Below are 57,671 nucleotides of genomic sequence, written 5' to 3'. Positions count from 1 at the left end.
AAATTTATGAAAATGAACAAATTAAAATATATATGGATACTTGCTGCAGCTTTAGGCTTTACAGCTTGTAGTGATGACGATAGTAGCTCAGATGATGTATCTGAACCGCTTCCAGAATTAACAGCTGGAGATGCAAATTTTTCAACATACGTTTCTTTAGGTAACTCACTTACTGCTGGTTTTGCAGATGGAGCTTTATACAGAATATCTCAAGAAAACTCCATGCCTAATATATTATCCGGTCAATTCTCTTTAGTTGGTGGCGGTAACTTTAACCAACCACTAACAAATGATAATACTGGTGGGTTATTAATTAACGGTAGTCAACTTCCTGGTTTTGGTCCAAGATTGGTTTTTGATGGTAGTGGTCCAACTTCTATTACAAACTTAAACCCTATGGCTCAAACTACAACAGATATTGTTTTGAATAATCCAACTGGACCATTTAACAATATGGGTGTTCCAGGAGCTAAAAGTTTTCATTTATTAGCTCCAGGTTACGGTGATTTAAACGGTTTATTTGCAACACCTGCGACTGCAAATCCTTATTTTGTAAGAATGGCAAGTTCACCTACAACATCTGTTATAGCAGATGCTATGGCACAAACACCAACGTTCTTTTCTTTATGGATAGGAAACAATGATGTTTTAGGTTATGCTTTATCTGGAGGAGAAAGTGATACTATGGCAGAAAATTATGATCCTATTACTGATCAAGCAACATTTGATGTTGCATATAACACTTTAGTAACAACGCTTACTTCTGGAGGCTCTCAAGGTGTAGTAGCAAACATTCCAGATGTTACATCAATACCTCATTTCACAACAGTACCTTACAACCCTTTAAGTCCTGATAATCCTGATTTTGGTCCACAAATACCAACTTTAAACACGATTTTTGGAGCAATTAATCAAATATATGATGCTTTAGGACAACCAGAAAGAGCTATAGTTTTTTCTCAATCAGAGAATAGCCCTGTAGTTATTAAAGACGAAAGCTTAACAGATATTTCTGCTCAAATAAGTGGAGCGCTTATGGCTAGTCCAACATTTCCTGCTTTTATCGCACAATTTGGGCTTCCTGCTCAAGCAGCTCCGTTAGTAGCAAACCTTTTAGGAAACACTTATGGTCAAACAAGACAAGCAACAGCTGCAGATTTATTTGTTTTACCAAGTAGTAATGTAATAGGAACTGTTAACACGGATTACGCTGCTACATTAGTAGCGCAAGGATTACCGCCAGCACTAGCTGGACAATTCTCTGCAGAAGGTATTACTAAACCTTTAGATGACAAATGGGTTTTAATTCCTTCAGAACAATCAGAAATAGCATCTGCTACTGCTGCATTTAATTCGACAATAGAAAACGCTGCTAATAACGCAGGTTTAGCATTTGTTGACGCTAATACGTTATTAAATCAATTAGCTAATGGCGGTATTTCTTCAGGAGATTATTTATTAACAGCAAGTTTAGTTACTGGTGGTGCATTTTCTTTAGATGGTGTTCATCCAAACTCTAGAGGTTATGCGTTAATTGCTAACGAATTTCTAAAAGCAATAGATGCTACTTATGGATCTAACTTTGAAGCTTCAGGCAACTTAGTTAATATAGGTAACTACAATACAACATATTCTGCTGGATTAAACTAAATTAGCAGTAAAATTTAAATTTATAAAACACCTTCATAAAGAAGGTGTTTTTTTATATTCAAAATAAGAAAAAAGACCTTTTATTTTAAATAAAAACACCTATCTTTGCACGCGAAAACAGAAATAGTTTTCATTCAATTAAATACCATAATATTAAACAGATAAGTAATGTCAAAAGTTACAGGTAAAGTTGCACAAATAGTTGGTCCAGTTATCGATGTAGAATTCGGAGCCGGTACTGAACTACCAAAAATTTACGATTCATTAGAAATTAATAAGGCTGACGGCTCTAAATTAGTACTAGAAGTACAATCTCACATTGGTGAAGATACTGTACGTACTATCGCTATGGACTCATCAGATGGTTTAAGTAGAGGAACAGAAGTTGTTGCAACTGGCGCTCCTATCCAAATGCCAATTGGTGGTGATGTTTACGGACGTTTATTTAACGTTATTGGAGATGCTATTGATGGTTTAGGAGACTTACCGAAAGCTGGAGAAGCTGGTTTACCTATTCACCGTCAAGCACCAAAATTTGAAGACTTATCTACTTCTACTGAAGTTTTATTTACAGGTATTAAAGTAATTGACTTAATTGAGCCTTATGCAAAAGGAGGTAAGATTGGATTATTTGGTGGTGCCGGAGTAGGTAAAACTGTATTAATCCAGGAGTTAATTAATAACATTGCAAAGGGTCACGGTGGACTTTCAGTATTTGCTGGAGTTGGAGAAAGAACTCGTGAAGGAAATGACCTTTTAAGAGAGATGTTAGAGTCAGGAATTATTAAGTATGGTGACGACTTTATGCACTCTATGGAAGAAGGCGGATGGGATCTTCAAAAAGTTGATAAATCAGCTATGAAAGACTCTAAAGCAACTTTCGTTTTTGGACAAATGAACGAACCACCAGGAGCACGTGCACGTGTTGCCTTATCTGGTTTAACAATAGCAGAATACTTCCGTGATGGAGCTGGAGATGGACAAGGAAAAGACGTGCTTTTCTTCGTAGATAACATCTTCCGTTTTACACAAGCAGGATCTGAGGTATCTGCACTTTTAGGACGTATGCCTTCTGCGGTAGGTTACCAACCAACATTAGCAACAGAAATGGGTGCAATGCAAGAGCGTATTACATCTACTAAAAAAGGATCTATTACATCTGTACAAGCGGTTTACGTACCTGCGGATGATTTAACGGATCCAGCACCAGCAACTACGTTTGCTCACTTAGATGCAACTACAGTATTATCTCGTAAAATTGCCGAGTTAGGTATTTATCCTGCGGTAGACCCGTTAGATTCTACTTCAAGAATTTTAACTGCAGACATCTTAGGTAATGATCACTACGCTTGTGCACAAAGAGTTAAAGAGTTATTACAACGTTATAAAGAATTACAAGACATTATTGCTATCCTTGGTATGGAAGAATTATCTGAAGAAGACAAAATGGCTGTAGGTAGAGCACGTCGTGTACAACGTTTCTTATCTCAACCTTTCCACGTAGCAGAGCAATTTACTGGTATTCCTGGAGTATTAGTAGACATTAAAGATACTATTAAAGGATTTAACATGATTATGGATGGTGAATTAGACCACTTACCAGAAGCAGCGTTTAACCTTAAAGGAACAATTGAAGAAGCTATAGAAGCTGGAGAAAAAATGTTAGCTGAAGCGTAAACTAGTAATGAGATATAAGATATTAGTAGTGAGAACTTCTAATTACTCAATACTCAATACTCAATAAAAAAAATATGTATTTAGAAATTGTATCACCAGAAGCTACTTTATTTAGCGGAGAAGTAACCAGCGTTGTTGTACCTGGTGTAAATGGAGATTTTGAAATGTTAAACAATCACGCTCCTGTTGTCTCTATATTAAAAGAAGGTAACGTTAAAATTACTGGTAATATAGAGTTAGATGAAGCTGTTCAAGATCGTTTTACTAAAGGCGATAAAAACACTACTTTACTAAAAATAAGTTCTGGTACAATCGAAATGAAAGATAACAAAGTAATTGTTTTAGCAGATTAATAAAACATTACTTTTACAATTAAAAAACGCGAAGCAAATGCTTCGCGTTTTTTATTTTATACTTTTTTAATAACGTTGGTAACAATACCCCAAATTAAAAAATTATTGTCTTCTGTGATCTTAATGATAGGATAATTTGGGTTTTCTGGTTGTAACCAAACTTCTTCTTTTTCTACCCGTAGACGTTTTACTGTAAACTCGCCATCTAAGAAACAAACTGCTATTTTATTGTTTGCTGGCTCCAAACTACGGTCTATAACCAACAAATCATTATCGTCTAATCCGGCACCTATCATAGACTGACCGCTTACACGTGCATAAAAAGTGGCTTCTTTGTTTTTTACTAAGGTCTCATCTAATGATAGACGTTCTTCTTTAAAATCTTCTGCTGGCGATGGAAATCCTGCCGAAATACCTGCATCAAAAAAATGAGCTCCGGATTGTGCTGTTGCATCTGGTATGTAAAAGGTTAAACTTCCTGATTTGTGCTTGATCATAGTTAAGTCTTTTTGTTAGCAAATAGTTGCGTTAGGGATTGCAGCATTGTTGGAGCGCCTTGCAAAGCGCGACTGCGAAAAGCCCGACCCGATAGGGTAACGCCCAAATTATATGTTATGTTTTTTAATTATAATGGTTATATAACTTTTATAATATCGTTTATATTGGTTGTATACCTAGGCGATAATCGTTCTTGGCGCATCTTCCAAGTACGCTCTAGGTCTTGACTTGCTAATTTAATTTTATTTGTGTGATATTTTAAATTTATTTGATCTATTGTTTGCATTAGCGGTAAATGCTTTGGGTTTTCTTTTTCGAAAATATTGAGTTGATAATTGTTTGTAGGCACAAAACCTGTTATCATTACGCCTGCTTTTTTATATTCTATTCCTTTTTTAAAAATTTTAGTTACTGCATTAACCGCTGTATTACTAATTATTAAAGATGAATTGGTTGCATAAGGTAAGTGCACTGCTCTACTTTCTGAATGTTGTGCTTGTTCTTTTTTATGCTTATTACTTTTTAAAAAAACAATTATGGTATGACAGCTAGAGTGTTGTTTACGTAACTTTTCTGCACAAGTTACTGCAAAGGTTGCTACACGCTCTTTTATATAACTTAAATCAGAATATGTGTAATCAAAACTACGTGTTGTGGCTATTACTTTTTTAGCTTGATCGTATTCTTCTAAAGTTAATGTTGGTATGCCATTTAAATCGCGATGTAATCGTGCTTCTACTACAGAAAAATTAACTTTTATCCAATCTTCTGGTAAATTAGCAAAGTCTAAAGCTGTTTTGCATCCTTTGGCTTTTAATCGTTTTGATAATTGTCTTCCTATGCCCCAAACGTCTTCAATTTTTAGCCATTTTAATGCTTTTATACGCTTATCTTTGGTATCTATTACGTAAACGCCTTTTGTTTGATTAGCATATTTTCTAGCGATCTTATTAGCAACCTTACTTAACCCTTTTGTGGTTGCTATGCCTACGCAGGTTGGTATGCCTGTCCATTTTAAAATACGCTGTCTTATTTGTTGTCCATAATCGTTTAGATTGTAATTTTCAAATCCTTTAAATTGCAAAAAGGATTCGTCTATACTATACACCTCAACATCTGGTGTAAACTGTTTTAAAATAGACATAACACGACTACTCATATCGCCATACAGTGGATAATTTGATGAAAGTACGTGTATATTATTGGTTTTACAGAAGTTTTCCCATTTAAAAATTGGCGCGCCCATAGGTAAACCTAAAGCTTTAGCCTCGTCACTACGCGAAATCACACAACCATCATTATTGCTAAGTATAGCAACTGGTTTACCGTTAAGGTTTGGGTTAAATACGCGCTCGCAAGAGGCATAAAAATTATTACAATCTACTAATGCAAACATATGTGTAAAATTACATAATATGTTTGAATTTATGATGCGTTTTTATCTTGAAGAATGTTAAAATTTAAATGAATAATAGTAACTTGTAACACTTTAATTCTTTTATCTACTAATTAATATAGATAATAAAACATGTCACCAACCTTTAAAACCATAGCTAAATTTCAGTATTCTGCAGAAGCGCAGATTATAAAAGGTCGTTTAGAATCTGAAGGTATTGAAGTATTTTTAAGTGATCACTTGACCATAGATACAGATCCTTTGGTAAGCAATGCTATTGGTGGCGTTAAATTAAAAGTATTAGCTAAAGATGCTTTAAGAGCGCAACATATTTTAGAAACCATTAATAAATACTCGGTAGATGATGATGGTAACGCTATACTTTGTCCTAATTGTAACAGTAGTAAAGTAGCTATGTTTTCTACTATTAAAGATTTTAAATCTTTCTTTTCTTTTATGATTGGTTTTTTATTTGGCACACTTCCCTTTTATGCTAAGGATAAGTATAGATGTGATGATTGTAAAACCGAATTTGATATTAAATAGATGAGTAAATACACCATTAGTTATATACAAAAAGTACCATTATGGCGAACTATTTTAGGAGTTGCAATAATAGTTTTTACCATTTTTAACTTAGTAACATCAGGAAATATAGCCACAATCGTTCCTTTAGCTTTTAGCTATTTATTATTAAAAACTGAAGGCACAGAGATTGATTTAGAATCAAAAACCTACAGAAAAGTATTTTCAATTCTTGGTTTTAAAATTGGTAAGTGGCAATCAATTCCAGACATTGACTACGTTTCTGTTTTTGCAGCAACATTTAACACCAAAGTTTGGGTATCTTCAGCCTCTACAAATATTTCTGAAAACAAATATGCTATTAATTTATTTTACGATACTAAAAATAAAATTGAAGCAACAACGGTATATCAAGAAAAAGAAGCTTTTGATATTGGTTTACATTTAGCTGATGCACTTGACGCAGACTTATTAGACGCTACCGAAACTAATGATTTTAAATGGGTGAACAAAGATGCCTATCGTGAAAGAGGTGAGTTTGTTTATGAATAAATTAAACTTTAACAGCATCAAAAGACTGTTTCAAAATTTTAACTACGGTTTCAATTTCATCTTCATTTAAGTGACCAAAACCTAATCGTATAGCACAAAGTGATTTGTTTTGATACAAAATGGTTTTTGGTAAAAATAAATTGTATGTTTTTGCTTTTTCGGCTAATTGAAATAAAGATATACTAGTATTAAATTCTAACCATATTGCTAATCCACCATCAGGGATTTTCCAAGTAGCTATATCTTTAAAATGAATAGTTAAGCATTTGGACAAATAATCTCTGCGTTGTTTGTAAACCGTAATATTTTTCTTGATTAATCGGTTAATTTCACCTTCTGCAATAAGCTCAGACAACATTTGTTTTTGTATTAAATCGCCTTGTTTGTCTAATAGCTGAAGGTAATTATTAGCTTCTTTAATTACGTTTTGCGGCGCGATTAAAAATCCTATTTGAAAACTAGGAAAAAAAGATTGTCCTAAACGTCCTAGATAGATTACAACGCCTTCACTATCTGCACTTGCCATAGGCAACATTGCCGATCCATTAAATTGAAAATCGTAATCAAAATCGTCTTCAATTATAGCAAAATTATAAGCTTTAGCTAGTTGTAGTAATTTAACACGTCTTTCGGCAGACAACGTTACTGTTGTTGGGTATTGCCTATGCGCACAAACATAAACACATCTAATACTGTTTTTGGTAAAATGCTGTTCTATAAAATCTACATCTATTCCGTTATGATCAACAGGTATGGTAATTAAATTTGCACCAGCTTGCTGAAAAATCATATTTGATTTATAAGGACTTAATTGCGCAACCAATACCACATCGTTTTTTTTAATAAGTAATTGCGATACGATATACAAACTCATCTCTGTACTTCGTGTACTTAAAATATTATGCGGCATTATGTAAAAACCGCGTGTTGCATTTAAATAATTACACAGTTGTTTATTAAATATAGAATAGAATTGATCTTGGATTTGATTCCATTTAGACACTAAAGTTGGACGTTTCATAGACGCACTATACCAACGCGAAAATTGATGCGTTGGATGCAATCTTAAATCCGGTTGCCCATCGTTTAGCACATATGCACATTCAGAATTTTCTTCTGTAGATGCTAAATTAAATGAAGATTGAAATGAAAACCCTGCTGTTTCTGGATACGTCTTTAATTTTTCTAATCCTTGCGCAGCACCTTTAATTGCTGCTGTTTTCTTTTCAGGCATTAAAACAAAAGTCCCTTTATTTGCAACAATTTCTACCCAACCTTGTGATGCCAGTTCTTCATAAACTGCGACTGCAGTATTACGATTTATATCAAGCAATTCGCCAAATTTTCTGGTTCCTGGCAACTTTGTTCCTTCGGTTAAATAACCACGTTGTATGGCATTAATAACTTGTTGGGCAATTTGAATGTACTTGGGCGAAACAGATGTATTATCTAAAGTTAGTAATGTTAATAATATGTCTTCAACCGGACTATTCATTGTTTTAAAACTGGACTAGTTTACTAATCCGGAAAGTTACGAATTTTGCAGCTTCAAAAATCACATAAAAAATTTATTATGAAATTGACTCGTTTTTTTATCGGGCTAAGCGTTTTAACAACAAGTTTACAAGCGCAAGATTTACAAAAAGAACAACAATTAGACTCGGTTGTTATCTCTTCTACTAGAATAGATTTACCGTTTAAAGAAAATTCAAGAACTATCACTGTAGTTTCTTCTTCAGATATAAAAAATAGTGCGGCTACCAATGTTGCCGATGTGTTACAACAATTTGCAGGCGTAGATATAAGACGTCGTGGTACTGCTGGTAGCCAAGCAGATTTACATATTCGTGGTGGCGGATTTGACCAAACATTACTACTTATTGATGGTATAAAAATGGACGATGCGCAAACAGGACATCACACCATGAATGCCGCTTTACCGTTAGAAGTTATAGAACGTATAGAGATTATTAAAGGTCCAGCAGCACGTGTTTTTGGACAAAACGCTTTTACTGGCGCTATAAATATTGTAACTAAAAATAGTTTAAAAAATACGGTATCTGCAAAATTAGAAGCAGGTAGTTTTGGACAATTAAATGCAGGTGTAACGGTTGGTGCAGATTTAGAAAACTCGTCACACATTGTACACATAGATAAAATGACTTCTGAAGGTTATCGTTATAACACAGATTACGATAACAGCAACTATTTTGTAAAAAGTGTCTTTAACAAAAAGAAAAAAGCAATTGAAATGATTGCAACATTTCAAGAGCGAAAATTTGGTGCTAACGGTTTTTACGCTCGCGAAAGTGCTATTGATCAATACGAAGAAACACAGAATAGTTTATTAGCATTTTCAACACAATTTAAAACTGAAAATCTAACCATAAAACCACGTGTATATTGGAAACGTAATCAAGATGAATACATTTACATACGTAACAATCCAATAGTCTACAGAAATCTTCATATCTCTGATAAAATAGGAACTGAAGTCAATGCCTCTTACACATCAAGTTTAGGTGTAACAGGTTTTGGTGTAGATTTATCTAAGGTCTATTTAAGAAGTAATAATTTAGGTAACAGACAGCGTTTTATGTCTACCTTATTTTTAGAACATAGATTTAAATTATTAGATGAAAATCTAGATATTACACCTGGTGTTGCTGTAACTTATTTTTCAGATTTTAAGTTTTATGCATTTCCTGGTTTAGATCTTGGTTATCGTTTAAATAATAACTTAAAAGTCTATGGAAACATTGGTTACACATACAGAATACCAACATATACAGACTTATATTATAGTGACCCAAGTACTCTTGGTAACGAAAATTTAGAAGTAGAAGAAGCTTTTTCTCAAGAAATAGGACTTAAATATTTATCGTCTAAATTTTCAGCATCTGCAGCAGTTTATAATAGAGATGCTAAAAACTTAATTGATTACATAAGACCAAATACTTCAATTTCATTTTTTGAGGCTACGAACATTGCAGAAGTAAACACAAAAGGATTTGAGGTTGATGCGCAATATCATTTCAGCTTAAATAATTACAAGCAAACTTTTGCTGTAGGTTATAACTTTATGGAAGATAACATTTTAGATCAAAATAAAGATTTATCGCGTTATTCTTTAAACACCTTAAAACATCATTTTACATCGCGTTTAAGTACTCAATTATTTAAAAATATCACTCAAAATATCGTTTATAAGCACGCTGAGCGTACTACAGGAGACAGTTACAACGTATGGGATGCATCTTTAGAAGCTAGATTAAAACAATTTACGCTTACCGCAACTGCAAGTAATATTTTTAATGCTGATTATATAGAAGCTGGCTTTGTACCAATGCCTCCAAGTAACGTTTTATTTGGTCTTAGATATAATTTTAACTAAGCTATAACTATAGCCTAGTTATTATTTGGTAACGTTTTATTAACTTTGCTCTCTAAATTTTTAATTTTTGAAATTAAATCTTCAAGACATACCAAGGGTTAAAACGATAACCAAAGAAGACTTTATAAAAAACTACTTCAAACCACAAAAACCAGTGGTTATAGAAGAGTTTATTACAGATTGGCCTGCTTATTCTAAATGGAGTTTAGATTACATTAAAGAGATTGCTGGAGATAAAACTGTACCTCTTTATGATGATAGACCAGTAGATTATAAAGATGGTTTTAATGAGCCTCATGCAAAAATGAAAATGAGCGAATATGTAGATTTGCTTAAACGCGAACCTACAAAATATCGTATTTTTCTGTGGAATGTTTTAAAAGAAGTCCCGCAATTGCAAAAGGATTTTAAGTTTCCTGATTTTGGATTACGTTTAATGAAAGGCTTACCAATGTTATTTTTTGGTGGTCGTGATAGCTATACGTTTATGCACTATGACATAGATTTAGCTAACATTTTTCACTTTCATTTTGAAGGAAAAAAACAGTGTATTTTATTTGACCAGAAACAGAATAAACACTTATACAAAATACCACACTCTTTAATTACAAGAGAAGATATAGATTTTGCTAATCCTGATTTTAACAAATGGCCAGCCTTAAAAAATGCAAAAGGTTGGGTTTGTAATTTAAATCACGGTGAAGTTTTATACATGCCAGAAGGTTATTGGCACTATATGCGCTATTTAACACCTGGTTTTTCTATGAGTTTACGCGCTATAGCACGAAACCCAAAAAACTTAGGAAAAGCCATATATAACGTATTTATTATGCGAAGCATAGATAATGTTATGCGCAGAATTAAAGGTCAAAAATGGATAGATTGGAAAAACCAACAAGCCATTACAAACACAAATAAATATTTAACTAAATCTTAAAAATGAAAAAAGGATTATTAATACTTGCTTGTTTAATTACAAGTCTAGTAACTGCTCAAACTTTTGAAGGAAAAGGCGACCAAAAATTACAGATAGGTGCAAACTTTCAAGATAATGTAAACGGAATTGTAATTACATACGATTATGGTTTAGGCGAAAACATTTCGGTTGGAATTGTTGGTGGTTACGCACTTAATTTAAACAATGGTTTAAACGCAGATTTTGAAGATAGAATAGATTTAAAAGCACGTTTTAATGCTAACTTAGGTAATGTTATTAACATTAGTGACAACTTTGATGTTTATCCTGGGATTAGCTTAAGTTTAAAGAATTTTGGCGGACACCTTGGCATGCGTTATTTCTTCTCAGACGGTTTTGGATTATTTACAGAATTTGGGACTACTTTTGCCAAATATAACTCGGATGCCTTAACACCTGCAGAAAAAATAAACAATCAATTTAATGCTAATATTGGAGCTGTATTTAACTTATAGACCAATAAAATTATAAAAAGAAAAGCCTTTCTCTATTTAAGTTGAAAGGCTTTTTTTATGGAATTAACTCGTTTACTTTATCATATACTAAATGTGTTTCCCAACCACGATAAAGCAGGTAATCTATTAGTTTTTTCTTCTTTTTAAACTTATCAGGTTCTTTAATAGATTCTAGTTTCTTTTCTGCTAACTGGTTAAAGGTTTTATAGTAATCACTTTCATCAATTGTTTTTAAAGCTGCACTAATATTATAACTAGAAATATCTTTTCGTTTTAACTCTAATTTTAAGCGTTGTTTTCCCCATTTTTTTATATTGAATTTTCCACTTACAAAAGCTTTTGCATAGCGCTCTTCATTTAAAAAATTATGTTCTAATAAATGTACTACAATATGGTCTCTTACCTCAGGTATCATTTGCATTTGTATCAATTTTTGAGTCACTTCTTTATGGCAACGTTCTTGATACGCACAATAATGCTCTAGTTTTTTTATGGCTTCTTCTAATGTGTAAGAGTTATTCATCTATCATTTATAGTTCACTAAATTAAATAAATATTAAAAAAAGAGCACACAATATTATGTAATGATTAAATATAACTATAAATCATTGCAATTCATCGAAATAGAAATTAATCCCTTAAGAATTTTCCTATATTTAAGACTAATTAATAGTCAAAAAATACAACATGAATAAATTTCTCCTCTCTTTAATGGCATTGCTATGCCTTAATTTTTCTTTTGGACAATCAGAAGTTATAATAAGTCAATACATAGAAACTAGTTCTGGAACTACTCCAAAAGGAATTGAAATATTTAATGTTTCAGGAGTTGATATAACTTTTTCTGCCGTTAATAATCTTGAAGTTCATCAAGGAACTAATGGAGGTGCTTGTTCATCGGTATTAAACATTACTTCAGGAACTTTATTGACAGATGAAGTATGGGTAATTGGAACTTCTGATTTAACTGGTTATGCAACCACAAATGGCACAAATCTTTCTGGAACTACAGTTCAAGCTTTCACTTTTAATGGTGATGATGCTATAGCTGTTTATCTTGGTGGTACAATTCAAGACATGTTTGGTCTATGTGGAACAGATCCAGGTTCAAGTTGGTCTGTTAGTGGTGTCAGTACAGCAAATAACAATTTACAAGTTTTGGATGGATTATGTGACGGAGATATTGATGGCTGGTCTGATCCTAGCACTAGATTTACTCAAATAGCAAATGGACTAACAATGACTGGATTTGGAAATGCTCCTGCTTCATGTGGAAGCGTTACTCCACCAGACATTATACTAAACTCAGCCAACCCAGCTACATCAGCTACAAGTATCATACAAGACACAAACGACACACCAATTTACGCATTTGATTTGTCTGTAAGTATAGCAAATGCAACACTAACAGATGTCGCTTTTACAACAACTGGAACTTATGCTACTTCAAACATCACAAATTTTAAATTATACTACTCTGCAGACGCAACATTTAATGCCAGTACTGATACATTTCTAGATAATATAACTACAACATTAGGACCTGGTACACATACGTTTACTGGATTTAGTCAACTAATATCTAATGGAAGTACTGGCTATTTATTTATAACTACAGATATACCATGTACTTCTACCAATGGTAACACGATACAAGTAAGTGCTTTATTAACAACAGATTTAACGTTTGTTTCTGCTGGAAGTGTTACTGGAACAGCTTATGATAGTGATACACATACTATACAAACTGCAACACCAAGTAACGTTACAGGATTAACAACTTCTTTATGTGAAAATAATACTACAACTCTAGATTGGACTCTGCCAACAGATTGTTATGATAATATTTTAGTATTCGCAACAGATACATCATTTTCTACAGCAACACCAACAGGTAATGGCGGTACATATACAGCTAGCACAACTTTTGGAGCTGGAACAGCATTTGATGGAGGTTTTTGTGTCTACAAAGGAACTGGAACAACCGAAACTATAACAGGTTTAACTAACGGCATAACTTACACCTATAAAGTTTTTACAAGAAACGACTTAGAATGGTCTAATGGTGTAGAAGTTTCTTGTACACCTATATTTGCATATTGTGATTCTGGTTCAACAAGTACGGATGATTCAGAAATCGAAAATGTTACTTTAGTTGGAGAAAATAATACAATATCAAATAACACTACAGATGTTTGTACAACAGGCGTTAATGATTATACTGCGATGAGTGCCGATTTAAATGTAGCTGGCACATACACTCTATTAGTAGAATTTGGTGATTGTAATGGAGGTAGCTGGTATAATGGTGCTGGTGGAGTTTGGATTGATTGGAATGGCGATGGAGATTTTGATGACACTGACGAAACTATAACTACAGTAGACTTGAATTTTTCAAGTGCAAATATTACAGAGAGTATAACTATTAATGTTCCTGTTACTCAACCAATCGGGAACTATAGAATGCGTATTGTTCAAGAAGAAAGCGGTTCTGCTGGTACAATTTCTCCTTGTGGAACTTTCACTTATGGATCTACTGAAGACTATACAATTGAAATAATTTCTGCATGTACTCCAACTCATACAATAACTAGTTTTATGCCTACTTCTGGTCCAGAAGAAAGTATTATCACAATTACAGGTACTGGATTTACAACTTCTTCTACAGTAAATTTTAATGGCACTAGCGCAATAATCTTAAGTCAAACTACTACCGAATTAGTTGTAGAAGTACCAAGCGGCGCTACAACAGGTGTTATTACTGTAACCGAAAGCAGTTGTCCCGTTAATTCTACTACAGATTTTACTATTATTGATACAACAGGAGCTTGCTCTGGCGGTACAAGTTTTACAGACTTAATCATTACAGAAGTTTATGATTCTGATGGAGGAAATGTTTGGTATATGGAATTATACAACCCAACAGGATCAGCAATAAATTTAGATGCATCAGGAACAGATTTTGAAATTGAAAGATATGGAGACATAGGAGATGCTTTACCATCAAGAACTATCGATCTAACTGGTACAATTGCTGCACATTCTGTCTTTACATTACGAATAGGAGGCTCAGGCCTAACAGAAAACCCGTGTTCTTCTATATCCTTTGATTTTACAGAGTTGAATGCTGGTATCAATGAAAATGATGAAATTAGATTAACCAAAAATGGCTCACAGCATGACGTAGTACACTGCCCTAATACAATTGGATATTCAATCTTAAGAAACATAACAGGAAGTGGTCCTTCAACAACATTTACAGCAGGTGATTGGACAACAAATTTAACTGAAAGTTGTGCAGATTTAGGCGTATTTTCATTACCTACTAGCCTGCCTACAACTTCATCAATAAGCGACATTTCTGGATGTAGCGGTGCAACCTTTAGCTTTACAGCAACTGCAGGTAATTCTGGGACTTTAACTTATGCTTGGTATTATAATGATGGTGTTTCTCCAACATGGTCTACTGTAACAAGTACTAGCTTTTTACCAGGTACTGTAACTGGAGAAAATTCTAACACATTAACAATTGACGGTTTTGATTTAAATGTTTATCAATTTTATGCAGAAGTTACTGAAGATGGTACATGTTCTCAAGCAACAAATGCAGCTCAGGTTAGTATGATTACTACCACTTGGTCTGCTGGATCATGGGATAATGGTATTCCTGATCTGACCACTACAGCAATTATCAACGACACATACAATACAACTTCAAACGGAAATATAGAAGCGTGTAGTCTTTATATCAATCCATCAAATATATTGACTGTTGGTGCAAATAGTTACGTGAAAGTTCAGACTAGTATTTACAACAATGGTGAATTATTAGTTCAAAACGAAGGGTCTGTAATTCAAATAGACAATTCTGGTATTTATGACGATTCAGGTAGTGTTGCCTCAAACCCAACAACTGTAGAAAAATTAACCGCAGTATTAGACGCATGGTACGAGTACACCTACTGGAGTAGTCCGGTAACTAATGAAACTATAGGAAGTGCATTATTCCCATCAAGTCCGTATAGAAGATTTAGTTTTAACGCAGGTAATTTTGTAGACTCTACTTACGAGACTAACAATAACAATGCTACAGTTGTTGGTGCAGGAGTAGATGATATTGATGACGATGCTAACGACTGGCAACTAAGATCTGCTGGAGATTTAATGACACCTGGTGTTGGTTATGCTGCAACACACTCGCCAGCTGCATACACTACAGCAACTAATTATAACTATTCTTTTAGAGGTCCGTTAAATACTGGTATTATTTCTGTTTCTGTAGAAAGAAATGACACAGAACTTGGAGATACAAATTGGAATTTAATTGGTAATCCTTATCCATCTGCTATTGATGCAACATTATTTTTTAATGAAAATAATTACAGTGCAAACCCATCAACAGGTACTTTAGATGGTGCTATATATTTATGGTCACATTCTACGCCTCCATCTGCTACCAATAACGGTAATCAACAAATTAATTTTGACCTTAACGATTATATTACACTTAACTATACTGGTTCTTCAGTAAGCGGAGTGACAAACTACATAGCGTCTGGACAAGGTTTTTTTGTTACATATTCTGATGCTGCTCCATCAACAACCGGAACGGTAACGTTTAATAATAGTATGCGTGTTGACGGAAATAACAATCAGTTTTTTAGAACTAGTAATGTTAACGCAAGCACTAATATTTCTGAAAATAGATTATGGTTAAAATTAACTAATGATTTTGGCTTAAAAGATAATATTATGATTGGTTACGTTAATGGAGCAACAACTGTTAACGATGGTGCTGCTTACGATGCTAAAACAAACGGAGCATATACAAAAACAATGACTTTTTACTCATTAATTCCTGGTGACACAGAAAAATTAAGTGTACAAGGTAAAGCCATTTCCGATTTAAATATTAACGAAACTATATATATTGGTTTTCTAAACAAGATAGATATGCCAACAGTTTACACTATAAGCATTGATAATTTTGAAGGAGACTTTTTAGCAAACAATACTGCTTACATAAAAGATAATTTATTAAACACGTATCATGATTTATCCGCTAGTGCTTATTCGTTTACTTCAGAAGTTGGTGAATTTAACGACCGTTTTGAAATTGTATTTACAAACCCAACGTTAAGTATTGACCAATTTACTTTAAATGAAATTAATACAACAATCATTTCATTAACTAATGATGATGTTAAGTTTATTGCTCCTAAAAACCTAAGCATTAGCTCGGTTACTATTTATGATAATTTAGGAAGAAAAATAATTAATTTAAAAGGAAGTGAACAAACAGAAACCTATCACTTAAATACATTAAGTCAATCTGTTTACTTAGCTGAGATAGAACTTTCCAACAAGCAAAAAATCATTAAAAAGTTTATCAAAAACTAAAAAAAATGTTTTTTATCGCTAAAAACTTAAGCTTCAACTAATAAAGTTGAAGCTTTTTGTTTTAAAATAATTTATGAAATATTTTTAGCATGCTATTAATTATATATCATTAAGATGAAAAAATTTACGCTATTAATATTTTTTTTATTTACTATTTTATCATTTGGCCAAACACTTTTACAACCTGGAGAAATTATAATTACAGGTTATAATGCAAATGATGCTGATCAATTTACATTTGTATTATTAACTGAAACATCAACAGGCACAGTAGTTAAATTCACAGATAATTCGTGGAATAATACAACCTCATCTTTCTCTACTTCAGAAGGTATCATTGAATGGCAATCTGATCAAGACTTACCATGTGGTACAGAGATCACAATTACTGAAACATCAGGAAATAACTTTACACCTTCAATTGGAGAGGTATCTAACAATCCGACAGGTGGTTTTTCATTAAATGGTGGTGGAGAACAAATTCTAGTTTTTAGAGATACTACTGCTACACCATTTTTTTTATACGGCATTAGTTTTAAAAGTACTGGCTGGACTTATGATCCTGGAAACAATAGCACAACTTCAGATTTACCAGTGTCTTTAACTCTTGGCACCTCTGCTTTAGATTTAGGAGGAAATATTTCTAATGCTAAATATAATTGTACAACTACAACGACGACAGCAAATATTTTAGCAGATGCAGGAACGATAAGTAATTGGCTAACATCTTCAACACGTTTTAGTGATTTAGGTGGATGTGGTTACACTTGCGATGTATCTAATCCTTGTGGCACAACAACAGCAACTTGGACAAGTGGTGCATGGCAAGGAGGTGTTTCACCTGACTTAACAAAGAGTGTTATTATCAATGATAATTATGACACCTCTATAAATGGAAGTTTTAGTGCTTGTAGCTTAACAGTATCTGCAGGCAACTTATTAATTATAGCAGACAACACTTTTGTTGAAGTACAAAGAAATGTAGATAATAACGGAGATATTAATTTACAAACTGCAGGTAGCTTTTTACAGAATGATAATACTCAAAGTTTTACTAATAATGGAGCAGGAACATCTTATGTAACTAAAGAAACAGCAACAATCAATAATTGGTATGAATATACTTATTGGAGTAGTCCTGTTACTGGTGAAACAATAGAAAATACATTTTTTACAACAAATCCAGATAGACGTTTTTACTTTAACGCAGCTAATTTTTCTGATTTGTTCTATGAAGTCGGCAACAACAATACATTAACAGCTTATACAGCCTCAGATACATTAGATGATATTGATGACAATGGAGACGATTGGCAATATGCTTCTGGGATAATGACACCTGGTGTTGGCTACGCTGCGACACTATCCCCTACATCTTTTAGTATTGGTGGCGGCTCTGGTAATAACTTTGCACATATCTTTTCGGGACCTTTTAATAATGGATTAATAAACGTTGCTGTAGTTAGAAATGACGATAGTAGTACTAGTGCAATACCAGATAATAATTGGAATTTTATAGGCAATCCTTATCCCTCTGCTATTGATGTAGACTTATTTATGGCTGCAAATAAATACTCAACATCTAATACAGAAGGCACATTAGATGGTAGCATCTATTTATGGTCACAAAACACACCGCCTTCAGATAATAACAATGGTAATCAAATCCTAAATTTTTCTGGTTCAGATTACGCAATCATAAATGGTGTTGGTGAAACTGCAGGAGGAGATGGTGTTACTCCTACTAGACATATTGCTTCTGGACAAGGCTTTTTTGTAAACTATGATGATAATGCAACAACACCTGGAACAGTAATATTTAATAATGGTATGCGTGTTAAATCTAATAACGATCAATTTTTTAGATATTCAAATACAACTACTTCAAACATTAATAACGAAAGTGACAACTTTCATGTAGAAAAGCTTCGTTTAAATTTAACATCAGACAATGGTGTATTTAACCAAATCTTAATCGTCTACAATACTTCAGCTACAAACAATTTTGATGGCTCATATTATGATGCTGCCAAAAATTTATCTTCTAACACTGCGGTTAAATTTGGTTCTATAATAGAAAACAATCCAAATCTATTTGCAATACAAGCAAGAAACATTAGTGATTTAAATGAAGATGAGATTGTACCTATAGCTTTTAAAACTTCTATAAATGTAGCTACAATTTACACTATTTCAATTGACAATTTGGAAGGTGATTTTTTAACTAATAACCCTATTTATCTTAAAGACAATTTAACCTCTACAATTCACGATTTAACTGCAAGTGATTACAACTTTACTTCTAATGTTGGTGAGTTTAACAATCGTTTTGAGATTGTTTTCAACAATGCAAGTTTGAGTATTGATAATAAAGAAACAACTTTAAACAACCTTTCTATTATTGAGCTAGAAAATGACAATGTAATGTTTAAAGTCGGTCAGAATCTTAAGATTAAAACAATTGAAATATTTGACACTTTAGGAAAAGTAATTTACTCTTTTAAAGGTAATAATTACTCTGAAACTTTCAACTTGAAAAATTTAAATGAAAATCTTTACATAGCTAAAGTTACATTAAACAATGGGCAAACCATTACTAAAAAAGCTATAAAAAAATAAAAGCAACGTGTAAATGCTAATCCTTAAACCAGTATTAACTAATTTTGTTAATGCTGGTTTTTTTATAGACTATATGTTAATGAAACAATTAAATTTCTTCCTGGTGCAGCAATACCAGACGAGTATGTTTTATAACGTTGGTCTGTTATATTCTCTAAAGTTGCTGTAACTGTTGTATCTTCTGCTAATTGATATTGAGTCCTAAGATTTAAAGTATACCAAGATGGAGAATACGGGTTACCGTTTTCATCTAAAGCATAGATATAATCTTTCTCTGTTTCTGAAGGTGCCAATTGAGTAAAAGATAATTTGTTATTATAATTTACAAAACCATCTAATTTAAACTTATCAGATTGCCACATTAGATGTGTATCGCCAAAGTTAGGTGCTACGTGTCTTACTGGTACTTCTACACCATCTGTTTCTTCTGTACCACCAATAAAATTATATCTTGATGTTAGCTTAAGTTGGTCACTAATATTCCATAGAGCAGCAAATTCAAAACCATATATCCAAGATTTCGATGCATTTTGTATAGACTGCACATTACTTAATTCGTTATTGTAAATAATTTCAGTTTCTCCATTAAGGTCTCCGTCTCTTCTAACTAAAGCATTATCTAAATAGGTATAGTATGTTGCTAAATCAAACACTACCTTTTTATTAAAATTAAGTTTTAAACCTAATTCTCCATTGTATGCATACTCTGGTTTTAAATTATTATTTGGTACAACTACAGATCCTGGTTCTGAGTCAAAAACCTTACCAACATCATCAATATTTGGTGCTCTAAATGCTGTAGATAGATTAAGTTTCCACTGTAAAATATCATTGGGTAACCATGTGATTCCTGTTGATGCTGTTAAAGCATCTGCATTTATATTAGCTTGATCAAATGGTAAATTTAAGTATTGATTATTATCAGTAAAATCTGCACTTTGTGTTACGTTATTATATCTTAAACCAGATTGTAATACAAACTTTTGGTTTGATTTATACTTATAATTAGCATATATAGCAGTACTATTCCAAGTGGCACCATCTGGATATCTTGAAACAGTATTTTCTGTTGTGTTATCTTCAATATTCTCTGTATATCCAATAGAATTGACTTTATTGAAAACATACTCAAAACCATAAAAAAGACTAGATTTTTTGCTTAGATCTTTTTCTAAATCTAAGTTAAAAGACAAAGCATTAACAGACTCTTCATGTATATTCCTAATTATATCTCCAAAATCTCTATCTATTCTACTTTCTTCAAAATTTTGATATGCAAATGTTGCTTTTATATTATCATAAAATGTAGCCTTACTACTTGTCTTTGTTACTTTTAAATTAGACATAAACCAACGTTGTGGCCCATAATTCCATTCTGCTGAACGCAAATTATCACCTCTATATCTAATTAATCTGTCATATCTTGGATAATCGGAAGTTGTCGTATAAAATAATCCTAAATCAAAATCTAAGTTATCTTTTGGTTTGTATGCTATTTTTTGCATTAAATTGATTTGGTTGTAACCAGTAAATTTTTGAATTTTTGGATTATTGTTTTCAATAATTACATCTTGATTATTTTCTGTCACGACGTATTCGGGTCTTAAATATTCTGCTGGTCCATGACTACCCATACGCAGATCGTTAAAATCTGTATACGTAACATTAGTTAAGAATCCCCATTTTTTTAGACCAAAATTTACATCTACATGTGCAGTTTTTTCTTGATTTGCTGTAGCATATCTAAGCATTACATTACTATCCACAATTAAACTATCTGTGTAAGAAAGCTTAGGTCTTTTAGTATAAAAACTCATTACACCACCAATAGCATCGCTACCATAAATAGTTGAACCTGCACCAAGAATAACTTCAGTTTTTTCTATGGAAAGTGGATCTATAGAAATTACATTTTGAAGATTACCACCTCTAAAAATTGCGTTGTTCATCCTTACTCCATCAATACTAATTAATAATCTATTTGTAGAAAAACCACGTATCATTGGGCTACCACCACCTAACTGACTTTTCTGTATATAAACTTTACCTGTATTTTCTAATAAGTCTGCACTAGTTTGTGGATTATTAAACTTTATTTGATCGGCATTTACTATAGCTATACTTTTAGGGATTTCTCGTTTATTTTGCTTAAAATTTGATGCAGATATTATAACCTCATCCAAACCTAATTGACTACTTTCTAGGTAAATAGAATCGGTATTAATATTTTCTTTTTTTAAAGATTTTAAATTGAAAGAAATATGTTGAAAAAAGATCAATTCTGTATCTAAAAACTTATCTAGATTAACTAAGCCATCTTGGTCTGTAACTTCTGTTGTAGTTTGATTTTTATTAAAAACAGCAACGCCTGGTATTGGTGTTTTGGTTGTTTTATCTACAACTTTTACTGACTGAGCATAAGCATTTGCAAAAAAACAGAATATAAAAATGTACGTTATCTTTTTAATTAAATACATCATTTAAGATTTGTAAAGATTTAGGTTGATTAAAATTGGTTAAGTGCAAATCAAAATACTGCAACAACATTTTTAAAAACTGCTGTCTTTGTTTTGAGTTGATTTTTATTTGATTTAATGCATCAAAATCTGTGCCTAGAAGCTGTTTTAAGAGTGTTAAATTTTCTCCGGAAACACAGTGTTTTGAATTGTTTATGTATTGAAATTGACCTTCTAAAAGATTAAAAAAATCGGCATCAATTTCAGAATCATCAGGATAAAAACCTAGATACTTCGTTAATTCTAAAAGAAATAGTAAATGAGCGTTAGATATTTGACTACTTTCATCTAACCACATAAAAGAGGTCTCTAAATAATTAAACAATGGTATATTTTGTTCTTCTTCTTTAAGTGCTTGAGATAAGATTTCGGCTAAAAACATTGCAATAGCACTTTTAACAATATTGGTATGCAAACTACTATATAGAAAGCTTGTTTTTAAATCTTTTATATACTGTAAAGACCTATTATCTTTATGGTCTGTTTCTAATTCTAATAAAGATAATGGTTGAAAATAGGCTGTTTTCTTATTATTCTTTTTAGACTTTAAAACACCTTTTAAAATATAACTGACTATACCATGATTATAGGTATAGCATTTTACTATTAAATCGTTGTCTTTAAATCTTATTTTTGAAAGAACTATGGCTTTTGTTTTGGTTTGCATTACCTAACCACCATTAATTTAAGCACCTTAGTTTCAAGCGTGTCTAGATCGTTTAACATTACTAAATATACACCAGAAGCTACAACATCTCCAGCTAGATTTTTTCCATTCCATAATGCTGTACCACCATCAATTTCAAGATTATAGCCTTTAAATCTTCCGTTTGTATTAGACTCTGCTTCTGCTACAAGATTACCTTCAATATCTGTAATCTTAATATTAACGTTTTCTGAAATGTCTCTTATTTTAATTTTTTCTGAAACCATATCAAATGTAGGTCTAACTGGGTTTGGAAAAACAAAAGCATCCTCTAAAGTAGTTTTTGGTTTTGATGCTTCTGACTTAAAAGATAATAGACCTTTTTCTGTAGCTATGTAAACAATACCATTTTCTTCATCCAATGCTACATCTAAAACATCATTACTTGGTAGTGGTGAGTTGTCTTTTGTAAAGTGATATATGGTTTGTTGACCATCTGATGAGAAATAATACAAACCTGTGTCTAATGTTGCTATCCATTTATTGTTAGAACCATCTACTTCAATATCTGTTACAAATTGCTGAAAAAGCAGCTCACTAGCTTCTCCATTATCTAAAACCACTATATTATCTACTTCTGGATTTTCTAAAAAGTTTTGTGTATTGTAAACAACTCTTATCCCTTTATCCATACCAATCCATAATTGCCCATTTCTGTCTAATGCTAAAGTTCTTATTTTTGGAGAAGGCATTCCTTCTTCTTCCTCACTTATATTAACTATTGTTGGATTATTACTGCTATTAGGTACACATGCTATTACACCATAGTGAGAACTACCAGAAAATATTGTTCCGTTATTATCAAAAACCATTGAAGAAAATCCTAAATTACTTGTTGCGGGATTTATTAGAGCTTGGTAGTTATAAGATGTCCATTGACCGTTTTCTGATAGTTTATTAAGAGTTTCGTTAACACGTCCATTATAAACATAAAAATTACCTTGATCATCAAAAGCTGAATTTAAAATCAAATAAACCGAACCAAATAAAGGCACCAAACTACTATTACTTTGGTTAAACACATTAACTACTTCTTCATTTTGTATATTTATAATCCCTGAATAGTATGAACTTACATACACATTGCTACTATTAAATGGGTCTATTGTTAGATAGGATAAGTACCATGGATTTGTTACGTTTTGAGCTAAAGAATCATACGTTATATTTCGCCATTCATCATTTATAAAATGACTAATCCCTTCTCTTCTTACTCCGCCATTAAAATTATAAGATATTGAATAACCTCCATGTATTCCCCAGATTTGTCCTTCTTGATATTTCAATTTAAAAAATCTATTTCGTAATGGACTTTCTGGATGAATTTCTTCAAAATTTTCTGGATCAGAAAAACTGGTTTTTAAAATTCCAAAAGCTGGTTGTCCTGTATTTTCAATTCTATTTGTTCCAACAAACAATTCTTCTGATACAGATATACTTGTACTAAAATTTGGATTAAAATCTGTTGTTGTTGCTGCATTGACTAACTGATCAAAATTACTACTATATACAAAAGATTGCTTAGTTATTGTAACTGACAAACGGTTGTCGTTACTTTTAAAACCAACTATATCTTGTGGGTAAGCAACTTTTTGGATTAAGTTACCATTAACAACTTCATAAACTCTTCTATTAGAATTAGCTACGTATAGTCTATCTTCAACATTTTGAACACCTAACCAATTTCCGTTATTTAAACTTTCCCATTCTTGATAATCAATTAAATTAGGATTATCTAAACTTGCTCTATACAATCTTTGCTCTGTTGCTGCATATATATAATTGTTAAACATTGTTGTCTGTCTAACTTTTAATTGTGAACCATTTGGACCTATGTAATATGTATCTCCAAATTCTAAAGCATTAATGTTATATACTGATATACCATAATCTGTTGAGACATAAACCAAATCTTGATTTCTAAAAAATTGATTTATACCTTTATTATTTGGCGGAATTGTTGGTTTATCTAAAATATCAACTACCGTTAAAAACGTTCTATTTACTTGATCATAAATTTGCATTAGGCCATTTTCAAACCCTAATAACAGTAAATCTTGGTCTTCTATATATAAGATAGCACTTATAGTCTCTCCTGACAAACCATTAATAGTAGAAAGTTTTTCTATTTGATAGGTATTAATATCATATGTAAAAATAGTGTTTTCTGCAGCTACATATAATTTGTCTAAACCTGGTGACACATCTTTAATTTCCAGATAAGAATAATGTTCTGACCAAGCATCTTCAAAGTTTTGACAGTAACTTATTTTTATAAAAAAAAATAAAAAAATAAATATCAGTGGTTTAATGTACCGCATTAAAACAAAGTTTGGGTTGCTAGAATAAAACCCAAAAGTACTATATTTTATTGTATTTTAGACCTCAATAATTTTAGTCTTGTGTTATTTAGTAGCCCTATATTTTTATTTCTATTTCTTCCTTTTTCTTTAGCTCTATATTATTTAGCTCCAAAGAAAATGAAAAACATCATTCTTTTGGTTTTAAGTTTAGGGTTTTATACTTGGGGAGAAAAACAGATGGTTATTTTGATACTATTATCTTCATTAGTTGATTATAGTTCTGGATTAATCATTAATTCAGGGAAAAAAAAGATAGGTTTAGTATTATCTATAGTATTTAATCTAAGCATTTTAATCTACTTTAAATACTCTAACTTTATTATTTCTAATATTAATAATAACTTAATTACAAATGTAGTTTTACCTATAGGAATCAGTTTTTACACATTTCAAACAATGTCTTATACTATAGATGTTTACAGAGGTAATATAAAAGCCAATAAAAACTTTATTGACTTTACGATGTATGTTACTTTGTTTCCTCAATTAATTGCAGGACCAATTGTAAGATACTCTCAAGTTCAAAAACAATTAAAAGAAAGAAAAACAAACGCTAAACAGTTTGCTACCGGTGTAGAAAGGTTTATTATTGGTTTAGCAAAAAAAATGCTAATTGCTAATAATTGTGCTTTTTTTGCAGACGCAGCATTTAGTCTATCCCAAAATCAATCTTCTGCATTAATTGCATGGATAGGTATTGTAGCTTATACTTTACAAATATTTTTTGATTTTTCAGGATATTCTGACATGGCTATAGGTTTAGGTAAAATGTTTGGCTTTAATTTTCCTGAAAATTTTAATTATCCATACATCTCTAAATCTATAAAAGAATTTTGGCGACGTTGGCACATAACTTTATCACAATGGTTTAGAGATTATTTATACATCCCTTTAGGCGGAAATAGAAAAGGAAACCATAGAACATATATAAATTTAATCATAGTTTTTTTCTTAACTGGCTTATGGCATGGTGCCAATTGGACATTTATAGTTTGGGGATTGTTTCATGGTTTATTTTTAATTATTGAGAGAATTGGTTTTGAATCTTTTTTAAAAAAACAAAGTACTTGGATTGCTCATTTTTACACATTACTTATAGTTATTGTTGGATGGGTAATTTTTAGAAGTGAAAATCTAAATCAAGCAATTAATTACACATATACCTTATTTGATTTTAAAGCACGTTTAAATACTGGTTTTTTAAACTTTTACTTAACCAAAGAAGTGATTACAGCATTAATAGTAGGGATAATATTATCTACACCTGTTTATCAAAAAGTAAAATTATATTTTAATAATTTAAAAGATAACAACAGCATTTACAATCTAAGTGTTTTGTGCTATAATGCAGGATTAATCTTCTTATTTGCTCTCTGTTTTTATTATATAGCTACAGAAGCTTACAACCCATTTATCTATTTTAGATTTTAAAATGAATAATATCTATAACATAAAAAACAAACTTTTTATAGCAGTGTTTTTACTGTTATTAATTGTACCTAATTTAGTTTTAATTTTTGGAGTGGAATCTAAAATTGGTGATAACGAAAATTTAAAATTTAAAGAATTTCCTAAAATTGATATAAAAAAACCTATACAAAGTCTATCCAATTTTAAAAGTTATTACTTGGGCAATTTTGGTCTTAAAAAAACAACTGTTAATCAATACATCAATTTTAAAGAAACTATTTTAAAAGAAGAACCTTTACCAAATTATAATTTAACAGGCAAAGATGGTTGGTATTTTTTAGGCAATCATTATAATAATGTTTTTTATAATTCCTTTGGGATGACTGGTGACAATAAAACAAAAGAAATTATTAATTACTTAAACAGAATCAATCAATATCTAAATTCAAAAAACATAAAATTCTATGTTATATTTCCGCCCAATAAACATAGTATTTATTCTGAGTATTTACCATTTCAATTAGAGAAAAAAGAAACTCTTTATAGTCACTTAAAAAGAGAGTTAGAAAAAAACTCAACAGCTCAATTAATAGATTTACATTCTGTTTTACTAAAAGAAAAAAAAGAAAACCAATTATATTACAAAACAGATTCTCATTGGAATGATTTAGGGGCTTTTATAGCTTATCAACACATTATAGATTATATCAAAAAAGATATATCCATTCAAAAACTAGAACTTAAGGATTATAAAGTTTCTACAGATTTCAAAGTTTTAGGAGACAATACTCAAATGGTAAACATTAAAGAAAAAACAGAAGTTATAAATTTCGAAAAAAAGACACCTTCCAAAATAGAAGTTTTATCAGATGACCAGAAATTTCTTCATTTTAAAAATGAAAGTAAAGATTATAAGTTAATACTTTATAGAGATTCTTTTTCTAATGCTCTAATACCTTTTTTTAATGAAACCTTTGAAGATGCTATATACATAAGAAACTTTAAAATCAATAAAAAAGATATTGAAAATAATAACCCTGATATTGTTATTTTAGAATTGGTTGAAAGAAATATAAATTACCTTGGTAAAGCTGACTTAAAATAAAAAAACCGCCTTATAGGCGGTTTTTATTTTTTAGTTATGTGATATTTAATTTATACCAAACCTTGTGCTAACATAGCGTCTGCCACCTTAACAAATCCAGCAATATTTGCTCCTTTTACGTAGTCTACGGTACCATCATCATTTTTACCATATTCTACACAAGATGCATGAATATCATCCATAATTTGATTTAATTTAGCATCTACTTCTTCTCTTGTCCAGTTGTATCTTAAAGAGTTTTGACTCATTTCTAAACCTGAAGTTGCTACTCCACCAGCGTTAGACGCTTTACCAGGAGAGAATAATACTTTAGCTTTTTGTAATACCTCTATAGCTTCTGGAGTTGTAGGCATATTTGCACCTTCTGCAACTGCTATTACATTGTTATTTACTAAAGCTTCAGCTTCTTCTTTATTTAACTCATTTTGTGTAGCACATGGCATAGCCACATCACAGTTTACAGACCATGGTCTTTCTCCTTCATGGAAGGTAGCAGATGGATACTTTTCTGTATACTCGTGGATACGTCCACGTTTAACATTTTTAAGCTCCATAATAAATGCTAATTTTTCTTCATTTATACCATCTTTATCATGGATATATCCAGAAGAATCAGACATTGTTACTACTTTACCTCCTAATTGCGTTGCTTTTTCGCAAGCATATTGAGCAACGTTACCAGATCCAGAAATAACAACTGTTTTACCTTCAAAAGAATCGTTTTTAGTTGCTAGCATATTTTTTGCAAAATATACACAACCATAACCTGTTGCTTCTGGTCTAATTAATGATCCTCCGTATGATAATCCTTTACCAGTTAATACTCCTGTAAATTCGTTTTTTAATCTTTTATATTGACCAAACATATAACCTATTTCTCTTCCTCCAACACCAATATCACCTGCAGGAACATCTGTATTTGGTCCAATATGTCTATATAATTCAGTCATAAAAGACTGGCAAAAACGCATTACTTCGTTATCACTTTTACCTTTTGGATTAAAGTCGCTTCCTCCTTTTCCTCCACCCATTGGTAAAGTAGTTAAAGAGTTTTTAAAAACTTGTTCAAACCCTAAAAACTTTAAAATACTTAAGTTTACAGAAGGATGAAAACGTAAACCACCTTTATATGGACCTATTGCCGAGTTAAACTCTACACGGTAACCTCTATTTACTTGTGGCTGTCCTTTATCATCAACCCATGGAACCCTAAAGATTATTGTACGCTCTGGCTCTACCATACGCTCTAACAATAACTTATCTTGATACTTTGGGTTCTCTTCTATAAACGGAATTACAGTCTCTGCAACTTCGTGTACAGCTTGTAAAAATTCTGGTTCATGACCATTATTTGCTTTTACTTGATCTAAAAATGCTTCTATTTTTTGTTTCATTGTTACAATAAAATTATGACTCTTTTATTTTAAGTGCCAAATTGCACTGCAAATATACATTATCTTTAAGTATTTACGTCACATTTTTAAAATTTCGCAAACGTTTTAGTAAGTTTCTTATTTTAAGAAATAATTATATTTAGTTCATTTTATCCTTATTATTTGTATGTTAATCGTGATTTCATATATTTGTTGGATATTTAGCCTCTAAAATAAATGCCTTATTATGCTTAACCATAAACAATTAACACTGTTTTTATTAGTTATCTTAACTAGTACTACCGCATTTTCTCAGTTAGGCTTCTCACACGAAATTGGTGTCATTACTGGTCCTGTTGCCTTTAAATCTGATTTTGGAGAACGTTTAGATCCCGAAACTAACACTGGCAACTCTGGTATTGGAATTGGATTAGTACACTATATAAACTTTGCTTATCGTGCAGATTGTAACTGTTACACTACAGACAATTTTTTTAATGATCACTTTAAACTTAGAACAGAAATTTCTTGGAATAAAACTAAATTAAATCATTTAGGTGAATGGGTACAACCTTACAGAAATAGTGTTGAAGCTCAAAAACTTAGAGCTCATACTGGTGAGGCAAATAACTTAGATATTGGTATGCAATTAGAATACTTTCCTTTAAGTATTCGTTCTTTTCAAGCTTTTGGATATAAGTTTGCTCCATTTGTAAGTCTTGGCGCTCATTACGTATCTTACAACCCTAAAGTATATACAAATTACGGGGACCAAAGTGTAACCAATATGAATAATTTTTATTCACCTTGGTACGCTACTAACCCTAATTTAGATGCAGATTTCCCTAAACCAATAGATCCTTCTTCTGGTAGCACGTGGTCTGTTGTATCTAGTATTGGTGTTAGGTATAAACTAACTATGGTTTCTGATTTAATGTTAGACCTTCGTGGTCAATACTATTTTAACGATTGGATTGATGGTTTAAATCACGACCTAAACTCTAACAAGTATAACGATTGGTTAGTATGGTTAAACTTTGGCTATATCTACTATTTAGATTAAAAAACAAACAAAATATATCATAAAAAAGCCAACTAATAAAGTTGGCTTTTTTTTATTAAGATAATTAATCTTATCCTATAGCTTGTTTTAAATCGTTTATTAAGTCTTCTTCATCTTCAATACCTACGCTTAACCTAATTAAAGAGTCTACTACTCCTGTTTTTTCGCGCTCTTCTTTTGGTATACTTGCATGTGTCATACTTGCAGGATGACCACATAAAGATTCTACACCACCTAAGGATTCTGCTAACGTAAATACTTTAAGATTCTCAACAATTTTAATAGCTTCATTGTAGTCGTTTCCTTTAGTAACAAAACTTATCATTCCTCCAAAATCTTTCATTTGCGCTTTTGCAATTTCATGGTTTGGATGACTTTCAAAACCTGGCCAATATACCTTTTCAATTTTTGGATGAGATGCTAAATATTCTGCAACAGCTCTTCCGTTTTCACAGTGACGTTGCATTCTTACGTGTAACGTTTTGATTCCGCGAAGCGCTAAAAAGGAATCTTGTGGTCCACAAACGGCTCCACTTGCATTTTGTATAAAATATAATTTATCTGCTAACTCTTTATCTTTTACAATAAGTGCTCCCATAACTAAATCGCTATGTCCACCTATATATTTTGTTGCAGAGTGCATTACTAAATCTGCTCCAAGATCTAATGGTTGTTGTAAATATGGCGTAGCAAACGTATTATCTACAGCTAAAAGTACATTGTGTTTTTTTGCAATTTCTGCAGTTGCTTTAATATCAATAATATTCATCATTGGGTTAGTTGGTGTTTCTACCCAAATAATTTTTGTGTTTTCTGTAATATAATCCTCTATATTACTTGCGTTTTGCATACCAATAAAGTTGAATTTTATACCAAAATTCTTAAAGATACTAGTAAATAACCTATACGTTCCGCCGTATAAATCGTTTGTACTTATTACTTCATCACCTGGCTTTAAAAGTTTCATTACCGCGTCAATAGCAGCAAGACCAGATCCAAAAGCTAATCCATACTCACCATTTTCTATACTAGCAAAAGCGTTTTCTAAAGCTTGACGTGTTGGGTTATGAGTCCTTGAGTACTCAAAACCTTTATGTCCACCAGGTGTAGATTGTGCGTATGTTGAAGTCTGATAAATTGGAGGCATTACAGCACCATAAGCTGGGTCATGTTTTTGTCCACCATGTATCGTTTTTGTGTTAAATTTCATGTTTATTTAGTTTTTAAAGTTGAAATAATCATCTAAAAATTTATAATTCTTATTTTTGAATGCAAAGCAGATGTTTTTCAACTTAATTTGTAATTATTGCAACAAAAATAACGTTTAATTCGTTGTATTCAAACTTCATTATTAGCTTTAGTTTATGTTTAACAGTATAAATAATTTCAAGACTTTTTATCTACTTTTTTTGTGTTTTATAGGCTTTTTTTCTTGTGAAGAAGAAAAGATATTATCGTTTTCAGAAATTCATATTTCTAAAGAAAAAGAAACTTTTGTAGACATTGTTATGCCTAAAGCAAAAGGAAGCTCTAATGTTGCTAAAAACATAAATACATCACTTAATAATTTTGCTTGTGATATTTTAAATGTAGATAGTGCTAAAGAAAAAAAATTAACTATAGACCAAAGCATTACAGCTTTTAATGCCTCTTACATAGGTTTTACAACACTATTTAATGAAGATATAGCTAGAGACTTCCCTAAATGGGAAGCGTTTATTGATGGAGAAATTTCTTTTCAAAACGAATTTATTATCTGCATTGCCATGAATGGAAATGTACAAACCGGAGAAGCTAATAGCAACTTGATTTTTAAGTTTTTTAATTTTGATCCAGCAACTGGAAAAGAATTAAAAACAAAAGATTTAATTAATGATTTAAATGGGTTTAAAGCATTAGTTAAAAAATATTATGATAAAGAGTTAATGACCGTTCATAACGATTTAAAAGCCCAAAATTTAGATTTTAAGTTACCTAAAACTATCGGGTTTAATGAAGAAGGTATTATTATCTTTTACAACAATTTTGAATTTGGCGCACTAAGTAAAGAGCCTGTTGAGTTTACAATACCATACGTGGTAGCAAATTCTTATTTAAAATTTTAAATACAACGTTTTAAAGCCAAAATATAACCTAAATGGATTCCTTCATGAAAATTGTTAAAGGCAATAGCCTCATCAACATTGGTTAAAGTACTTTTAGTAGTTACTGTATATTCATGATAGGTTTGAAAAATTCTGTTTTCATAATCTTCCTTTGTTTTTTCGATAGTACTAAACAATAAACCTTTAATTAAATCTACTTCTGCTTGGGTTACATCACGTTCTACCTTTGTACCTTTTCGATACATTTCAACCAACTCATCACTTATAATCATAGGTATTGCAGATAAATTGTAGACTAATAATTGTTGGGTTACAATAGTATGAGCTACATTCCAAATAATATTATTATTAAAGCCTTCAGGAACTTTATTAAGTTGTTCTAAAGTTAAATTTTCAAGTAAATCTTTTAAAAATTTTCGACTTTTTAAAGTGGTATCAAATGTAAAATCCATAGTATTTCAATTTTCAATAAAATTAAATATTTATGCTATTTAAAACTAATTTCACTTCAATTTTTAAAAAAAATGTTGGGTATTATGCTTTCGCAGAAGTTTTGCCAGAAAAAGCATTAAACTTTTGCAAAAAAAATCGAAATTTGCCAAAAATGTAACATCATGAAAAACGTTTACTTCCTTAAAACTTGTAACACATGCACAAGAATTATTAACGAGTTGAATTTAAGTGACGACTTTAAATTTCAGGAAATAAAAAGTGAACCATTAACAGCAAAACAAGTTGATGAGTTAGCAAAATTAGCAGGAAGTTACGAAGCTTTGTTTAGTAAACGTGCTAAGTTATACAAAGACATGGGCTTAAAGGATCAAAATCTAACCGAAAAAGATTTTAAACATTATTTACTTGATCACTATACTTTTTTAAGCCGACCAGTTATTGTAATTAACGACAAAATTTTTGTTGGTAGTAGTAAAAAAACTGTAGAAGCAGCCAAAGAAGCATTAAATGAATAAACTACGTATACTTGCTTTAATTGCAGCATTTATTGTGCAATTATTGTATGGCTTAAACTTTACATTTGCTAAAGATGTCATGGTAAATGGACATATTAAACCCTTTGGTTTTATTGTACTTCGTGTAGCTGGAGCTACTATTTTATTTTGGATTGTTAGCCTTTTTGCACCAAAAGAAAAAATTGACAAAAAAGACTACAAAACATTTTTACTTGCTTCTATTTTTGGAGTTGTAGTAAATATGCTTTTTTTCTTTAAAGGCTTAGAGCTCACTACACCAATACATGCATCGGTAATAATGATTACTAGTCCTATTATCGTATTAATACTATCTTCATTTTATCTTAATGAAAAGATTACAAAACTTAAAGTTTTAGGTGTTATTTTTGGATTTACTGGTGCAGCCATATTAACAGTTTATGGTAAATCACCAAATCCAGGAGACAATGTTTTATTAGGAAATATTATGGTGCTAATTAATGCGTTATCTTACAGTATATATATTATAATAATAAAGCGTTTAACAGAAAAATACCATCCGTTTACATTTATTAAATGGTTGTTTTTGTTTGGCTTTTTTATGGTATTACCGTTTGGATATTCAGATTTAACTTTGGTAGATACCTCTACGTTTACACCTTACATTTGGTTTTCGGTAATTTTTGTAGTTGTAGGTGCTACATTTGGAACATACCTATTAAATCCTTTAGCGCTAAGACATTTGCGCGCATCTACAGTAACCGTATTTATTTACTTGCAACCTTTAATTGCTGGTATTTTTGCAATTATTATGGGAAGCGATGCAGTTACAGTCGTTAAGATTTTAGCATCGGCTTTAATCTTTTTAGGTGTGTATTTAGTTACCAAAAAACCTAAACTACAAGCTTAGGTTTTTTGGTGTTCTGTTATGTTTTCTGGTGTCTTCTTTCGTTAGAATTTTAAAATCTTCAGTTTTAGGAAAACTTTTTGTTAACTCTAATAAATCGTCCGGTAGATTAGTTAATTTTCTAGAGTTTAAGTCTATCCAAGCTCCAAAAATTTCACAAAAAGCTAGATTTTCACCTTTATGATTGTAAAAATTATGATCAAATTTAAAGAACATTCCGTCTTCGCTTAGACCAGAAACTTCAAGAGTTACTGTTACTGGATAACCTAAAAAGGTTTCTTTAAAATAATGTACATGCTCATGAAAAACCACTGGACCAAGACCTTCTTTTACCAATTCTGATAAAGAAAAACCGTGTTCATGTAAAAACGCTGTACGTGTATGACTCATAAAATTTATATATGCAGAGTTAGCTAAATGTCTGTTAGCATCAATATCACTCCACCTAATCTCAAACTGTTTTTTGTACATCTCTAAAAATTTAAAACATCAAAACTACAATTATTTACTGTGCGTGCATAATAAATAATCTAAATAAGCTGTTAAAATTGTATTTCTTAGGCGTTAACATTTTACTTACCTTTGCGCTTAATAAATTCATTTTGTTTATGATATATTCAATGACAGGTTACGGTAAATCTGTACTACAGTTGCCAACAAAAAAAATTACAATCGAGCTAAAATCTCTTAACAGCAAAAACCTAGATTTGAATGCGCGCATGCCTTCTATTTACAGAGAAAAAGAGCTTGAAATTAGAAAGCAAATTGCTAATCAATTAGTGCGTGGTAAGGTAGATTTTTCTATTTATGTAGAAACTACTGCAGACGATACATCTACGCAAATTAACACGCCAGTTGTTAAACAATACATGCAACAATTAAAAGATGTTGTTGATGGTGATGATACCGAATTACTAAAAATGGCGGTTCGTTTTCCTGATGCCTTAAATACGGTTAGAGAAGAAATTGACGAAAACGAATGGACGCAAATACAAACCGAAATAACCCATGCTATTAACGCTTTAAACCAACACCGTTTAGACGAAGGAAAAGTGTTAGAAGCAGATTTTAATGCACGTATAAAAAATATTGCAGACTTGTTAGATCATGTAATAGCTATAGATCCAGAACGTATTGAAGGTGTTAGAGAACGATTAAAAAAAGGCGTTGAAGAACTTAAAGAAAAGTACGACGAAAATCGTTTTGAACAAGAATTAGTTTACTACATAGAAAAGTTTGATATTACCGAAGAAAAAGTACGCTTAAACAATCACTTAAACTACTTTACAGAAAGTATTAATAGCTCAGATAGCAACGGTAAAAAATTAGGATTTATAAGCCAAGAAATTGGTAGAGAAATAAACACTATTGGTTCTAAAAGCAACTACGCACCAATGCAACAATTGGTCGTACAAATGAAAGACGAACTTGAAAAAATTAAAGAACAATTACTTAACGTTCTTTAAAATAAAAGCATAATCTATTGGACAAAGACAACACAAAACAAGGTAAATTAATTGTTTTTTCTGCACCATCTGGCTCAGGTAAAACAACCATTGTAAGACATTTACTTAAAGACGATAATTTAAATTTAGCCTTCTCAATTTCTGCTACATCAAGAGAAAAACGTGGTACAGAAGAGCATGGTAAAGACTACTACTTTTTATCTTTAAAAGACTTTAAACAACATATAAAAGACGACGATTTTTTAGAATGGGAAGAAGTTTACCGCGATAATTTTTATGGAACTTTAAAAAGTGAAGTCGAGCGACTTTGGGCATTAGGTAAAAACGTCATTTTTGATATAGACGTATCTGGCGGATTGCGTATTAAAAGAAAATTCCCGGAGCAAACACTTGCTGTTTTTGTAAAACCACCAAGCATAGACGAGCTTAAAATAAGACTTAAAAAACGTAAAACAGAAAGTGAAGACAAGATAAATATGCGTATTGCTAAAGCCAGCGCAGAGCTTGCAACAGCACCACTTTTTGATGTTATTATAGAAAACGACAACCTAGATAAAGCATTAGCAGAAGCAGAAAATTTAGTTGGTGCTTTTGTAAAACAATAGTTAATAAACGTCAGTTCAAGTAATTTTTTGAGTGGTTACTGAGCGTAGTCGAAGTAAAACAAAAATTGTATCTAGAACATCAAAATCATGAAAATAGGCCTATACTTTGGATCCTTTAACCCAATACATATTGGACATTTAATTATAGCCAACCAATTGGTAGAAAACAGCGATTTAGACCAAATCTGGTTTGTAGTAACGCCACACAATCCTTTTAAAAAGAAAAGCACACTTTTAGACAATTATCAGCGTTTAGAAATGGTTTATCTAGCAACGAAAGATTATGATACGTTAAAAGAAAGTGATATCGAGTTTAACTTACCGCAACCCAATTACACTGTTAATACTTTAGTCCATTTAACCGAAAAATATCCTAAACACGATTTTGCCTTAATCATGGGCGAGGATAATTTAAAAAGCTTCCATAAGTGGAAAAACTATCAAACCATTTTAGAGTATCACTCCATTTATGTGTACCCACGTATTAGCGAAGGTAAAATAGACACACAATTTAATAATCACCCAAAAATAACACGTGTAGATGCACCAATTATAGAACTATCTTCTACTATGGTTAGAAAAGCAATAAAAGAAGGCAAAAACGTTAAACCTTTACTACCAGAAAACGTTTGGGCTTATTTAGATGAAATGAATTTTTATAAGTAGAATGAAGCATCGCTTGGCTTTATTAAATTTTTCTGCTAACTTCGTTTACCAATCGATAACGCAAATTTGAAACTCGCTTTATCTTTTCATTGTGTGTAATTTAAAAACCAAACATACGAATTCAGCAAATTAAATAATAGATATATGATTAAACCTTTAACTTCATTGAGATTTCTTTTTGCCTTTATGGTTTTTGCATCTCACCTGGGTTTTCTTAATAAAAGCGAGTCTAATATTTTACGTTGGATTTATGATTCCATCTTTTACGAAGGTTATATAGGTGTCAGTTTTTTTTTTATTTTGAGTGGTTTTATACTTGCTTATAATTACCAAGACGGCATACAAAAAAAACAAAAATCAAAGAGAACGTTTTATCAAGCGAGGTTTGCAAGAATTTTCCCACTTCATATTTTAACTTTAATAATATCTATACCTCTGACATATAGCGTGTTTATTCAAAAAAAAAGTCTATGGTTCAGCCAAGCATTAACAAATGTAACTTTAACTCAAAGTTACATTCCTATAAAAAGTATTTATTTTTCTTTCAACGCTCCTTCTTGGAGCATATCCAATGAGATGTTTTTCTATTTAGTTTTCCCATTTCTAATAACATTGATACCAAAATTTAGGAATTACAAGAGCCTATTGATTATATCAATCATTGCATTAATTCCCCTATTAACTCTTATAATTCCTGAGAATGCTTATCATCAAATATTTTATATAAACCCTTTCACAAGAGTTGTTGATTTTGTTATTGGAATATTTATTTTCAATATTTACCAAACCTTCTTAAAAAAAGATCTAAATATAAACTATAATTATTTCGAAATTTCTTCAATTTTATTACTTCTAGTTTTCTTTTTGTTTCATCAATCAATAGCAAAAGTAGCTAGATATTCATTTTACTACTGGATACCGATGGGATATTTGATATTTTCTTTCTCCTTTCAAAAGGGGAAGATTTCTAAATTTTTATCACGAAAAACACTTATCCATTTAGGAGAAATCAGTTTTGGATTCTATTTGTTTCATCAACTTGTCTTAAGGTATTTTTCAATAATTAATGGTAAGATATTACATATTGAAAATGAAATCTTAATAATAATTATGACTTTTACTATTTCGTTAACAGTCAGTCATTATAGCTTTATTTTGTTTGAAACGCCAATGAATAAATATATAAAAAACACCCTGAGAAATAGAAAAAACACACCCAACAATGTATAAAAATAATAGCCGAGACAGTAGTGTTTTAAAGGTTGTAGCACGCTTCAACTTTCTTGAAACTTAACAAGGAAATGCCACGCAGTCGGCTTCTATTCTTGTACTAAACGTTAAAAAAGTCCTCCAAAAACATTTACAATTTCCTTAACCCTATTTCTTTAATAAAAGCTTTAATTTTAAAGTAAACCAAAAATTAAATTATTTTATGAAGAGAAAAGCAACAGCCATTTGGCAAGGTACAGGTAAAGACGGTAAAGGATTTTTAAATGGTCCAAGTGGTGTTTTAGACAATACACCTTATAACTTTAAAGCACGTTTTGAAAACGAAGACGGTAAAGCTGGTACAAACCCAGAAGAGCTAATTGCAGCAGGACATGCTGGTTGTTTTGCTATGGCGCTTAGTTTTGCTATACAAGAAGCAGGTTTTGAAGCTAACAAATTAGACGTAGATGCTACTATTACTGTAGAACAACAAGATGGCGGTTTTGCCTTTACACATATACAATTGGACCTAACAGGTAAAGTTGATGGAATGGACGAAGCTAAATTTAAAGAACTTGCAGAAGGCGCTAAAAAAGGTTGCCCAGTAAGTAAAGCTTTAAGCAGTGTAGATATTAGCCTAAACATCACTTTTGAAAGTTAAGATTAAATGTTTATCACATAAAAAAAGCCAACCTTTTAGGGTTGGCTTTTTTAGCATTTAAAATATACAATTATCTTTCTGTTTCAGGATTATCTACATTACAGTCTGACAATAATGCTTCAACATACATTGCCCAATTATTACCGTCAAAGTCTGTACCTTCTGCCCAAGCAGTTTCTCCGCCTGTTGGCCCATTAACTTCTGCATGTGCTGCAAAACAATAATTTTCAGTTAACGCAGCTGAATCTATGTAGTACGTTACTACATCTACATCTAAGTTATGATTTGTAGAATGCTCAAAATGACCAATTTTTGGATTTCCAGATCCTGTTGTTGGTATTGTTTGATCTGCACAATTACCAATACTTAAATGCGTAGCTTGAATTGACCAATCTGCATTTGTAGTATAAGTGATAATTAAATCTACACCATCAAAATCTACAGAAACAGTTCCTGCAATATGATTTTGACCAGCTATTAGATTAGTTGTCATACATGGTTCATCATAAGACATACGTTGGTTAGCTGTGTTTCCATTTGCTGTTGTTACTCTAAAATTTGGGTCTACATTTGTTACAGTGTTGTTATCCACAAAAGTCTCTTCATTTTCACAACTTGTTGTAAATAACACAGCTATTAAAGCTAAGGTGATTAGGGAATTTTTTTTCATAAAAAATAAATTAAGTAGGTTATTGATTGACGAATGTATTTTTAATTCGACAAAAAACATAATTTATTCGATCAAAAGCGTTTAATTTTATGATTATGAGGAAATTAGCTACAAAAAAATTAAAAAACCGCTTAAATTTTACTCTAAGCGGTCTTAAACTAACTAAACTAATTCTCAAAAATTACTCACTAACTAGGGTTTATTTTTCTCTAGTATTTTCTCTAGGGTTATCTTTTTTTCTGGTGTGTTGTTTACGTTTTTTCTCTCCAGATGTTTTACTTCTGTCTGTTGTTTGTCCAACTTTTAAATATTGTATATAACCTCTTCCTGTAAACTCATAAACCGTACCAGAACTTGGGTGATATAATTCTACTCTTTGATCATTTACAATACTTAACTCAAAAAACTCATTATCAAAATAATCATAATCTAAGGTTAGTGTTTTTAGGTACATATTTCCGTTAACATCATTAACACCATACAATCCAGAATAATCCCAATATATATTGTTTGGATTTGTTCCTTCAGGATCTTGAGAGCTTCTAAAGTTGTTATCATTTCCGCCAGATAAAAACTGAAGGAAGTTTTCGTTATCAAATTCATTTAAAGCACCAAAGTTACTTGTGTATGTTTTTTCCCAAGCTTCATATTCTTGTAAAAAGTATTGTATGTTATCATAAAACACATAATCGTAATCAAAATTTGAACGTTGATAACCATGTAAAAAATATGACGTATCATTAAATGGATTATACAATTCTATTGTATTATAGTCTATTTGGTATACATCAAAACTATCATAGCCATCAATATCATGATCTATATCCAAAATCATATCGTAAGCATTATAGTAGCCTATTTGTATACCATAACCGTTACCTTGACTACCAATACCAACTAAATTATTATTAGCGTATAAATTTCCGTTTCTAAAAGACACTGTAAAAGCCATTTGCAAAAAAGGTGCCTCACCATAACCAATAGTTTCGTTAATATCTACGTACCACAGCTCGTAAGAATTTAGTAATTGATTAACCGTTATTGGTTCTTGATAATTATCATAGGCATAGTCGTCTACGATAACTTCTGTATAACACGATGTAAATAATAATGCTATTAAAGCGAAGCCTGAAAGTAATTTGATCGTCTTCATAATGTGTCGTTTTAAGGATTGATATAAATTGATTTTCAAAAGGCGTGCCAAAAATTAAAAGTGATTGATTTTCAATATGAATTGAAGTCTTTAATTTTACGTATTTTTGACCTAGAATTTAAACGAAATTATGAGTCAACCATTAAAATATGCTGTTTTTGGATCAGGAAGCTGGGCAACCGCTATCGTAAAAATGCTTTGTGAAAACTTAGAAGAAGTTGGTTGGTACATGCGCAGTGTTTATACCAAAGAGCATATTCTTAGAGAACAACATAACCCGAATTATTTAAGTTCTGTCGAGTTTCATTTAGAACAACTAAAACTTAGCAATGATATTAATGAAATTGCTAACTATGCAGATGTTTTAATTTTTGTAATTCCTTCGGCATTTATTCATTCTGAATTAAAAAAACTAACCGCAGATATTACTGATAAAATTGTAGTCTCGGCAGTAAAAGGAATTATACCAGAAACTGGCTTATTGGTTGGAGAGCATTTTCATGATAATTATAACATTCCTTTTGAAAATATTGGCGTTATTGCAGGTCCTTGCCACGCAGAAGAAGTTGCTTTAGAGCGTTTATCGTATTTAACCATTTCTTGCGCAGACCAGAAAAAAGCACAAATTATTGCCAATGCTTTATCTAGCGATTATATAAAAACCAAAACTAGCGACGATGTTATTGGTACTGAATATGCGGTAATGCTTAAAAATATTTACGCTATTGCTGCTGGTATAGCACATGGTTTGGGTTATGGAGATAACTTCCAAAGTGTGTTAATGAGTAACGCTATACGCGAAATGAAACGTTTTATCAAAAAAATGCATAAGATGAAACGTAACATTAACAACTCGGCTTACTTAGGTGATTTATTGGTTACTGGTTATTCTACGTTTTCTCGTAATCGTATGTTTGGAAACATGATTGGTAAAGGTTATACCGTAAAATCTGCACAAATGGAAATGAATATGGTTGCAGAAGGATACTACGCTACAAAAAGCGCCCATTTATTAAACGACAAGAATAAAAAGAAAACCAAATTACCTATTATAAATGCTGTTTATGATATTTTATATGAAGGTAAAGATCCTAAAAAAGTGTTTAAAAAACTTACTGATAAATTAAATTAAAATTAACGTTTTATTTGTTAATTAATTATCGTTGGTAATTTACATTTGCTTCGTGAAGAAGTTTTTACAAATATTACTTTTATTAAGTGTAACAGTTAGCTTAAATGCCACTACAATTAACTATAATTTTAGTGACCAAGCTACTATAGTTTCAACTAAAAGTGAAACTGTATCTTCTCCAATCAAGCACAACACTGTTGCTAACACAGCAGACCCTATAACTATTACTTTTTTAGAGGTCAACCTTGTTGATTACCCTAATAGTCTAAATAAAGATTTAGATTTTAACTTTAAACAGTTTTTAACTTATTTTTCTAAAAAATGTAATCTTAAACTACATTACCTAAATGCTATTCCTGTTAGCTTTAAAACTACAGATATAGCTTATCCTTTTCATACCCATCTATAGCATTTGTTTAAATACAAGACCTTTTAAGATATAATATCTTAACACATTTTTCTTATTTAAAAAATTTAAACAAATGGATACAGCAAATACCCTTATAGGTGTTGTTATTACCCTTTGCTGCGGTATTCCTTTCTTTTTAATGTATATCTCTAAAAAGAAAAAAACACAACAAAAAACTCAAATATTTAAAACCATTGCGCAAGATAATGGACTAACTATTAATAAAGTAGACATCTTTAACCATCTATCTTTTGGTATTGATACAAATAAAAAAATAGCTTTATTATCTAACTCATCTACACACAAAATTGTCGATTTAAAGAATTGTGAAGGTGCAGCTTTAGATATTAAAAAGAAACGAATTAATAAAACAACCGAACAAATATCAGACGTTATTATAAACTTTAAAATAGTAAATAATGATATTGTAGGTTTTAATATTTTTAATAGTGACGTTAATAGACTTATTAACGGCGAAATAGAAGTTGGTCAAAAATGGACTAACACTATAAACCAATGTATTAAGCAATAAAACTATAAAAAAATAAGCCTTGAAAATTCAAGGCTTATTTTACTACTACACCACGTACCTTCATTAACGGTACAGGTTGTAAGGCATTTTTATTAATCGTGTTTTTTCTAAAAGTATATGTTTTATCATACATTGTATTACCCTCAAAAAACGTGACTTTAAATTGGTTGTTAAGCGCAAAAAGTTCTTCTTGGATAAGCTCTATTTTGGCATAACTTTTATTAGGAAGCTTATCTATTTTTTTTCTAAAAACAGAGGTTGTTTTACTATCAGAATAACCACTTGTAACTATTATTACAGTATCTAAATCTACATCTTTATCGTTTATAATGTATGCATTCCAATCTTGGGTTTGGTACACATCATTATACTCGTTAACTATTGCAATGTAAACACCTTCTACTTTTGGAATATGAATATCTTTTTTCATACTAATCTTTTAGTTTAAGTACACAAAAATAGTATTTTAAATTAGTTTAAAATTAATGTGTAATCAATATCATTTACACTTATACTTTTTTTGTAAATATTCAATATTGGCTTATTAACTAATACTTTTAATTGTAAAAATTCTTGTCGGTTAAACATCAGAATAAGATTGTCTTGCAAGGTAGGTATAGGTATCTTTTTAGAAATGTTAGCTTCAGCATATTTACACTCCCAAAATTCTGGTTCTAAATTTAAAACATACTGTTTAAATTTCTTAAACTCGTTTACTGTAAATTCAAAATATATATTATTAAATTCTAAGTGAAAATGCTTGCAGTTTTTACACAAAGACAATTCGCCTTGAGATGTTTTTGATATTGATTTTACGTTATTACACATAATTTTAAGTTTTATGTTAGTAACAATCCATCTTTATTTGACCGTTTTCTATAAAGTAACTTACGTTGTTACTTAAATTGTTTTGGCAAATCGTATCCAATTGGTCTAAAACACAAGTTTGCATTGCAACCGAACCACAAATCATTACAACACCTTTTTGCTCTAATACAGAAGCTATAATGTTGTCTTTTTGTGCTATAACATCTTGAACATACGTTTTATTCCCTTCTTTAGAATACGCTATATTACATGTGGTTAGTAACTGCTTGTGTTTTGCTTCATTTAAATAAGCATCATAAATATTAACTGAAGCTTGCGTACGTGTACCCCAAAATAAATGCTTTTTAATGTTTGGATTTTGATTAATCATACCTAAAAAAGGTCCAATTCCTGTACCATTTGCGATAAAAACAGCATGTTTTGTGTGTTTTGGAAGGTAAAACGATGGATTTTTATTAATTCGAGCTTTGATAACTTCACCTTCTTTTAACTGACTAAAATAATTTGAACAAACGCCAAACTGATGTTTTTTGACACTTAAAACCAGTTTGTCTTCAAATTTTCCTAAAGAATATAATCGCTCTATTTGATCTTCTTTAGGAAACACAGATAACAAATCACCAGATTGTATTTTGTGTGTGTTTTTGGCTTGTAAAGTCAACACAAAAGTATGATCCTGGTTAATTTCAGATTTTGAAACTACTTTAAAATCTTGAAGATTTTTTGGTCTTTGTAATTGTTTTACTTTAGGTAATTCTATGTCTAATTGCGATTGTAAATTAAACGCTATACACCAATTTTTAAACGCATCTAAAGACTGATTGTTAATTGTTTTTAATGGTAAAAATTGGGTGAAATCCTGACTGTTATTTAATGCATTATTTACATCTTCTGCAAACTGGCAATAAGCCTTATACTGTAACGATCCAAATCCAACAACACTAAATTTTAGGCTTTGGTTTTGTGACGTATTCTTAAACGTTTCTAAAAATTTATTAGCGTTTATTGGCGCTTCACCATCGCCATACGTTGCTGTAAAAACAATTAAATGTTCTGCATTTTTGTAAGTTGAATAACTGTTTAAATCGGAAATAAAAACACTGTGTTTTGCATTTATCAAACTATTAAATAATGCCGACGCAAATCTGTAAGTACTTCCTGTTTCTGATCCTACAAGAATGATAAATTTTGCTTGATCTTTGGTGTATTTATTTTTTGGGATTACAGTATTTTTCTTTCGTCTTAAAGTCATATCAAACCCAGAATACATAAAATACAAGATGTTTATGGTCGCAATTAGCAAAATTATGGACCAAATAATACTACCTTTTCCTGTATGTAGATTTAAACTTAGTGTTGAAAAATAAGACGTTAAAGATGTGTTTTGTTCGCTTAAAATTTCACCAGAATATTGATGTATTAATAGCTCTTTATCTTTAAGTTTTAATGTGTAGTAATCCTCGACAAACTCAGAAAAAGGAAACTCTAAATGGTTAACTTGATCTAAAGTAATTGCACCAAATATTGAAGCCGATTTTTCTGTTGAAGATGCCTCTAACGCTTCAAAATCTATATTGTGTTTAATCGTTTGGTCAGTAATTACATCAAACTTAAGCAGCGATAAGTAGACACCTGTTATAGTTATGATAATAATTGGCACGAGGGACCAACGACCAAGAACAATATGCCAGTATTGTGACGGATTTTCTTTTACAATTTTGGCAAAAAAGTGTTTAATTCCGCTTTGTCTTTTAACGACCAAAATAAAACCGGTAATTGCTATTAAAAACAATAAAAATGAGCCTAAAGCAACTAAAAACCGACCGGTACTTTTTAAAAATAAAGACCGATGTAAGTTAGTTGTAAATTGAAAAAACTTTGATGGCTGAATGTTTTCACCTAAATAATTAGCTGTTTTAGGATTAAAATATCCGTCTAGGTTTTTGCCATCATTAGTAATAACAGAAGCAGATACAAACTGGTTTGCATCTACTTCTATTTGTAAAATTTCTGGATATGTTTGTTTAAAGGTATTAACTGTTTGGTCTAGACTAATTGTTTTTAAATCTTCTACTTTATAAGGTTGAAGTTGTTCTGATATAGGCTGAAATGCTAAAATTATACCTGTAACAGACGCTAATAAAATAAAAACAGACGCTGTAATAGCTAATGCTAAATGACTATATCTCCAGATAGAAATGGTCATACAAAATACTAGTTAGGCATTAATCTAACGTATCTAATAAAGCCTTTACCTTCGTGTTTTGCTTTGACGTTTTCTGTAGTTAACTCAAACTCGACATCGCTTGTATAATATTCTTGATCTTCTACAGCTGTTTCAAATCTAAGTTTATAACCTTTATTTAATTTAGAATCTTCGATATCTAATATGCTTATTGTACGTTGTCCACCAGATACTGTTGCTCCTGTTACCGCATCTATATTAGCTCTAACCTTACCTTGAAACTTCCACCATTCTGTAATATCAAAATACCACTCGTCGTCATCGCCTTGTACATACAGTGTTTTTTCATATTCGCCATTTGGATTAATTAAAGAGACTACAACATAAGCGCCTTCACCGGTATAATTGGTCAATTGAATCATGCATTTGTATTTACTAGTATTTATATTGGTAAATGACAATAATGCAAATGATAGCAGTATAGTTGATATAGTTATTTTTAATAATTTCATTATTTAATATTTATTTTAAAATTTCTAAAGAAACATTATTTTGTTCTAATAATTCGTTTTCTGAAGCTAAATCATAAGCTGATTCTCCAAATTCGGTTTTAATTGTTTTATCTGCTCCAATACTTAGTAAGTATTCTATTATTTTTTCGTCTTTAGAAGACATTGCAGCTAAATGTAAAGCTGTATTACCATCATTATTTATAGCATTAACATCTGCTACTTTTAGATTTACAACTTGCTTAATCAAATCTAAATTTTGTTTATTTACAGCTAGATGTAATAACGTATTACCATCTTTTTGTTTTTTTGAAATATCTAAACCTTTAGATTTTAAAAACTCTAATTTAATTGCAAAATCTTTAGGCTGTCTTGGGCTAAAAGCTTCAATTAAATAATAATTAAGGTTATTACCATTGGCATCTACAACATCTACTTTAGCTTCTTTACCTATTAATAATTTAACCACTTCTAGTGTATTACTTTGTGTGGCTAACATTAAAGCTGTTTGACCTTTTTTATTATGATCGTTTATATCTTTTACTTGTGGTATAAGAGTTTCTATCACTTTAATTGAATTTCTTGAAACTGCATTTAAAAAAGGAGTACTTCCGTCTTTATCTTTTGCATTTACATTATTTCCTTTACGTATTAAATAATTTAATACATCTATATTTTGTGATCTTGCAGCAATGTAGTGTAATGGTGTTACGCCTTCATTAGACGATGTGTTTGGATTTAAACCTTGTACTTCTAAAAATGTAAACACTTCTAAACCATTTGATACATTTCTTGTTCCTTGGCTAGCAAATAGAAACGCTTGATCGTTACCTTTTACTCCTTTATTAGCAAGTTTTTGTAACAACTCTAAATTACCAGTTTTGGCTACATAATTATAAATTCCGTTACCATTATTATCTGTAGAATTTAAATCTAATCCTTTTCTGGTAAAGTAATCTATTAATTTAAAATCTTTATCACTTGGCGCTGCTAGTAATAAAGCGTTAGCGCCACTATGATTAACGTCTTTTTTTAGATTTGCACCGTATTTAATACATAAATCATACACTTTAGTATTAGTTTGTCCTGCATTTGCAGCAAAGTTTAAAGGTGTTAATCCGTGATCATCTAAAATATCTGTTTTTGCACCATTATCTAATAAATATTGCATAAAGCTGTCATTACCCTTATAGGCTGCCCAAAAGATATAAGTACGTCCATCATGAGTTAGTTTATTAACATCATTACCCTTTATAGATAGTAAATATTGTAATGTTTCTAATGGTGCATCTTGTAATATGGCATACACCATTGGGTCAAAACTATTCGGATTTAGTTGTGCGGGATCATTCCCTTCTTCTATAGCTGTTTTAACAGCTTCTACAGTAGTTGTATTAGACCAAAACTTTCTATCTAACAACTTGTTATTTTGAGCAATTACACTAAAATTTATGAATAGTATAAGTGTTGTAAGTAAATGTTTCATATTCTATTTTTTTACAAAAGATTCTATCGTTTTATCGATGTCCTCTTTGTTGGTTAATTCTTCATCAAATAAATGTTTAAATAACACTTTATTATCTACTTTATCTTCTAGATGTAAATCCTTATTTCTGTTATAAACTTCGCTCCATTTTGCACGAACGGTTGCCCATTTTTTGTCATGCTCTTTCCACCAGTTTATAGCACCTTGACAACGACTATCTTCTACCTTTACATATGTATTATAGCCTTTTTCTTTGGCTAAAGTAATATCTTCTTTGCCTTCTTGACGAATAATTTTAGCATTATCCTGGTCGTGTAACCAACCATATTCTGTAATCTCGTGTCTATTACCTCTTAAGGTTACATTATAATCGCTACGTTTTGTATACTCACGTCTTGGTAATGGTGCAGTTGTTGTGTTTTCCCAAAAGCTTTTACCGTCTACATGTACCCAAGTCGCACTACCTTCGTAACGTGGACTATCATCTACTTGATATACTTTTTGCGTCCATTGTCCTTCTACCTCATCTTCTGTTTTGGTTTCAAAATTCCATTTATTATCACCATCAAACATGTAAAAATCTTTATTTTGGAACAACCAATCTTGACGCCAATGTTTTACTATATATAGTTGCTCTGGACTGCCAACTTGTAGTAAATGTTGTATTGAAATTTTATTATCTGTGTCTTCTACCAATTGTGCCCATTCTAAACCTTTATCTATTTTAGTTTTAGATGGCTTATATAAAGAATCTTGACTATAATTAAAGGTTTCTGCAAAATTAAAAGTGACTTCGTAACATCCGCACATTTTTTTTATAGCTGCCTGATCCTGTTCTTTTTTAGATTGTGCAGTAGCGCTAAATGCTACAAAGAATAATAAAGTAATAACTAGATAATGTTTCATTTTTGATGAATTTGAATTTTTATTAAAAAATGTTGTTCTTATTTAGACTGAATTAAAATAACGTTTATATTTGTGACAAATTTAATCAAGAATGATTCTAAATAAAAAACTTTTAACGCTTTATTTTTCTTTTTTTTCGGTTACACTTCTTTTTGCTCAAGAAAAAGTTAGTGATACTACAAAAATTGAACAGTTAGAAGAAGTTGTTGTTACTGGACAATACAATCCTCAGTCTATCAAAAAATCGGTACATAACGTTATTGTTATAGACCGTGAAAAAATTGATAAACAAGCTGCTAACACCTTAGCTGATGTCTTAAATTTTAATTTAAACTTAAACATTATCCCTAATGCTCAAACAGGAAAATCTACAATTTCATTTTTTGGATTAGATGCCCAATACTTTAATATCATGCTTGATAATGTTCAAATCGTTAGTGATAATGGATTAGGTAACAACATTGATTTAACACAAATAAACTTAGATGACGTAGAGCGTATAGAGATTGTAGAAGGTGCTATGGGTGTAGAATACGGAGCAAACTCGGTTGCTGGAGTTATTAATATTATAACTAAGAAAAAACTAGATCATGATTGGCAAATTCAAACCTTTATACAAGAAGAAACTGTTAGTGACGAGTATGAATGGTTTGATAAAGGTAGACACATTCAGGCGTTAAGTATTGGACATAGAATAAATGATACTTGGAATGCAAAAATAAGTGCCAATAGAAATGATTTTGCTGGTTTTTTTAATAACAAAAAAGGAAAAAACCACTATTTTAATGATGGTTTAAGAGGTTATGACTGGTTACCTAAAACACAGTTTAATGGTAAAGCCGCTATAAACTACAACTCAGATAATTTTAATGCTTTTTATAAATTCGAATATTTTAACGAAACATTAAATTATTACGACGCTTCTGTTAGAGCTAATATAGATGTACAATCACAAACAAGTAATCCATCTGCTACAGACAGAATTTTTAAAACTAATAGACTAATAAATAATTTAAATATTAATGGTCATTTAAAAACTGGTGCAGTCTATAACGCAACATTTTCCTATCAAACACAAAAAAGAGATTTAAACCAATTTAACTATTATATCTTAACTGAAGAGAAAACTAACGAAACCGACGAAACTTATCAATCTAGTGATGTTTTCTTTTCTAAAGGAACTATAAATAATCTGTCAAAAAGTGACAAAATTAATTATCAATTAGGTTACGAAACACGTTTTATAAAAGGATTTGATACACAAGCATCTGGCGATGTAACACAACAAGACCAAACCTTAAAACAAGAAAACTATGCTGTATTTGGATCTGCAGAAATAAAACTAATAGATAAGTTTTCCATAAGACCTGGATTAAGATACGAATATAACTCCATGTTCAAATCTCAATTATTAGCATCATTAAATGCTAGATATCTACTTAATAAAGGATATGAAATTAGAGCAAGTATAGGATCATCGTATCGTACACCTAATTTTGAAGAACTTTACTATTATTTAGTAGACTCTAATCATGATATTAGAGGCAACCAAAACCTATCTCCAGAACGTGGTTTCTCATCATTTTTAAACTTAAAAAAACGAACTTGGTTTAAGGATATATCACTATCAAATAACATTAAATTAAGTTATATCGATTTAAAAGATAAAATAGAACTAGCTGTCATAAATCCAACGCCACTACAATATCAATATATAAATATAGACGGATACAGACTTTGGGGAATTACTTCAGAAAACACAATAAAAAAAGATAATTGGACGCTTAATTTAGGTGCTACATATCAAGGTATTTCAAGAATTATGAATAATGAAGAAAATGCTAAAAACGACTACCTATACGCCTTACAATTAAACACAAGCGCATCATATTTAGTAAAAAAATGGAATACTGCATTTACAATATTGCTAAAGCATAATGGTAAACAAGAAAATTACATTGCCGAAGGTAGTGACGACCAAGGAAATTCATTATTTAAAAAATACACTACAGATGCATTTAGTTGGATGGATGCTTCTATAAAAAAGACATTTTTTGATAAAAAAGTAGACTTTACAATTGGTGCCAGAAACATTTTTGATGTTACCACTGTAGCAATAAATGGTGCCTCAACATCTGGTATACATAGCACAAATAACTCTAGTTTATTACTAGGCTATGGTAGATCATATTATTTCAAACTATTATATAATTTAAATTTTTAATACTAACTCAAAATGAAAAACAAATTTTTAACATTAGTACTATGTTTAGGTGCATTAGCTCTAACTAATTGTAGCAGTGATGATGACAATAACTTACCGTCAGAACCAATACAAGTTATTATCGAAGGTGCAGATGTAGCACCAACAGTTGGTGGTCCAAACCAACAAAACCAAGTATATGTAGACTTAAGCACTAACACAATGACTAGTGTACAACGTGATTCTTGGGATTTAGGTTTTTATACAGGATCAGACTTTAAAGTCATCATAAACAGCTCTATATTTATGGCGGCAGGACAATTATCTTCAACAGATATTGATACCGTAAACTCAAATAATCAAGAAGTTCAAGACTTACAACCTCAAGTAGCTGTTGGTACTTTTGATGATGCAAATATGGCTTATATAGATGCGCCTAATGGAGATTTATCAAATACAGCTTTCGCTGAAATCTCTGCGACAAACACAAATAATTATGTGTATTTAGTAAACTTAGGTGACGAAGTAGGAACAGCAACAGCAAGTACAGGAAGCGTTGAAATTTCTGGCGAGTCTAGAGGATGGAAAAAAGTAAGAATCTTACAAGATGGTAATAACTACATCCTACAATACGCAAATCTTGACGATACTACACACCAAGAAATTACCATATCTAAAGATACTAATTACAATTTTACATTTTTTAGTTTTAATACCAATAGTATTGTAAATGTAGAACCTAAAAAAGAAGAATGGGACTTAAACTTTACTGTTTTCACAAACGAGATACCTGGTTATGGCTCTTATGGATATTCAGATTATGTTCTTAATAATACCTTAGAAAATGCTACTGTTTATATGATAGATACAGAAGTAGACACAGAATTATCTTACGACAATTTTACTTTAACCGATGTAGAAACTTCTTTATTTGTTGAAAATGATAGAAGAACCATTGGTAGTAGCTGGAGAAATGGTGGTGGACCAGGTACTTTACCGTCTTTAAAAGACAATGTGTTTTATATTGTTAACGATACAGATGGTAACCTTTACAAATTAAAATTCTTAGCCCTAACTAACGAAAACGGAGAACGTGGCTATCCAGAATTTGTATACAGCTTATTACAATAGTGTTAATTGTAATAAATTAAAAAAAGTAAAAAAAGCCTTAGTTTTTAACTAAGGCTTTTTAATTATTAAAAAATCTATTTTGATAACTTGTATTTACCACACCTTGTAAATTATAAATTACCATATGCCTTAAAAGCATATCTTCTGAATATATCTCAAACAAATTATTGTCTTTAAACAATAAATTATCTACTCTAAAAAAGTAAATTTTGACTAACAAATCTACATCTACACTTTCAATTAAATCACCTTGTGATTGGGCTTTTTTAAGCAAGACACTTGCAGTATTTTCTGCTAAATTCTCAGTAAATTCACTAAATAACTTAAAGGCTTTTGGGTAATATTTTTCTAATCCAAAAAGAAAAGAAGGCTTGAAATATTTTAAATATTCAAACCCTCTTTTATAGATAAATATAACACTCAAAATAGGATCGTTTTCATTCTCAGAAATGATTCTATTTATATCTTCCTTATATTCATTTAATAAAGTTTCAATGCTTGCAACGACAAGATCTTCTTTATTCTTAAAAAATGAATATATAGTCTTTTTAGATATACCAAGCTCATTTGCCAACTCATCTAAAGTCACGTGTTTACTACCAAACTTTGTAAATTTGGCAATTGCACATTGTAGCAATTCGCTTTTGGTAATCATAGCTTTTTATTTCCAACCACCACCAAGTGCTTCGTATAAAGTAACGACGCTTAGTAATTGTTGTAATTTGTTATCAATAACGTTTAACTCGGCATTAAGCGCACTTTCTCTTGCGGTTAACAAATCAAGATAATTAGCTAAACCGTTTTGCAATAATTCTTCTGAGTTTGCTTCTGCTTGTCTTAAGGCTTCAACTTCATTTTTACGGTATTCAAATTTTTCGGTTTCAGCATTGTAAACGTAAAGTGCGTTAGACACTTCGTTTCCTGCAGTTAACAAGGTTTTCTTAAAATTTAACAACGCTTGTTCTTGCTGTGCTTTGGCTACTTCGTGTTGTGTTTTTATTTTACGCTGATTAAAAATTGGCTGTGTTAAACCACCAATTACTGTTGCAAACAATGAGTTGGCATTAAATAACTTATCTAATTCTAAACTTTGAAATCCGCCACTTGCGGTTAAGGTTAACGATGGATAAAAGTTACTTTTTGCCACATTGGTTAGCTCGAAAGCATTGATTAAATTGTATTCTGAAGCAATCACATCTGGTCTGTTTCTCAACAAGGTTGCTGGCACGCCAAGTGTAATCTTTTCATCTAACTGTTGCTCGGTTAACTTGCTTCGTTCAATTGGTTCTGCTGGTCTTCCTAATAAGAAATTCAACGTGTTTTCGGTTCTAAAAATAGCTGCTTTTAAATCTACTTTTAACGCTTTGGCGTTATTAAACTGCGCTATGTATTGATCTACAGCAACTTGTGTGACGTTTCCAGCATCTTTTAACGCCTTAATAGTGTAAACACTACTGTCTCTGGTCGCAATGGTTCTTTCAGTAATTTCTAATTGTTCGTCTAACGCTAATAACTGATAATAAGTTGAAGCAATTGCTGAGATTAATTCGGTTTTTACAGCTTTATGCGCTGCTACTGTTTGTAAATAACTAGCTTCACCTGCACGTTTATTACTTCTTATTTTACCCCAAATATCGGCTTCCCAAGATAAGCTTCCTGATAATTCGTACTGATCTACAGACGAGAAAAAACCACCAAACTGACTGTTTTCAGACAGTTCTTGATGTGTTGCTTGGGCTGTACCAGTTAACGTTGGTAAATAACCTGCTTTACCTTGTTTCATGTACGCATTAGCGATAGCAATTTGCTGAATAGCCACACGAATATCTAAGTTGTTTTGAAGACCTTCTTCAATATATTGCGCTAAATATTGGTCTTTAAACATATCCTTCCACGATACATCGGCTAACGATATACTGTCTTGTGGTAAGTTATCGGTTCTGTACAAATGTTCTGTTTCTTCTAACTCCGGACGTGTGTAATCCTTAGCCACAAAACAACTTTGCAGTGTTAGCGCTAGCATTAAAACTAATGCGCCTTTACTAAAATTTTTATTTATAGTTGATTTCATTTTTTTAAGCTTCAATTGTTTCTACTTCTGGTTTACGCGATACTTTTTCTTGTAACCATTGGAAAAAGATGAATAAAATTGGGATAACAAATACACCTAAAATGGTTCCTATTAACATACCACCAGCTGCACCTGTACCAATAGAATTGTTTCCTTCGGCACCAACACCTTTAGCTAATACTAACGGCATTAACCCAAGTATAAAGGCGAATGATGTCATTAAAATTGGTCGTAAACGTGCTTTGGCACCATGAATAGCTGCATCTACTATACCTTCACCTTGTTTACGTCTTTGCAATGCAAACTCAACAATAAGTATGGCGTTTTTAGCCAACAGACCAACTAGCATTATCAGTGCAATTTGGAAGTAAATATTGTTTTCCAATCCGAAGAATTTCGTACTTATATATGCACCAAATACACCAAATGGCAGCGATAATAATACCGAAAATGGTAAAATATAACTCTCGTACTGCGCACTTAATAAGAAATACACAAACAGAATACTTAAGATAAAAATAAACGTAGTTTGGTTACCTGCATTTACCTCTTCTCGTGTTAAACCAGAATATGCAACGGTGTAATTACTTGGCAGTTTTGCCACTTCTTCTTCAATCACTCTAATGGCATCACCTGTACTAAATCCAGGATTAGTTGCACCTGTTATATTTGTTGAATTAAATAGGTTGAAACGCGTTACCGATTGCGGACCATACACACGTTTTAAGGTTACAAACTGTGTAATTGGCGTCATTTCACCAGAACTCGTTCTTACGTACATACTATTTAGGTCGTTTTCATCTGCTCTGTCTTCTGGTAACGATTGAATGTATACACGATACTGTTTACCAAATCGGCTAAAATCTGAAGCGTAAATTCCACCGATATAACCTTGAAGCGTCCCGAAAATGCTGTTAATAGCCACACCTTTTTCTTTTGCTAAAGGCACATTAACTTCCATTTCGTATTGTGGATAATTAGTGTTGAATGCCGATTGAGCATACTGAATTTCTGGATGACTCATTAAGGCTGCTGCAAACTCTTTATTTGCTTTATCTAAATCGGTAAACTCACCACCGAATTTATCTAATAAATTCACCTCAAAACCAGCTGAGTTACCAAAACCACGAATACTTGGTGGCGAGAAGAAAATAATTTTTGCTTCTGGAATGGTAGCCGCAATACCAAATAATTTTCCGGTTATGGCTTGTGCAGATAAGGCTTCAGATTCTCTTTCAGACCAATCATCTAACTTCACGAAACCAATACCAAAGTTACTACCAGCACCACTAATTAAGCTTCGTCCTTTAACAAAACTAGCATCTGTAACACCATCAAGGTCTTTAATTTTTGCATATAATTCTTTAGTTACTGCATCAGTACGGTCTAATGATGCACCTGCAGGTAATTCTATGTTAGCAAAAATAATTCCTCTATCTTCATTTGGCACAAATCCTGTTGGTGTTGTTGTTGCAGCCCAATAAATACCTACACCAGCAATGATTAATAACATTACTGATACAAATTTGTTTTTATATAAAAACTGCAATGACTTACCGTATTTATTTACCGTTGCATCAAATCCTCTGTTAAATAACGTGTAGAATTTTTGAAGTGCATTTTTTCCTTTTAATTCTTCACCATCTTTATGTTCTTTTAATAACAATGCACATAATGCCGGACTTAACGTTAAGGCATTTACTGCCGAAATTAAAATGGCAATAATTAAAGTAACACCAAACTGCTCATAGAATACACCTGTTGGACCAGTTACAAAAGTTACTGGAATAAATACCGCTGCCATTACCAGCGTAATTGAAATAATCGCACCCGAAATTTCACTCATAGCCTTTAAAGTGGCGCTTTTCGGCTTTTTCTCACCTTCATCCATTTTGGCGTGTACGGCTTCTACCACAACAATAGCATCATCTACCACAATACCAATAGCCAACACTAATGCGAAAAGTGTTAATAGGTTTATGGAATAGCCAAAGACATTCAAGAAAAAGAAAGTACCAATAATAGAAACCGGTACTGCAATTGCAGGAATTAATGTAGAACGGAAATCTTGCAAGAAGATAAACACCACTAAAAACACCAGTAAAAAGGCTTCTAAAATTGTGCTAATTACCTTGTCTATAGAAGCGTTAAGGAATAAACTTGTATCGTAAGGCACAAAGAAGTTTAAACCTTCAGGCAAACCTTGTTCTACATCGTCTAAAGTGGTTTTTATGTTTTCAATAATTTCGGCAGCATTAGATCCTTTGGTTTGGAAAATCCCCATAAATACCGCTGGATGACCTAAACTTGTAGCGTTAGATGAATAGGATTGCGCATCTAACTCGATATCTGCTACATCTTTCAATCGTAAATATTCGCCATTTCCTAAAGCTTTAATTACGATGTCTGCATACTGTCCTTCTTCTTTAAATCGTCCGCTATACTTTAAAATATAAGAGAAAGATTCACCATTATTTTCACCTAAAGAACCAGCTGCAGCTTCTAAATTCTGCTCGTTTAAAGCAGCTGTAATATCTGATGGAATTAAATTATAAGCCGCTAATTTTTCAGGTTTTAACCAAACACGCATAGCGTAATCTTGTTGAGAAAATACAGATACATCACCAACACCTTTAATACGCTGCATTGCAGGAATTACGTTTATTTTTAAGTAATTCTGAATAAAAGTAGCATCATAATCTTCGCTATCAGAATACATAGCAATAAACATTAATGCACTAGTTTCTTGCTTTTGCGTTACAATACCAGTTTGAATAACTTCTGAAGGTAACAACGGATTTGCACGTGCTACACGGTTTTGAACGTTTACCGCAGCAATATCGGCATCCATAGTTTGGTCGAAATACACGGTAATTTCTGCAGTCCCGTTATTTGATGCTGTAGATGTAATGTACGTCATACCTTCTACACCATTAATTTGCTCTTCAATAGGTACAATTACACTCTCTAAAACAGTCTCTGCGTTAGCACCTGTATAGTTAGCCGTAACCTTAATAGTTGGCGGCGCAATATCTGGATATTCCTCTATAGGTAAGGATGTTATACTGATAACACCTAGTATAACTATGATAATAGAGATTACTGTTGAAAGCACTGGTCTTTCAATAAATGTTTTTAACATAACTAATAAATATGTTTAAGGAATAATTTAGTTTTTAAATAAAGTAGCTACTTTTTTAGTGGCTTCGTTAAACGGAATTTCTTGTGGCGCAATTGGCATACCATCGCGTAATTTTGAAACACCAGATGCTACAATTTTTGTGCTAGCATCTATACCCGATTTTACCACGTAAAGATTGTCTACTTTAGCTTCAACTTCAATAATTTTACTGCTTACTTTATTGTTTTCGCCCAAGGTGTAAATCATTACTTTACCTTGTTGCTCAAAGGTTGACGATTGTGGTACAACTACTGCATTTTCGTAAGTTGAAGGAATACGTATTTTTCCACTGTTTCCGTTTGTTAATAGCTCATTTGGATTATCAAAAGCAGCTCTCACTTTTATAGTACCAGTTGTTTCGCTAATTTGACCAGTACTGGTTTGAATACGACCTTTTTCAGCATATATATCGCCATTTGCCAATACTAAACTAACGTCTGGCGAATTTTTAATACGTTCTGCTTTGGTTTTACCCTTCATTCGTTTTAAATGGTCTATGTATTGCGCTTCGTTTAAAGTGAAAAACGCATACACTTGACTAATATCACTTACTGTAGTTAATGGTGTTGCATCGGCAGCACTAACTAAAGCACCTTCTCTAAAATTGATTGAACCTACGTAACCATCAACCGGACTTTTTACCGTTGCATAACCAATATTGGCAGCAATACTGCTGTA

50 protein-coding genes (2 of these 50 only partly in view) are annotated in these 57,671 nt (G+C 31.4%); 27 read left to right on the top strand and 23 right to left on the bottom strand.

The annotated features are described in order from the left end of the window. The 4 genes from INR78_RS06320 to INR78_RS06305 form a co-directional block, all read left to right on the top strand. Window position 1, top strand: a 1-nt sliver of a protein-coding gene (locus INR78_RS06320) for a TonB-dependent receptor (RefSeq protein ID WP_223077938.1). Its footprint begins 2,762 nt before the window's first position; only 1 of the gene's 2,763 nt is visible here; its start codon lies off the left edge, out of view; the stop codon is cut by the window's left edge — 1 of its three bases falls inside, at window position 1. 11 nt (window positions 2-12) lie between these two features. Next, window positions 13-1,650: an SGNH/GDSL hydrolase family protein gene (locus tag INR78_RS06315; protein WP_106677204.1), complete on the top strand. Its 1,638-nt coding sequence runs from the start codon at window positions 13-15 to the stop codon at window positions 1,648-1,650. A 168-nt stretch (window positions 1,651-1,818) separates the two neighbouring features. After that, a complete protein-coding gene (gene atpD / locus INR78_RS06310) occupies window positions 1,819-3,327 on the top strand; it encodes a F0F1 ATP synthase subunit beta (RefSeq protein ID WP_027879619.1) in 1,509 nt (502 codons plus the stop codon). Window positions 3,328-3,401: 74 nt separating this feature from the next. Next, window positions 3,402-3,680: a F0F1 ATP synthase subunit epsilon gene (locus tag INR78_RS06305; RefSeq protein ID WP_106677201.1), complete on the top strand. Its 279-nt coding sequence runs from the start codon at window positions 3,402-3,404 to the stop codon at window positions 3,678-3,680. 56 nt (window positions 3,681-3,736) lie between these two features. Here the strand turns inward: INR78_RS06305 and INR78_RS06300 are convergent, their stop codons facing one another. Together INR78_RS06300 and INR78_RS06295 are read right to left on the bottom strand one after the other, a co-directional pair. Beyond that, window positions 3,737-4,177: a LexA family transcriptional regulator gene (locus INR78_RS06300; RefSeq protein ID WP_027879621.1), complete on the bottom strand. Its 441-nt coding sequence runs from the start codon at window positions 4,175-4,177 to the stop codon at window positions 3,737-3,739. A gap of 137 nt (window positions 4,178-4,314) precedes the next feature. Beyond that, window positions 4,315-5,574 (bottom strand): Y-family DNA polymerase, encoded by a 1,260-nt coding sequence (locus tag INR78_RS06295; RefSeq protein ID WP_223077937.1) that lies wholly within the window; start codon window positions 5,572-5,574, stop codon window positions 4,315-4,317. Between the two features lie 132 nt (window positions 5,575-5,706). Here INR78_RS06295 and INR78_RS06290 point away from each other — a divergent pair, with 132 nt between their 5' ends. Next, window positions 5,707-6,120 (top strand): putative signal transducing protein, encoded by a 414-nt coding sequence (locus tag INR78_RS06290; protein ID WP_223077936.1) that lies wholly within the window; start codon window positions 5,707-5,709, stop codon window positions 6,118-6,120. Continuing rightward, window positions 6,121-6,651 (top strand): hypothetical protein, encoded by a 531-nt coding sequence (locus INR78_RS06285; protein ID WP_223077935.1) that lies wholly within the window; start codon window positions 6,121-6,123, stop codon window positions 6,649-6,651. A gap of 1 nt (window position 6,652) precedes the next feature. Here INR78_RS06285 and INR78_RS06280 read toward each other — a convergent pair whose 3' ends face one another. Next, window positions 6,653-8,146 carry a PLP-dependent aminotransferase family protein gene (locus INR78_RS06280; RefSeq protein WP_223077934.1) on the bottom strand — a complete coding sequence of 498 codons (1,494 nt, stop codon included), beginning with the start codon at window positions 8,144-8,146 and terminating at the stop codon, window positions 6,653-6,655. A 78-nt stretch (window positions 8,147-8,224) separates the two neighbouring features. Here INR78_RS06280 and INR78_RS06275 point away from each other — a divergent pair, with 78 nt between their 5' ends. The 3 genes from INR78_RS06275 (at window position 8,225) to INR78_RS06265 (ending at window position 11,476) form a co-directional block, all read left to right on the top strand. Beyond that, window positions 8,225-10,045 carry a TonB-dependent siderophore receptor gene (locus INR78_RS06275; RefSeq protein WP_223077933.1) on the top strand — a complete coding sequence of 607 codons (1,821 nt, stop codon included), beginning with the start codon at window positions 8,225-8,227 and terminating at the stop codon, window positions 10,043-10,045. Window positions 10,046-10,112: 67 nt separating this feature from the next. Next, the gene (locus INR78_RS06270; protein WP_027879627.1) at window positions 10,113-10,982 is read left to right on the top strand and encodes a cupin-like domain-containing protein; all 870 of its coding nucleotides are present in this window, start codon (window positions 10,113-10,115) and stop codon (window positions 10,980-10,982) included. A 2-nt stretch (window positions 10,983-10,984) separates the two neighbouring features. After that, window positions 10,985-11,476: a DUF6646 family protein gene (locus INR78_RS06265; RefSeq protein ID WP_223077932.1), complete on the top strand. Its 492-nt coding sequence runs from the start codon at window positions 10,985-10,987 to the stop codon at window positions 11,474-11,476. A gap of 55 nt (window positions 11,477-11,531) precedes the next feature. On the opposite strand, the gene INR78_RS06260 is transcribed toward INR78_RS06265, so the two are convergent. Continuing rightward, window positions 11,532-11,999 carry a regulatory protein RecX gene (locus tag INR78_RS06260; protein ID WP_223077931.1) on the bottom strand — a complete coding sequence of 156 codons (468 nt, stop codon included), beginning with the start codon at window positions 11,997-11,999 and terminating at the stop codon, window positions 11,532-11,534. Between the two features lie 164 nt (window positions 12,000-12,163). Between INR78_RS06260 and INR78_RS06255 the strand changes: the two genes are divergently transcribed. After that, complete coding sequence (locus INR78_RS06255; protein WP_223077930.1) at window positions 12,164-16,876, top strand: S-layer family protein; 4,713 nt, start codon at window positions 12,164-12,166, stop codon at window positions 16,874-16,876. A gap of 114 nt (window positions 16,877-16,990) precedes the next feature. Then, the gene (locus tag INR78_RS06250; protein WP_223077929.1) at window positions 16,991-19,495 is read left to right on the top strand and encodes a T9SS type A sorting domain-containing protein; all 2,505 of its coding nucleotides are present in this window, start codon (window positions 16,991-16,993) and stop codon (window positions 19,493-19,495) included. A gap of 62 nt (window positions 19,496-19,557) precedes the next feature. Here INR78_RS06250 and INR78_RS06245 read toward each other — a convergent pair whose 3' ends face one another. Genes INR78_RS06245 through INR78_RS06235 form a run of 3 tightly spaced genes read right to left on the bottom strand, consistent with a single transcriptional unit; the run spans window position 19,558 to window position 25,038 of the window. Further along, entirely contained in the window at window positions 19,558-21,975 is a 2,418-nt protein-coding gene (locus INR78_RS06245; RefSeq protein ID WP_223077928.1) for a TonB-dependent receptor domain-containing protein, read from the bottom strand. Beyond that, window positions 21,959-22,678 carry a DNA repair protein RecO gene (recO, locus tag INR78_RS06240; RefSeq protein ID WP_223077927.1) on the bottom strand — a complete coding sequence of 240 codons (720 nt, stop codon included), beginning with the start codon at window positions 22,676-22,678 and terminating at the stop codon, window positions 21,959-21,961. The genes INR78_RS06245 and recO overlap by 17 nt, the downstream gene beginning before the upstream one ends. Next, window positions 22,678-25,038, bottom strand: a complete 2,361-nt coding sequence (locus INR78_RS06235) for a two-component regulator propeller domain-containing protein (RefSeq protein WP_223077926.1) — start codon at window positions 25,036-25,038, stop codon at window positions 22,678-22,680. Before INR78_RS06235 ends, recO begins: the two co-directional genes overlap by 1 nt. 159 nt (window positions 25,039-25,197) lie before the next feature. Here INR78_RS06235 and INR78_RS06230 point away from each other — a divergent pair, with 159 nt between their 5' ends. Both INR78_RS06230 and INR78_RS06225 read left to right on the top strand, forming a co-directional pair. Continuing rightward, window positions 25,198-26,511 carry an MBOAT family protein gene (locus INR78_RS06230; protein WP_255593134.1) on the top strand — a complete coding sequence of 438 codons (1,314 nt, stop codon included), beginning with the start codon at window positions 25,198-25,200 and terminating at the stop codon, window positions 26,509-26,511. A gap of 1 nt (window position 26,512) precedes the next feature. Continuing rightward, window positions 26,513-27,595, top strand: coding sequence for a hypothetical protein (locus INR78_RS06225; RefSeq protein ID WP_223077924.1), 1,083 nt, complete (start codon window positions 26,513-26,515; stop codon window positions 27,593-27,595). Between the two features lie 50 nt (window positions 27,596-27,645). Here the strand turns inward: INR78_RS06225 and gdhA are convergent, their stop codons facing one another. Then, a complete protein-coding gene (gene gdhA, locus INR78_RS06220) occupies window positions 27,646-28,989 on the bottom strand; it encodes an NADP-specific glutamate dehydrogenase (RefSeq protein WP_223077923.1) in 1,344 nt (447 codons plus the stop codon). A gap of 226 nt (window positions 28,990-29,215) precedes the next feature. On the opposite strand from gdhA, the gene INR78_RS06215 reads away from it, so the two are divergent. Next, a complete protein-coding gene (locus INR78_RS06215; protein ID WP_223077922.1) occupies window positions 29,216-30,031 on the top strand; it encodes a glutamate dehydrogenase in 816 nt (271 codons plus the stop codon). A 70-nt stretch (window positions 30,032-30,101) separates the two neighbouring features. Here the strand turns inward: INR78_RS06215 and INR78_RS06210 are convergent, their stop codons facing one another. Further along, window positions 30,102-31,241: a cystathionine gamma-synthase gene (locus tag INR78_RS06210; RefSeq protein WP_223077921.1), complete on the bottom strand. Its 1,140-nt coding sequence runs from the start codon at window positions 31,239-31,241 to the stop codon at window positions 30,102-30,104. 154 nt (window positions 31,242-31,395) lie between these two features. Here INR78_RS06210 and INR78_RS06205 point away from each other — a divergent pair, with 154 nt between their 5' ends. Continuing rightward, window positions 31,396-32,136: an RsiV family protein gene (locus INR78_RS06205; RefSeq protein WP_223077920.1), complete on the top strand. Its 741-nt coding sequence runs from the start codon at window positions 31,396-31,398 to the stop codon at window positions 32,134-32,136. On the opposite strand, the gene INR78_RS06200 is transcribed toward INR78_RS06205, so the two are convergent. Continuing rightward, complete coding sequence (locus tag INR78_RS06200; RefSeq protein ID WP_223077919.1) at window positions 32,133-32,588, bottom strand: DinB family protein; 456 nt, start codon at window positions 32,586-32,588, stop codon at window positions 32,133-32,135. The genes INR78_RS06205 and INR78_RS06200 overlap by 4 nt on opposite strands. A 162-nt stretch (window positions 32,589-32,750) precedes the next feature. Here INR78_RS06200 and INR78_RS06195 point away from each other — a divergent pair, with 162 nt between their 5' ends. Together INR78_RS06195 and INR78_RS06190 are read left to right on the top strand one after the other, a co-directional pair. Then, window positions 32,751-33,104 (top strand): arsenate reductase family protein, encoded by a 354-nt coding sequence (locus INR78_RS06195; protein WP_223077918.1) that lies wholly within the window; start codon window positions 32,751-32,753, stop codon window positions 33,102-33,104. Further along, window positions 33,097-33,993, top strand: coding sequence for a DMT family transporter (locus INR78_RS06190; RefSeq protein ID WP_223077917.1), 897 nt, complete (start codon window positions 33,097-33,099; stop codon window positions 33,991-33,993). The genes INR78_RS06195 and INR78_RS06190 overlap by 8 nt, the downstream gene beginning before the upstream one ends. Here INR78_RS06190 and INR78_RS06185 read toward each other — a convergent pair. After that, window positions 33,982-34,461, bottom strand: coding sequence for a thioesterase family protein (locus INR78_RS06185; protein ID WP_223077916.1), 480 nt, complete (start codon window positions 34,459-34,461; stop codon window positions 33,982-33,984). The two genes, INR78_RS06190 and INR78_RS06185, sit on opposite strands and share 12 nt — an antisense overlap. Before the next feature lie 137 nt (window positions 34,462-34,598). Here INR78_RS06185 and INR78_RS06180 point away from each other — a divergent pair, with 137 nt between their 5' ends. The 5 genes from INR78_RS06180 (at window position 34,599) to INR78_RS06160 (ending at window position 38,597) form a co-directional block, all read left to right on the top strand. Then, window positions 34,599-35,456, top strand: coding sequence for a YicC/YloC family endoribonuclease (locus INR78_RS06180; protein WP_106677154.1), 858 nt, complete (start codon window positions 34,599-34,601; stop codon window positions 35,454-35,456). Window positions 35,457-35,473: 17 nt separating this feature from the next. Beyond that, a complete protein-coding gene (gene gmk, locus INR78_RS06175) occupies window positions 35,474-36,061 on the top strand; it encodes a guanylate kinase (protein WP_223077915.1) in 588 nt (195 codons plus the stop codon). A gap of 87 nt (window positions 36,062-36,148) precedes the next feature. Next, window positions 36,149-36,727 (top strand): nicotinate (nicotinamide) nucleotide adenylyltransferase, encoded by a 579-nt coding sequence (gene nadD / locus INR78_RS06170; protein ID WP_027879647.1) that lies wholly within the window; start codon window positions 36,149-36,151, stop codon window positions 36,725-36,727. A gap of 144 nt (window positions 36,728-36,871) precedes the next feature. Next, window positions 36,872-37,957 carry an acyltransferase gene (locus INR78_RS06165; protein ID WP_223077914.1) on the top strand — a complete coding sequence of 362 codons (1,086 nt, stop codon included), beginning with the start codon at window positions 36,872-36,874 and terminating at the stop codon, window positions 37,955-37,957. A gap of 202 nt (window positions 37,958-38,159) precedes the next feature. Continuing rightward, window positions 38,160-38,597 (top strand): OsmC family protein, encoded by a 438-nt coding sequence (locus INR78_RS06160; RefSeq protein WP_027879649.1) that lies wholly within the window; start codon window positions 38,160-38,162, stop codon window positions 38,595-38,597. Window positions 38,598-38,667: 70 nt separating this feature from the next. Here the strand turns inward: INR78_RS06160 and INR78_RS06155 are convergent, their stop codons facing one another. Continuing rightward, window positions 38,668-39,267: a hypothetical protein gene (locus tag INR78_RS06155; protein WP_223077913.1), complete on the bottom strand. Its 600-nt coding sequence runs from the start codon at window positions 39,265-39,267 to the stop codon at window positions 38,668-38,670. Window positions 39,268-39,466: 199 nt separating this feature from the next. Beyond that, window positions 39,467-40,420, bottom strand: a complete 954-nt coding sequence (locus INR78_RS06150) for a nicotinic acid mononucleotide adenyltransferase (RefSeq protein WP_223077912.1) — start codon at window positions 40,418-40,420, stop codon at window positions 39,467-39,469. A 130-nt stretch (window positions 40,421-40,550) separates the two neighbouring features. Between INR78_RS06150 and INR78_RS06145 the strand changes: the two genes are divergently transcribed. The 3 genes from INR78_RS06145 (at window position 40,551) to INR78_RS06135 (ending at window position 42,493) form a co-directional block, all read left to right on the top strand. Then, the gene (locus tag INR78_RS06145; protein WP_223077911.1) at window positions 40,551-41,552 is read left to right on the top strand and encodes an NAD(P)H-dependent glycerol-3-phosphate dehydrogenase; all 1,002 of its coding nucleotides are present in this window, start codon (window positions 40,551-40,553) and stop codon (window positions 41,550-41,552) included. Window positions 41,553-41,604: 52 nt separating this feature from the next. Then, a complete protein-coding gene (locus INR78_RS06140; protein WP_223077910.1) occupies window positions 41,605-41,961 on the top strand; it encodes a hypothetical protein in 357 nt (118 codons plus the stop codon). A 73-nt stretch (window positions 41,962-42,034) separates the two neighbouring features. Beyond that, window positions 42,035-42,493 carry a hypothetical protein gene (locus INR78_RS06135; RefSeq protein WP_223077909.1) on the top strand — a complete coding sequence of 153 codons (459 nt, stop codon included), beginning with the start codon at window positions 42,035-42,037 and terminating at the stop codon, window positions 42,491-42,493. Between the two features lie 34 nt (window positions 42,494-42,527). Here the strand turns inward: INR78_RS06135 and INR78_RS06130 are convergent, their stop codons facing one another. From INR78_RS06130 to INR78_RS06105, 6 genes are read right to left on the bottom strand one after another with little or no spacing between them, the layout of a single operon-like run. Further along, window positions 42,528-42,923 carry a hypothetical protein gene (locus INR78_RS06130; protein ID WP_223077908.1) on the bottom strand — a complete coding sequence of 132 codons (396 nt, stop codon included), beginning with the start codon at window positions 42,921-42,923 and terminating at the stop codon, window positions 42,528-42,530. Between the two features lie 41 nt (window positions 42,924-42,964). Then, window positions 42,965-43,321, bottom strand: a complete 357-nt coding sequence (locus tag INR78_RS06125; RefSeq protein ID WP_223077907.1) for a DUF6686 family protein — start codon at window positions 43,319-43,321, stop codon at window positions 42,965-42,967. Between the two features lie 16 nt (window positions 43,322-43,337). Further along, a complete protein-coding gene (locus tag INR78_RS06120) occupies window positions 43,338-45,527 on the bottom strand; it encodes a PepSY domain-containing protein (RefSeq protein WP_223077906.1) in 2,190 nt (729 codons plus the stop codon). An 8-nt stretch (window positions 45,528-45,535) separates the two neighbouring features. Beyond that, on the bottom strand, window positions 45,536-46,018 hold the full coding sequence (locus tag INR78_RS06115; RefSeq protein ID WP_027879657.1) for a DUF2271 domain-containing protein: 483 nt from the start codon (window positions 46,016-46,018) through the stop codon (window positions 45,536-45,538). A gap of 10 nt (window positions 46,019-46,028) precedes the next feature. Further along, the gene (locus INR78_RS06110) at window positions 46,029-47,501 is read right to left on the bottom strand and encodes an ankyrin repeat domain-containing protein (protein WP_223077905.1); all 1,473 of its coding nucleotides are present in this window, start codon (window positions 47,499-47,501) and stop codon (window positions 46,029-46,031) included. A gap of 3 nt (window positions 47,502-47,504) precedes the next feature. Next, window positions 47,505-48,407, bottom strand: coding sequence for a DUF6607 family protein (locus INR78_RS06105; RefSeq protein WP_223077904.1), 903 nt, complete (start codon window positions 48,405-48,407; stop codon window positions 47,505-47,507). Between the two features lie 91 nt (window positions 48,408-48,498). On the opposite strand from INR78_RS06105, the gene INR78_RS06100 reads away from it, so the two are divergent. After that, a complete protein-coding gene (locus tag INR78_RS06100; protein ID WP_223077903.1) occupies window positions 48,499-50,631 on the top strand; it encodes a TonB-dependent siderophore receptor in 2,133 nt (710 codons plus the stop codon). A gap of 12 nt (window positions 50,632-50,643) precedes the next feature. Next, window positions 50,644-51,741 carry an HmuY family protein gene (locus INR78_RS06095; RefSeq protein ID WP_223077902.1) on the top strand — a complete coding sequence of 366 codons (1,098 nt, stop codon included), beginning with the start codon at window positions 50,644-50,646 and terminating at the stop codon, window positions 51,739-51,741. A gap of 58 nt (window positions 51,742-51,799) precedes the next feature. Here INR78_RS06095 and INR78_RS06090 read toward each other — a convergent pair whose 3' ends face one another. The 4 genes in view from INR78_RS06090 to INR78_RS06075 are tightly spaced (at most 27 nt apart) and all read right to left on the bottom strand, a layout consistent with a single transcriptional unit that may run on beyond the window. Next, a complete protein-coding gene (locus tag INR78_RS06090) occupies window positions 51,800-52,396 on the bottom strand; it encodes a TetR/AcrR family transcriptional regulator (RefSeq protein WP_223077901.1) in 597 nt (198 codons plus the stop codon). A 6-nt stretch (window positions 52,397-52,402) separates the two neighbouring features. Beyond that, a complete protein-coding gene (locus INR78_RS06085; RefSeq protein ID WP_223077900.1) occupies window positions 52,403-53,812 on the bottom strand; it encodes an efflux transporter outer membrane subunit in 1,410 nt (469 codons plus the stop codon). Window positions 53,813-53,816: 4 nt separating this feature from the next. Then, complete coding sequence (locus INR78_RS06080) at window positions 53,817-56,954, bottom strand: efflux RND transporter permease subunit (protein ID WP_223077899.1); 3,138 nt, start codon at window positions 56,952-56,954, stop codon at window positions 53,817-53,819. A gap of 27 nt (window positions 56,955-56,981) precedes the next feature. Beyond that, on the bottom strand, window positions 56,982-57,671 hold the 3' portion of the coding sequence (locus INR78_RS06075; RefSeq protein WP_223077898.1) for an efflux RND transporter periplasmic adaptor subunit. It continues 450 nt past the right edge of the window; 690 of the gene's 1,140 nt are visible here — the last part of the coding sequence; the start codon falls outside the window, past its right edge; the stop codon is at window positions 56,982-56,984.

It is taken from the genome of Mesoflavibacter sp. SCSIO 43206 (assembly GCF_019904215.1).
Lineage (GTDB): Bacteria > Bacteroidota > Bacteroidia > Flavobacteriales > Flavobacteriaceae > Mesoflavibacter > Mesoflavibacter zeaxanthinifaciens.
This window is presented reverse-complemented; position numbering and strand designations above follow the sequence as displayed.

Bases quoted from the DNA above. Each gene is read 5' to 3' on its own strand.
- INR78_RS06080 (WP_223077899.1), bottom strand. From the start codon at position 56,954: ATGTTAAAAACATTTATTGAAAGACCAGTGCTTTCAACAGTAATCTCT.
- INR78_RS06275 (WP_223077933.1), top strand. From the start codon at position 8,225: ATGAAATTGACTCGTTTTTTTATCGGGCTAAGCGTTTTAACAACAAGT.
- INR78_RS06290 (WP_223077936.1), top strand. From the start codon at position 5,707: ATGTCACCAACCTTTAAAACCATAGCTAAATTTCAGTATTCTGCAGAA.
- INR78_RS06190 (WP_223077917.1), top strand. From the start codon at position 33,097: ATGAATAAACTACGTATACTTGCTTTAATTGCAGCATTTATTGTGCAA.
- INR78_RS06195 (WP_223077918.1), top strand. From the start codon at position 32,751: ATGAAAAACGTTTACTTCCTTAAAACTTGTAACACATGCACAAGAATT.
- INR78_RS06265 (WP_223077932.1), top strand. From the start codon at position 10,985: ATGAAAAAAGGATTATTAATACTTGCTTGTTTAATTACAAGTCTAGTA.
- INR78_RS06110 (WP_223077905.1), bottom strand. From the start codon at position 47,501: ATGAAACATTTACTTACAACACTTATACTATTCATAAATTTTAGTGTA.
- INR78_RS06255 (WP_223077930.1), top strand. From the start codon at position 12,164: ATGAATAAATTTCTCCTCTCTTTAATGGCATTGCTATGCCTTAATTTT.
- INR78_RS06230 (WP_255593134.1), top strand. From the start codon at position 25,198: ATGAAAAACATCATTCTTTTGGTTTTAAGTTTAGGGTTTTATACTTGG.
- INR78_RS06305 (WP_106677201.1), top strand. From the start codon at position 3,402: ATGTATTTAGAAATTGTATCACCAGAAGCTACTTTATTTAGCGGAGAA.
- INR78_RS06150 (WP_223077912.1), bottom strand. From the start codon at position 40,420: ATGAAGACGATCAAATTACTTTCAGGCTTCGCTTTAATAGCATTATTA.
- INR78_RS06315 (WP_106677204.1), top strand. From the start codon at position 13: ATGAACAAATTAAAATATATATGGATACTTGCTGCAGCTTTAGGCTTT.
- INR78_RS06295 (WP_223077937.1), bottom strand. From the start codon at position 5,574: ATGTTTGCATTAGTAGATTGTAATAATTTTTATGCCTCTTGCGAGCGC.
- INR78_RS06155 (WP_223077913.1), bottom strand. From the start codon at position 39,267: ATGAAAAAAAATTCCCTAATCACCTTAGCTTTAATAGCTGTGTTATTT.
- INR78_RS06135 (WP_223077909.1), top strand. From the start codon at position 42,035: ATGGATACAGCAAATACCCTTATAGGTGTTGTTATTACCCTTTGCTGC.
- INR78_RS06185 (WP_223077916.1), bottom strand. From the start codon at position 34,461: ATGTACAAAAAACAGTTTGAGATTAGGTGGAGTGATATTGATGCTAAC.
- nadD (WP_027879647.1), top strand. From the start codon at position 36,149: ATGAAAATAGGCCTATACTTTGGATCCTTTAACCCAATACATATTGGA.
- INR78_RS06145 (WP_223077911.1), top strand. From the start codon at position 40,551: ATGAGTCAACCATTAAAATATGCTGTTTTTGGATCAGGAAGCTGGGCA.
- INR78_RS06300 (WP_027879621.1), bottom strand. From the start codon at position 4,177: ATGATCAAGCACAAATCAGGAAGTTTAACCTTTTACATACCAGATGCA.
- recO (WP_223077927.1), bottom strand. From the start codon at position 22,678: ATGCAAACCAAAACAAAAGCCATAGTTCTTTCAAAAATAAGATTTAAA.
- INR78_RS06225 (WP_223077924.1), top strand. From the start codon at position 26,513: ATGAATAATATCTATAACATAAAAAACAAACTTTTTATAGCAGTGTTT.
- atpD (WP_027879619.1), top strand. From the start codon at position 1,819: ATGTCAAAAGTTACAGGTAAAGTTGCACAAATAGTTGGTCCAGTTATC.
- INR78_RS06205 (WP_223077920.1), top strand. From the start codon at position 31,396: ATGTTTAACAGTATAAATAATTTCAAGACTTTTTATCTACTTTTTTTG.
- INR78_RS06260 (WP_223077931.1), bottom strand. From the start codon at position 11,999: ATGAATAACTCTTACACATTAGAAGAAGCCATAAAAAAACTAGAGCAT.
- INR78_RS06245 (WP_223077928.1), bottom strand. From the start codon at position 21,975: ATGATGTATTTAATTAAAAAGATAACGTACATTTTTATATTCTGTTTT.
- INR78_RS06215 (WP_223077922.1), top strand. From the start codon at position 29,216: ATGCTTAACCATAAACAATTAACACTGTTTTTATTAGTTATCTTAACT.
- INR78_RS06200 (WP_223077919.1), bottom strand. From the start codon at position 32,588: ATGGATTTTACATTTGATACCACTTTAAAAAGTCGAAAATTTTTAAAA.
- INR78_RS06180 (WP_106677154.1), top strand. From the start codon at position 34,599: ATGATATATTCAATGACAGGTTACGGTAAATCTGTACTACAGTTGCCA.
- INR78_RS06130 (WP_223077908.1), bottom strand. From the start codon at position 42,923: ATGAAAAAAGATATTCATATTCCAAAAGTAGAAGGTGTTTACATTGCA.
- INR78_RS06105 (WP_223077904.1), bottom strand. From the start codon at position 48,407: ATGAAACATTATCTAGTTATTACTTTATTATTCTTTGTAGCATTTAGC.
- INR78_RS06090 (WP_223077901.1), bottom strand. From the start codon at position 52,396: ATGATTACCAAAAGCGAATTGCTACAATGTGCAATTGCCAAATTTACA.
- INR78_RS06250 (WP_223077929.1), top strand. From the start codon at position 16,991: ATGAAAAAATTTACGCTATTAATATTTTTTTTATTTACTATTTTATCA.
- INR78_RS06160 (WP_027879649.1), top strand. From the start codon at position 38,160: ATGAAGAGAAAAGCAACAGCCATTTGGCAAGGTACAGGTAAAGACGGT.
- INR78_RS06085 (WP_223077900.1), bottom strand. From the start codon at position 53,812: ATGAAATCAACTATAAATAAAAATTTTAGTAAAGGCGCATTAGTTTTA.
- INR78_RS06285 (WP_223077935.1), top strand. From the start codon at position 6,121: ATGAGTAAATACACCATTAGTTATATACAAAAAGTACCATTATGGCGA.
- gdhA (WP_223077923.1), bottom strand. From the start codon at position 28,989: ATGAAACAAAAAATAGAAGCATTTTTAGATCAAGTAAAAGCAAATAAT.
- INR78_RS06210 (WP_223077921.1), bottom strand. From the start codon at position 31,241: ATGAAATTTAACACAAAAACGATACATGGTGGACAAAAACATGACCCA.
- INR78_RS06115 (WP_027879657.1), bottom strand. From the start codon at position 46,018: ATGAAATTATTAAAAATAACTATATCAACTATACTGCTATCATTTGCA.
- INR78_RS06100 (WP_223077903.1), top strand. From the start codon at position 48,499: ATGATTCTAAATAAAAAACTTTTAACGCTTTATTTTTCTTTTTTTTCG.
- INR78_RS06165 (WP_223077914.1), top strand. From the start codon at position 36,872: ATGATTAAACCTTTAACTTCATTGAGATTTCTTTTTGCCTTTATGGTT.
- INR78_RS06120 (WP_223077906.1), bottom strand. From the start codon at position 45,527: ATGACCATTTCTATCTGGAGATATAGTCATTTAGCATTAGCTATTACA.
- INR78_RS06235 (WP_223077926.1), bottom strand. From the start codon at position 25,038: ATGCGGTACATTAAACCACTGATATTTATTTTTTTATTTTTTTTTATA.
- INR78_RS06095 (WP_223077902.1), top strand. From the start codon at position 50,644: ATGAAAAACAAATTTTTAACATTAGTACTATGTTTAGGTGCATTAGCT.
- INR78_RS06280 (WP_223077934.1), bottom strand. From the start codon at position 8,146: ATGAATAGTCCGGTTGAAGACATATTATTAACATTACTAACTTTAGAT.
- INR78_RS06125 (WP_223077907.1), bottom strand. From the start codon at position 43,321: ATGTGTAATAACGTAAAATCAATATCAAAAACATCTCAAGGCGAATTG.